Source organism: Streptomyces sp. NPDC048142 (assembly GCF_043202835.1).
Classification (GTDB): domain Bacteria; phylum Actinomycetota; class Actinomycetes; order Streptomycetales; family Streptomycetaceae; genus Streptomyces.
In genome coordinates this window covers 239,616-295,973 of record NZ_JBIDBC010000002.1, presented here as the reverse complement: position 1 = coordinate 295,973, position 56,358 = coordinate 239,616, and the positions used below count along the sequence as shown (strand labels likewise).

The window sequence follows — 56,358 nt, the reverse complement described above, 5'->3', positions numbered from 1 at the left end:
GAACCTCTCCGACGCGCTGCCCCGCCGGGCCGACGAGGTCGAGGCCTGGATGGCACAGCTGAAGGGCTGATCCCTCCCCCGTACCCCTTCCCGTACGGCTGCGCTCCTGTACGACTGCGTTCCTGTACGGCAGGAATCCCGTACGGCAGGAATCCCGTACCGAGGCTTTCCGTACGACACGCGCAGGGCGCGCCGCTCACTACACCGTGAGCAGCGCGCCCTCGCGCCATTTCAGGACCTTGTCGAAGCTCACCACCGCGCCGCGGCCCGGCCGGTTGCCGAACTGGACATGGTCGGAGAGCTGCTGGATGAGGTCGAGGCCCCGGCCGCTCTCGGCTTCGGACGGTGCGGAATACGCGGCTGGGCCAAGCGCGCGCCGGGCGGGAAAACCCGGGCCCGAGTCGCTTACCTCGATGCGGCACTTCTCGCCGTCCAGATAGGCCGTGACCCGGTACTGCCCGGAGTCCGCGGCAGGGCGTCCGTACCCGGAGCCCTCCGGCTTCCCGGGAGCCGTCCGGTCGCCGCCGTGTTCGACGGCGTTCGCGCAGGCCTCGCTGAGCGCGACCGACAGGTCGAAGGAGATGTCCGGATCCACTCCTGCGGTTTCCATGGTGCCGAGCAGAAACCGACGGGCGAGCGGAACGCTCGCAGCTTCGCGCCGCAAATGGAGTGACCACCAGATGCTCATCTTTCAGCCTCCTGGCTGCGGCTCGACGTATCGATACGTATTGCCGCCTCCGGCACTTCGTAAGCGCGGATCGGGTGGGAGAGCCCTCATTCGGCGGATGCGGATATTCGGCCGCCCGGTGTATGGACCCGCGTGGGGACCCGCCCCGGCGGCAGGTCACCGGGAGCGCGCCCCGGGGCTCCGGGATGTGCGCCCCGGTCCGTACATCCCCCGCGAACAGGTGCAACAAGCGCGGTTGGGGACGGAGCCTGATCTTCCGGACCTGCCGTACGGCACAGGGGGGTGCAGTGCGATGATGTCCCGGCCATGTCCACGCCTCTCGCACGCGCCGGAGCCGGTCTGCGGCTCATGAGGGCCGCGGTGTTCACCGCGGTCTGCGTCGTGCTGTCCGCGGCCGGGCACGCGTTCGCCGCCGACGCCGCCGTCCCCGCGTGGACGCTGCTCGCCGGATTCCTCGGCGTCCTCGCCGTCACCACGGTCCTCGCCGGACGGGAACGTTCCCTTCCGTCGATCGTGGGCGCGCTGGCCGGCGGGCAGATCCTGCTGCACGTGCTCTTCGCGTGCGGCAGCCACAGCGGCACCCCGGCCGGCGCCGCGCTCACGGGCGGCGACAACCCGCTCATCCGGTTCGCCGCCGGCCTCGTGTGCGGGGAAGGACCGGCGCGGCTGAACGCGGTCGACGCCCACCGCATCGTCTCCTCCGCGGGCATCGACCCGTCGACGCTCGCGGGGGCCCACGGTCATCTCGCGGGCGGCGGAGCCGGAGCGGGCCGGGCCGCCGCGTCGGCGGCCCCGGACGGCGCCTTCGGCATCGCGCAGGTCTGCGCCACGGTGTCCGCGCTGCTGCCGAGCCTGCCGATGTTCCTGGCCCACGTCCTCGTCGCGCTCGCCACCGGCTGGCTGCTGCGGCGCGGCGAGATCGCCCTCTTCGGACTGGCCCGGCTCTCCGCCCACAGCGCCCAGGTGCTGGCGGCCGGGGCCCGGCTGCGGTCCCTGCGGGCCGCGCTCGCCCTCGTCCACGCGCTGCCGGCCGGGGGCCGCGAGCAGCTCATGGCCTGCTCGCGCGTTCCGCGTCACTCCGACGACGTACCCGCGCCGGCCGCCGGGGATCCTCTGCAGCACCTGGTGATCAGGCGCGGGCCTCCGGCCCCGTACGCCCTCGCAGCCTGACACGACGCCTCCCACCGCCCCCGCAGGGCCGTTCCTACGCGGCCGTGTGTACATCCGTATGTACGTTCATGCGCACATCCACGTGTGTGTCCGTGTACGTCCATGTGTGCGTTCGTGTGCCGGACTCCCCACGGAACCGGACCACGAGGTGTCGTGATGCCGCCGCGCACCCGCGCGCCGGACCACCGTGTTCCGTTCACCTGTGGAGATTCCTGCCATGAAGCTTTCCCGTATCGCCATCGCCGGTGGCGTCGCCGCGTCCACCGTCCTGCTGATCGCCGGCCCGGCCGCCGCCCACGTCAGCGTCCAGCCGGTGGGCGAGGCCGCCAAGGGCGGCTACGCCACGCTCAACTTCAAGGTCCCCAACGAGCGCGACCAGGCCTCGACGGTGAAGCTCGAAATCACCTTCCCGGCCGACCACCCGCTGTCGTCCGTCACTCCGCAGGCCGTTCCCGGCTGGAAGATCGACATCTCCAGGAGCACGCTCGACAAGCCTCTTGAGGTGCACGGCAAGAAGATCACCGAGGCCGTCTCCAAGGTGACCTGGACCGCGGACGACAGCGAGATCGCCCCCGGCTACTTCCAGCAGTTCCCGGTCTCCGTCGGCGCGCTTCCCGAGGACGCCGACCAGCTCGTCTTCAAGGCGATCCAGACGTACGACAACAAGGAGGTCGTCCGCTGGATCGAGGAGCCCACGGCGGGCGGCGACGAGCCCGACAGCCCGGCCCCGGTCCTGAAGCTGACCGCCGCCACCGAGGGCCACCACGGCGGCGCGGCCGACGACGCCGAGGAGACCGACGACCACAAGGCCGCCGACTCCGAGGCGTCGTCCAAGGAGAGCAGCACCGCCGCGTCCTCCTCCGCCAGCGACACCACGGCCCGCACGCTGGGCATCATCGGCATCGTCGTCGGCATCGCCGGCGTCGCGTTCGGCGTGCTCGCCGGACGCCGCCGTACGGCCTGACCGGCCGGTTCCCTCACCCGCACCACGTTCAGGACACCCCTTTCATGCGCAACAGAAAAGCAGTGACGGCCGCGGCGTTCGCCGCCGCGGCCGCACTGGCCCTCTCCGCCTGCGGCGCCGGCGACGACAAGGCGGGCTCCTCGCCCATCGCCGACGTCAGCGCCGCGCCGGACAGGGCCGCGACCGTCCTCGACCAGCCGTTCACCAAGCCGGACCTCGTTCTCACCGACACGAACGGCAAGGAGTACGACCTCCGCGAGGCGACCAAGGGCAAGCCGACGCTCATCTACTTCGGCTACACCCACTGCCCCGACGTCTGTCCGCTGACCATGAGCAACATCTCCCTCGCCAAGCGGGAGCTGCCCAAGGCCGACCAGGACAAGCTCCAGGTCGTCTTCGTCACCACCGACCCCGAGCGCGACACCCCCGCCTCGCTCGGCACGTGGCTCTCCGCGCAGGACCCCTCCTTCACCGGTCTCACCGGTGACTTCGCGACCATCCAGGCCGGGGCGCGGCAGATCGGCATCGGCATCGACGCGCCGAAGGAGGACAAGAACGGGAACGTCGTCTCGATGCACGGCGCCCAGGTCATCGCCTTCTCCCCGAAGACGGACAAGGGGTACGTGCTCTACGGCGAGGACACCACCGCCGAGGAGTACACGAAGGACCTCCCCAAGCTCATCGAGGGAGAGACTCCGTGAACCGCCGCACGACCCTCGCCGGCGTCCTCGCTCTCACCACGGGCCTGACGCTGGCGGGGTGCTCCACGCAGAGCGAGCCGGAGCTGAAGGTCGTCGGCGCGTATCTGCCGCAGCCCGTCAGCGACATGGCAGCCGGTTTCCTCGTCGTGAAGAACAGCGGCGACGCCGGTGACCGGCTCACCTCGGTGACCAGTCCGCTCTCCGACGACGTCACGATCCACGAGACGAAGAACCAGAAGATGCGCGAGGTCTCCTCCTTCGAGGTGCCCGCGCACGGTGAGCTCGATCTCGAACGCGGTGGCAGCCACATCATGTTCATGAAGCTCAAGCAGAAGCCCAAGCAGGGCGAGAAGGTCTCCGTCGAGCTGCACTTCGAGAAGGCCGGCCTCATCACGGTCGACCTGCCGGTGAAGGAAACCACCCACAACCCGAAGAAGCAGTGAGGGACTGACCCGATGTCTGCCACCGCTCCGAACGCCGGACCGTCCCCGGTACGACGGCCCGTCGCCGTCGCCGGGCTCCTCGCCGCCCTGGTCAGCCTGGTGTTCGGGCTGCTGCTGGCCGGCGCGGGCCCGGCGTCCGCGCACGCCGCGCTCACCGGGAGCGACCCGCGGGACGGGGCGGTGGTGGGCACCGCGCCCAAGGAGGTCACCCTCAGCTTCTCCGAGGCCATCGCCGTGGGCGACGACTCCATCCGGGTCCTCGACCCCAACGGCAAGCGCGCCGACACCGAAGCCGGACCGCGCGACCTCTCCGAGGGCGGCACCGTCCGGTACGGCGTCGCGCTCCACACCGGTCTGCCGGACGGCACCTACACGGTGGCCTGGCAGGCGATCTCGGCCGACAGCCATCCGATCTCCGGCGCGTTCACGTTCTCCATCGGCGCCCCGTCCCGGACCACGGTGGCCCTGCCCTCCCAGATCGCGGGCGGCGGCCCGGTCGGCGTCGCCTACGACATCGCGCGCTATGCCGCGTACGGCGGATTCGTCCTGCTCGTCGGCGGCAGCGCGTTCGTCCTGGTCTGCTGGCGGCGCGGCGCGTCCGCCCTGCCGATGCAGCGGCTCGTGGTCCGCGGCTGGCTCACGCTGACCGCGGCGACCCTGGTCATGCTGCTGCTGCGCTATCCGTACACCGGCAGCGGGAAGTTCGCCGACGCCTTCGACCTCGCCGGACTCCAGTCCGTCCTGGACACCAAGCCCGGCGCCGCCCTCGTCTCCCGGCTGCTGCTGCTCGGGGCCGCCGCCCTGTTCATCGCCGTGCTGTTCGGCACGTACGCCCGGCGCGAGGACGAGCAGGAGAAGAAGGACCTCACCTTCGGCCTCGCCGTCGGGGGCGGAGTGGTCGCGACGGGCATCGCCGCCACCTGGGCGATGTCCGAGCACGCCTCGACCGGCATCCAGCCGAACATCGCCATGCCGGTGGACGTGGCGCACCTGCTGGCCGTCGCCGCCTGGCTCGGCGGACTCGCCTCGCTCCTGGTGGCGCTGTACCGGACCCCGGACATCGGGAGCGCCGCGGTCCGGCGCTTCTCCGCGGTCGCGTTCAGCAGTGTCGTGGTCCTGGCGGCGACCGGGATCTACCAGTCCTGGCGGCAGGTCGGCTCCTGGTCGGCGCTGACCGGGACGCGCTACGGGCAGCTGCTGATCATCAAGGTGGCGCTGATCGCGGTCCTGCTCACGGTCGCCTGGTTCTCCCGGCGCTGGACGGGACGGCTGACGGACACGGCCGTCGCCTCCTCCGGAGCCGGGAAGGACGCCGAGGCCGGTCAGGACACCGCCTCGGACACGTCGGCGGAGGCTTCCGACGACGTGGATCCCGAACGCGCCGCGCAACTGGCCCGTCAGCGGGCCGTCCGGACCGCGACGAAGAAGAAGCGGATACGGGACGCCGATGCGGAGCGCTCCGGGCTGCGCCGCTCGGTCCTGGCCGAAGCCGCCGTAGCCGTCGTCCTGCTGGCCGTCACCACCATGCTGACGTCCACCGAACCGGGCCGTACGGAGGAGGAGGCCGCGGGCGGCGCCACCGCGGCGGCCGCCCCCGCCGCCGGCGTGCCGGTCAACCTGAGCATGCCGTTCGACACCGGCGGGCGGGACGGCAAGGGCACCGCCCGCATCGACATCGACCCCGGCCGCACCGGCTCCAACGATCTGCATGTGTGGATCGACGGCAGCGACGGCGAGCCGATGGACGTCCCCGAGCTGAAGCTGGCCCTCACCCTGGAGTCGAAGGAAATCGGCCCGCTGCCGGTCGTCCCGGACCGGCTGTCCGAGGGGCACTGGGCGGCGAGCGGGGTACAGATTCCGATGGCCGGGGACTGGAAGGTCGACGTGACCGTACGGACGTCGGACATCGACCAGGTCACCATCGACAAGAACGCGAAGATCGGCTGAGCAGGATGAGCAAGACCGAGAAGCAGGCCCCGGACGGGACCGCCACGACCGACTCCCCGGGCAGCGGCGCCCCCGGCTCCCCGGGCTCCCCGGGCTCCCCGGGCGGCGACAGCACCGGCGGTACCGGCGTATCGCGGCGGCGGCTGTTGGGCACCGCGGGCGCGGCGGGCGCCACGGGGCTCGTGCTGGGGGCCGGGGGCGGGGCCGCCGGGTACGCCGCCACCCGTCCCGAGGAGGCGGCCGCGCTGAGCACCGTCGGGGTGACCGAGGCGATGTTTCACGGGAAACATCAAGCGGGGATCACCACTCCGCTTCAGGCCCGGGGCCATCTCGTCGCCTTCGACCTGGCGGCGGGCGCGGGGCGCAAGGAGGCGGCGGCGCTGCTGCGGCGCTGGTCCGCGGTGGCGAAGGAGCTGATGGCGGGCCGCCCTGCGGCGGGCGGGCCGGACGGCCCCGGGCACGACACCGGGATCGCCCTGGACGCGGGGCCGTCGTCCCTGACCGTCACCTTCGGCTTCGGCCGTACGTTCTTCGCGCGCACGGGTCTGACCGCCCGCCTGCCCGCCGCGCTCGACCCGCTGCCCGCGTTCTCCGCCGACGAACTCGACGCCAAGCGCTCCAACGGCGATCTGTGGGTGCAGATCGGCGCGGACGACGCGCTGGTCGCCTTCCATGCGCTGCGGGCCCTCCAGAAGGAGGCCGCAGGCACGGCACGGGTGCGGTGGCAGATGAACGGTTTCAACCGCACCCCCGGCGCCACCGCCCGGCCGATGACCGCCCGCAACCTGATGGGCCAGATCGACGGGACCGGCAACCCGAAGCCGGCCGAGGAGGACTTCGACCGGCGCGTCTTCGTCCCCGCCTCCCCCGGGAAGCCGCAGGAGTGGATGGAGGGCGGTTCGTACGCCGTCGTCCGCCGTATCAGGATGCTCCTGGACGACTGGGAGAAGCTTCCGGTGGAGCGCCAGGAGCGGGTCATCGGGCGGCGCAAGTCGGACGGGGCGCCCCTGAGCGGGGGAACCGAGACCACGGAGATGGACCTCGACAAGGCGGGCCCGGACGGCAGGCTCGTGATCCCCGACAACGCCCACGCCCGGATCTCCTCGCCGGAGAAGAACGGCGGGGCCGCCATGCTGCGCCGCCCGTTCTCGTACCACGACGGCATCGCGGAGGACGGTGCTCCGGACGCCGGTCTCCTCTTCGTCTGCTGGCAGGCGGACCCGTTCCGGGGCTTCGTTCCGGTGCAGCGCAAGCTCGACCGGGGCGACGCGCTGTCGCCGTTCCTCCGGCACGAGGCGAGCGGCGTGTTCGCGGCCCCGGGCGGGGCGGCGGAGGGCGAGTACGTGGGACAGCGGCTTCTGGAGTCGTAGGGGGAGCCGAGGGTTCTCCCGGATGCGGTCGGGGACGGCTCGGGCCGCGGCCTGTCCGTACGCTCCCGACCGCATTCTGAGACAGCGCGATGGGCCTCGCGGGGCGCATTAGGGTGACCGTATGTCAGCCACGCGCTACGCCTATCTCGGCCCCGAAGGCACCTTCACCGAGGTCGCCCTCCGCACTCTCCCGGAAGCCGCCACCCGGGAACTCGTCCCGATGGTGTCCGTTCCGGCCGCCCTGGACGCCGTACGCAGCGGCGAGGCGGCGGCGGCGCTCGTACCGATCGAGAACTCCGTCGAGGGCGGCATCACCGCGACGCTGGACGAGCTGGCCGGCGGGGAACCGCTGATGATCTACCGCGAGGTGCTGCTCTCCATCACCTTCGCGCTGCTGGTACGGCCCGGGACCAAGCTGTCGGACATCAAGACGGTCACCGCTCATCCGGCCGCCCAGCCGCAGGTGCGCAACTGGATGGCGGCCCATCTCCCGGGGGCCCTGTGGGAGTCGGCGGCGTCCAACGCGGACGGGGCCCGGCTGGTCCAGGAGGGGCGGTACGACGCCGCGTTCGCCGGGGAGTTCGCCGCCGCCACCTACGGCCTGGAGCCACTGGTGACGGAGATCCACGACGCGGAGAACGCCCAGACCCGCTTCGTCCTGGTGGGCCGTCCCGCCCGGCCCTCGGCACCGACCGGCGCGGACAAGACCTCCGTGGTGATCCGGCTCGGCGACGACCATCCCGGCGCCCTGCTGGAGCTGCTCCAGGAGTTCGCGGTGCGCGGCGTCAACCTGATGCTGATCCAGTCCCGCCCGACCGGCGAGGGCATCGGCAACTACTGCTTCGCCGTGGACGCGGAGGGGCACATCGCGGACCGGCGGGTCGGGGAGGCCCTGATGGGGCTGAAGCGGATCAGTCCGAACGTGCGGTTCCTCGGCTCGTACCCGCGGGCGGGTGTCTCGCCGGACGAGGTGCGGCCGCTCCGGGCGGGCACGTCGGACGCGGCGTTCACGGAAGCCTCCGACTGGCTGGCTCGCAGCCAGGACGGCCGGATCTGACGGAAGGGCGCGCGAGGACCGCGGGCGAAGGCCCCCGAGGCCGTCTTCTTGCGTGCTCCGCAGCAGTGCGATCTACCGATAGTCACGCACTCCGGAGAGTTATCCACAGGCGGGGCTCTCGACCTGGGGACAAGTCGACACCTCAATGCGACATCGTCGACAAATCAACCCAGCCGCCTCGGAGCCGTCCACAGAAGCACGAGGCGGAACGAGTCACCGCGCGTCAGCTCAATTCCCTTGATCAACTCTTTGAGGTGGTGAATTCCCACCCGAATGAGCGCACGGAACGGGTTTGAACGGAGATTCCATGGGCCTTCGTCCGGCTTTCGGAACAATGCCCTCCGGTATCCACAGAACTTCCACACAGCCTGTGGATAACTATTCCGACACCGAACCCCCTGTGGACAACAGCGACTGACGCGCCCCCAACTCCCGCCCCACCCAAGGCCGGTACGTCAAGACGGACCGCACCTTCTGCCCTGTTCAGGGGAGTTAGCCACCATTATTGACACCCTCCCCCCTCCGGCACCGGCGCCGATACCGAGATCGGCACCGCAGCCATCCGCGATTCCCCCTCAGGAATATCAATCCCGGCAATTCGGTCATAGTGACACGCTCGGCAATATCGGTTCGAGTGCGAGAACCGCGCACCGGTAGCCTGGAGGGGTGATTGACCTTCGCCTGCTCCGTGAGGACCCCGACCGTGTTCGCGCCTCCCAGCGCGCCCGTGGAGAGGACGTCGACCTCGTCGACGCCCTGCTCTCCGCCGACGAGCTGCGCAGGTCGTCCGGCGTCCGCTTCGACGAACTCCGCGCCGAGCAGAAGTCGCTCGGCAAGCTGATTCCCCGGGCCACCCCCGAGGAACGCACCGAGCTCCTCAAGAAGGCCGAACAGCTCAAGGCCGACGTCAAGGCGGCCGACGCCGCCCAGGACGAGGCCGACGCGGACGCCAAGCGGCTGCTGCTCCAGCTCGGCAACATCGTCCACGAGGACGTGCCGGTCGGCGGCGAGGAGGACTTCGTCGTCCTGGAGACGCACGGCACCATCCGCGACTTCGGCGCCGAGGGCTTCGAGCCCAAGGACCACCTGGAACTCGGCGAGGCGCTCGGCGCCATCGACATGGAGCGCGGGGCCAAGGTCTCCGGCTCGCGGTTCTACTACCTCACGGGCGTCGGCGCACTCCTGGAACTCGCCCTCGTCAACGCGGCGATCGCGCAGGCCACCGAGGCCGGCTTCGTCCCGATGCTGACCCCCGCGCTGGTCCGCCCGCGCGCCATGGAGGGCACCGGCTTCCTCGGCCAGGCCTCGGAGAACGTCTACCACCTGGAGAAGGACGACTACTACCTGGTCGGCACCTCCGAGGTCCCCCTCGCCGCGTACCACATGGACGAGATCATCGACGCCGACAAGCTGCCCCTGCGGTACGCCGGGTTCTCCCCGTGCTTCCGCCGCGAGGCCGGCACGTACGGCAAGGACACCCGCGGCATCTTCCGCGTCCACCAGTTCGACAAGGTCGAGATGTTCTCGTACGTCGACCCGGCGGACGCCGAGGCCGAGCACCGCAGGCTCCTGGACTGGGAGAAGCAGTGGCTCACCGCCCTCGAACTGCCCTTCCAGGTGATCGACGTCGCCACCGGTGACCTCGGCTCCTCCGCCTCGCGGAAGTTCGACTGCGAGGCGTGGATCCCGACCCAGGGCAAGTACCGCGAGCTGACCTCCGCGTCGAACTGCAACGGCTTCCAGGCCCGCCGCCTGTCCGTCCGGATGCGCGAGGGCAAGAAGGTCCAGCCGCTGGCCACGCTGAACGGCACGCTCTGCGCCGTACCGCGCACGATCGTGGCGATCCTGGAGAACCACCAGCTCCCCGACGGTTCGGTCCGGGTGCCCGAGGTGCTCCGTCCGTACCTGGGCGGGCGCGAGGTCCTGGAGCCGGTCGCCAAGTGACCTTCCCCTACAAGCTCGTCGCGACCGACCTCGACGGCACGTTGCTGCGCGGCGACGACACGGTCTCCGAGCGCACCCGCGCGGCACTGGCCGCCGCCACGGCGGCCGGCGCCGCGCACATCATCGTCACCGGACGCGCGGTCCCCTGGACCCGGTACATCCTGGACGACCTCGGTTACGAGGGGCTCGCGGTCTGCGGTCAGGGCGCGCAGGTCTATCACGCGGGCGAGCACAAGCTGCTGACCTCGCTGACCCTGGACCGGCAGCTCGCCGGTCTCGCACTGTCCAAGATCGAGGCGGAGGTCGGCCCGCTGCGCCTGGCGGCCGGCCGCGACGGACTGGACGGCGAGGTGCTGGTGGGGCCCGGGTACCAGGTGCAGGAGGGGCCGCTGCCGTACCTCTTCGTGGACGACGCCGCCGAGATGTGGACCGCCCCGCTCAACAAGGTCTACATACAGCATCCGGAGCTGGACGACGACGCACTGGCCCTCGCCGCGCGGGCCGCCGTCGGCAGCCTGGTCGACGTGGTCATGGCCGGGGCCGGCGTGGTCGAGATCCTGCCGCTCGGTCTGAGCAAGGCCACCGGCCTTTCGCTGGCCGCCCGCCGGCTCGGCGTGAAGGCGGCCGACACCATCGCCTTCGGCGACATGCCGAACGACATCCCGATGTTCGGCTGGGCCCACCACGGCGTCGCGATGGCCAACGCCCACGACGACCTCAAGGCCGTCGCCCACGAGATCACGGCGTCCAACGACGACGACGGCATCGCGGTGGTGCTGGAGGAACTGCTCCGCTCGGCCCCCGTGCAGTAGGGCGCTCCGCATACAGGACGCCATCTGCGAGCCGTCGAGATGTACGAGGCATCGAGCCGACAGCGGCCCGGCACCGTTTCCCACGGTGCCGGGCCGCCGCCACTCAGCGCTGCCCGCTGCGGCGGCGCAGATCCTTCAGCTGCCGGGCGAAGGAGTCCAGCCGCCCGTCCAGCCGCCCGACGTCCTGCTGCACGTCCGTCAGCCGCAGACTCATCGCCCCGATCACCTGGTGTGTCACCTCCACCTTCCGGTCCAAGCTGTCGAGTCGCTCCGACATCCGCACCAGCACCGGCCCGAGCTCCTGGAGCGCGCTGCCTACGCCGGTGAGGCAGCTCTCGATCCGCGTGACGCGCTGATCGAGGGAGGCGTACCGGGTGCGCAGCGACTCCTCGGCGTCGAGGAGGTAGGTACGCACGCATCGGGCGATGTCGCTGTCGCGAAGAAGCAAGGCGATGTTGAGGACGGTTCGGCGGGTGTAGAGGGTCAGCTGCGTGGCCGCCTGTGGATAACTTTCCCGCCCCTCCTTCTCCCACAGGGACAACATGTCCCTGTGGAAGGTGCGCAGCTCAGAGCCGCGCAAAAGGATAAGGCCGTTCTCCTCGACCTCCGCCCGGTGCCGCTGCGTCACCTTCTTCACGGTCTCTGTGGATACTTCGAAGTAACGAGCCACATCCTCTGTGCGAACGTGAATTCCGTCTGGGAGCATGACAAGGCTCTTCACCTTGTCGAGGACATCGACGCGCCCCATCTGCTCCACGCGCAGCGCGCGCGATTCGAGCAGGGCGACTTCCGTGGGCATGGGCATGCCTTTCGTGCGAGGGAATGACGAGGACGGCCCACACCCCGGGCTTCAGGGGTGGAGGACGCTCACGGTTGCCACTCACTCGATGACCGGTCCGGTGGGCTGAGCCTCACCCGGTGCCGGCATTCCCCTATTTCACGATCGCTACGACGCCACGGATTCCAGTTGCCTCCACGCGTCCTGCCCAACGACCCGATAAACGTACGGTTACGCCCACGTCTGTCCGTCCGTCCGTCCGCCTGTCCGCCTGTCCGCCTGTCCGCCTGTCCGGTCATACGACGACCCCCACCCTCTCCGGGGCGGGGGTCGTCACAGGCATACGCAACGGCGCGGACTCAGCCGGCGGTCCTCACTCCTCGCCCGCCAGCTTCAGCGCCCGCAGCTTCTGGCCCGCGTACCAGGTGGCGGCGACCGTGACCGCGACCAGCAGGACCGTGGCGAGCGGCAGGCCGACCTCCGAGGTCACCGCGCCGTCGCCCGCGACCTTCTGGGCGACCGCGAGGGACCACTGCTGGACACTGAGCGTCCGCGCACCGGCCACCAGGCTGCCGAAGAGGGCCTCCCAGACCAGGGCGTAGACCAGACCGAGGACGACCGCGTGCCGGCTGACCGTGCCGAGCAGCAGGAACAGGGCGCTGTACGCGATCGAGGCGACCAGCGCCGCGATCGTGTAGGCGATGGCGATCTGCTGGCCGTTGCCGTTGAGGATCAGGCCCGCGAGGAACGTCGGCAGGGCGGAGAACACCATGGTCACCGCGATGGCCACGATCAGCTTGGTGAAGATGATCGTGGGCCGCTTCACCGGCTTGGCGAGCAGGTAGACGATCGAGCCGTCGTCGATCTCGGGGCCGATCGCCCCGGTGCCCGCGATCACGCCGATCAGCGGCACCATCGTGGCGATGGCGAAGCCGCCGAGGACGTTCGCGGCGACCTGGTCATCAGCTCCGGCGAACATGCGCACCGCGGCGGCGATCATCAGCAGCAGTGCGGGCAGGACGAACAGGATGGCGGCCCGGCGCCGGCCGAGCAGGGCCCGGTAGGTGAGCCGGGCGACTGTGGGGTCGTACATGACGGTGCACAGCTCCTTTCAGGCCACTACTCAGGCCGCTACGAGATAGGAAAAGACCGATTCGAGGGACTCGTCGGACGGTGAGACGGTGAGCAGCCGGATGCCCTGCTCGCGGGCCACCCTCGGCAGCAGTTCGGTGAACCGCCCGAAGTCGACGGCCTGGATGCGCAGCGCCTTCTCGGTCAGATCGACCTCGATGCCCGCCGTGGACGGGTCGGCGATGAGCGCGGCAGCGAGGGCCCGGTCGTCGCTGGAGCGCACCAGATAGCGGTGCGGCCGGTCCGTCATCAGCCGGCGGATCTTCCGGAAGTCGCCGGACGCGGCGTGCCGTCCCGCCACGATCACCTCGATGTGCGAGGCCAACTGCTCGACCTCTTCGAGGATGTGGGAGGAGAACAGGACCGTACGTCCCTCGTCCCCCATCCGCCGCAGCAGCTCCATCAGCTGCATCCGCTGGCGCGGGTCCATCCCGTTGAACGGTTCGTCCAGGAGCAGCACCGAGGGCTCGTGGACCAGTGCGGACGCCATCTTCACGCGCTGGCGCATGCCCTTGCTGTACGTGGAGATCTTGCGGTCCTGCGCGTACTCCATCTGGACCGTGGCGAGCGCCTTCTGTGCCTCGGCCCCGCCCAAACCCTGGAGTTCGGCGTTGGCGACGACGAATTCCTTGCCGGTGAGGAAGTCGTACATCCCCTCCCGCTCCGGGACGATGCCGATGTCCTTGTAGACGGCCTCGTTGCGCCAGATCGGCCGGCCGTCGAGCGTGACCTTCCCCGTCGAGGGGGCGAGGAATCCGCCCATCATGTTGATGAGGGTGGACTTTCCGGCGCCGTTCGGGCCGAGGAGTCCGGTGACGCCGGGCTCCACCGTCATGGAGACGTCGTTGACGGCGACCACGTTGCCGAACCAGCGCGAAGTGTGGTCGATCTCGATGGTGGTCACAGCCCGGCCCTCCGGTAGCGGCGCATCAGGACGGCGTACGAGCCGGCGACGAGCGCGAGAACAACGATCAGGTAGACCACGCCGACTCCGGCCCCCGGGCCTTCCCCGGAGGGGAAGGCGGAGGTCGCGCCGAGGAACGCGGTCTGGACGCCGTCGATCAGCGTGACCGGCGAGAACAGGCCGAGCCACTGCACGGCCCCTTCCGACCCGGTCTCCCAGGCGATGGCCTGGACCGTGGAGACGGCGCCGTAGGTGATGGTCAGGAGGGCGATCACCGCGGCGACGCCGAAGCCGCGCCGCGGGGTCAGGGCGGCCATCACGAGGCCGAGCCCGGCGAACAGCACGGACAGCAGCGCCACCGACACCAGTCCCTGGCCGAACCACTTGGTCTGATCGGCAAAGTCGAACTTCGCGAGCAGAGAGCCCACATAGAGGATGAGCAGCGGTGCACCGGTGAGGATGAAGAGCGCGGTGGCGGTGGCGGCGAACTTCGCCATCACGTAGTCGGCGCGCTCGATCGGCCGCGAGAAGTACAGCGGGACGCTCTTGAAACGGAGGTCCCTGGACACCGCCTGCGGTGCCTGGGCCGCGATGAAGAGGCCGATGACGGCCTGGAGGTAGATCGCGTACGAGGTGTACTCGACCACCAGCTTGCTGGCGTCCGGCACGGCCATGGAGACCGCCACCAGGATCGCCGCGACCAGCGCCATCACGCCGAACAGCAGCATGGGCAGCACCTTGGACTTGGCGGAACGGCCCAGTCCGAAGGATCCCCGCAGGGTCTGCGAGAACAGGGAGCGGCGGGCGTAGGCCCGGCCGAGCCGCGGTCCGTCGTAGGAGCGGTAGCCGATGTTGTGGATCCGGGAGGCTTCGCGCCCGGCCGCGGTCCCGGTCTCAGTGCTCATCGCGACCGCTTCCCTTCTGCTGGACGGCCTGCTGTGCGGCTTGCTGCGCGGCCTGTGTGGCCTGTTGTGCGGCACCGGCGGCGGCCGGGACGGTGGCGGGCGCCCCGCCCTGTTCGGTACGGAAGACCTCGGCGATGTGGTGGCGGCGCTGTTCCATGCGGACCAGGCCGAGCCCGAGCCCGGCGACGCTGTCGCGGACCAGGTCGTACGTCTCCTCGCCCGCCGCCTCGATCAGCAGGATGTGGCCCGCGCCCGGCAGCCCCTGCGTGTCGATCCCGTCGTGGCCGATGAGGGTGACGCCGGCGCCGGTGAGGACCTTGCGCAGCGCGCCGGTGCCGTCGGGATGGGTGTCGCTGTCGGTCACCTCGACCGCGAGAGTCGCGGTGGTCTGGGTGAAGTCGCTGGTGGAGCTGGAGCGCAGGAGGGTTCCGCCGTCGATGACGACGACGTGGTCGCAGGTGCGTTCCAGCTCTCCCAGGAGGTGCGAGGTGACCAGTACGGAGATGCCGAAGTCGGTGTGGATCCGGCGGATCAGGCCGAGCATCTCGTCGCGGCCGACCGGGTCCAGGCCGTTGGTCGGCTCGTCGAGCAGGACCAGCCGGGGGTCGTGGACGAGGGCCTGGGCCAGCTTCACGCGCTGCTTCATGCCGGTCGAGTAGCCGCCGATCGGGCGGTAGCGCTCCTCGTAGAGACCGACGTGGCGCAGGGTGTCGGCCGTGCGCTCGCGGGCCGCCGCGGGCGGCAGCCCCGACATGCGGGCCATGTGCACGACGAACTCGGTCGCCGAGACGTCGGGCGGCAGGCAGTCGTGCTCGGGCATGTATCCCACCCGTTCCCGGATGGCGGCGCCGCTGGTCGCGACGTCGAGCCCGAGCACTGCGGCCCGGCCTTCGGTGGCGGGGGAAAGACCCAGCAGGATCTTGATCAGTGTGGACTTGCCGGCTCCGTTGGAACCCACCAGACCGGTCACACCCGGTCCGATGTCCAACGTGAGCCGGTCAAGCGCGGTCACCCGGGGGAACCGCATGCTCAGGGCTTCGGTAGCGATTACGGCTGTCACGGAAATGACGTTAGTGGCGCGGAACACAGGGGTCGTCAGCCCTGACGGCTGGATCCGCGTAAGACTCCAGGTGTACGCGCCCGTAGGGGACCCCGCGAAGAAGGAGGCCGGGCCTCCGGGTCCGGCCGCGTGGCCGGGGTTCATCGGGGGCAGGAGGACCGGGTTGCCCACCGACGGGTCCCGGGTTGTCCACAGACGCGGACCAGGGGTTGTCCACAGGCCGTGCAGACCTCTTGACGTAGCCGCCGGACATTGTCACATTCATCAGTGTCACGTTACGGGCACGTACCGCACACGGCAGGGAACGGACGGTGGCATGACCGGCATGACCTCGGCAGTGCAGCACGAGATCGCCCCGGAGCTGCGCGGGTTCAGAGAAGTCCAGCGCCTGGCCTATGCCTGCGCGGAGGCGGTCGCCGGTCAGCTGCGCTCGGGGGTGACCGAGCGCGAGGCGGCCCGGATGCAGCGCGTGTGGCTGCGCGAGCGCGGTGTGCGCGACTGGTTCCACCTCCCGTTCGCCTGGTTCGGGGACCGCACGGCGTTCGCCGGTTTCAAGGTGCCGCTGCAGTTCTTCCCGACCGACCGGAAGCTGGAGCCGGGCATGCCGTTCATCCTCGACATGGCCCCGGTGTACAAGGGGTTCACCGCCGATGTCGGGTATTCGGGGTGCCTCGGCCTCAATCCGCTGCACGACAAGCTGCTGACCGACCTGGAGGCCCACCGCGGGCTGATCCTGCGGGAGGTGCGCGAGCGCCGATCGCTGCGCGAGATCTACGAGGACGTCGAACGCCTCATGACCGCCCAGGGATACGCGAACAGACACCGGACCTATCCCTTCGGCGTGATCGCCCACAAGGTCGGCCGTGTCGCCGAACGCCGTTGGTCGCCGCAGGTGTTCGGATTCGGCACCCAGGCCATCAAAGGGCTGCTGAGTGACGCCCTGCACGGTCACCGGGACGGCTGGTCGCCGCTGTGGAGCCCCTACCGCTTCTCCGACCACCCGCCGCAGCCGGGCCTGTGGGCGGTCGAACCCCACCTCGGATTCCGGGGCACGGGCGCGAAGTTCGAGGAGATCCTGGTCGTCACCGACTCCAAGGACCCCGAGCAGAGCGCCTTCTGGCTGGACGACGACCTGCCGCATGTGCGGCGCTGGGCCGAGGAGAAGGTGGCGGCGTGAATCTGTCTCAAGCGCGTGAGCGACGCGTGGTCACGGGCGATGTCGAGCTGTGCGTCGCCGAGCTGGGCGACGCGGGCCGGCCGACCGTGGTGCTGGTCCACGGCTACCCGGACAGCAAGGAGGTCTGGTCGGAGGTCGCCGCCCGGCTGGCCGAGCAGTGGCACGTGGTGCTGTACGACGTGCGGGGCCACGGCAGGTCCACCGCCCCGAAACCCCTGCGCGGCGGCTTCACCCTGGAGAAGCTGACCGACGACTTCCTGGCCGTGATCGACACGGTCAGCCCGGACCGGCCGGTGCACGTGGTCGGTCACGACTGGGGATCCGTCCAGGCCTGGGAGTTCGTCACGGTCGGCCGGACCGAGGGCAGGATCGCCTCCTTCACCTCGATGTCCGGTCCGTCCCTGGACCACTTCGGGCACTGGATCAAACGCCGGATGAACCGCCCCACCCCGCGCAAGGTCGGCCAGTTGCTCGGCCAGGGCGCCAAATCCTGGTATGTGTACATGCTCCATACGCCGGTCCTGCCGGAGCTCGCCTGGCGCGGGCCGCTCGGCAAGCGGTGGCCCCGGATCCTGGAGCGGCTGGAGAAGGTGCCCGCGGGCGACTACCCCACCGCCTCCCTGCCCGACGACGCGGCGCACGGGGCCTGGCTCTACCGCGACAACGTCCGCGCCCGGCTGAGCAGGCCCCGCGCGGACGCCTACGCCCACGCACCGGTCCAGCTGATCACGCCGACCGGGGACTCCTTCCTCTCGGAGCGGCTCTACGACGGGCTGGAGGACTGGGTCCCCACGCTGGTACGCCGCGCGATCCCGGCCAAGCACTGGGTGCCCCGTACCCGGCCGGACCAGCTTGCCTCCTGGATCGACACGTTCGTCACCGCGAACGAGTCCGCCGGGCGGGACGGCGCGCCCGTGCAGCAGCCGGTGGCGAAGAGCCCCCATGCGCAGCGGTTCGGCGGTCAGCTGGTCCTGGTGACGGGCGCGGCCTCCGGGATCGGGCGGGCCACGGCGTTCGCGTTCGCCGAGGCGGGCGCCCGGGTCGTGGCCGTGGACCGCGACGCGGAGGGGGCCGCCCGCACCGCGGAGATGGCGCGGCTGATCGGGGCTCCGGCGGCCTGGGGCGAGACGGTCGACGTCAGCGACGAGGCCGCGATGGAGAAGCTCGCCGCCCGGGTCGCCGCCGATTACGGCATCGTCGACGTCCTGGTCAACAACGCCGGGATCGGGCTCTCCGGCTCCTTCCTGGAGACCACCGGCGAGGAGTGGAAGAGGGTCCTCGACGTCAATCTGTGGGGAGTCATCCACGGCTGCCGGATCTTCGGCAAGCAGATGGCGGACCGCGGCCAGGGCGGCCACATCGTCAACACGGCGTCGGCCGCCGCCTTCCAGCCTTCCCGGGCGCTGCCCGCGTACAGCACGTCGAAGGCGGCCGTGCTGATGCTCAGCGAGTGTCTGCGGGCCGAGCTGGCGGAGAAGTCGATCGGGGTGAGCGCGATATGCCCCGGCATCGTCAACACCAACATCACCGCCACCGCGCGCTTCGCGGGGACCGACGCGGCGGAGGAGGAGCGGCTGCGGAAGCGGACGAGCCGGCTCTACGGGCGGCGCAACTACCCGCCGGAGAAGGTCGCCGACGCGATCCTGCGTGCGGTCGTGCGCAACCAGGCGGTGGTGCCGGTGACCCCGGAGGCGCGCGGCGCCCGGCTGCTGTCCCGGCTGAGCCCCGGGGCCCTGCGCTCCGTCGCCCGGCTGAAGCCTCCGCTGTGACCGGGGCGGGGGCGGAGGCCGCCGAGTACCGGATCGAGGACCTGGCCCACGCCAGCGGGGCCACGGTGCGTACGATCCGCGCCTATCAGGACCGGGGGCTGCTCCCGACGCCCGAGCGGCGCGGACGGGCCAATGTGTACCGGGAGACCCATCTGGCCCGGCTGCGGCAGATCGCGGATCTGCTCGACCGGGGCTACACCCTGGCCAGCATCAAGGAGTTGCTGGCGGCATGGGACGCGGGGCGGGGGCTCGGCGGGGTGCTCGGGCTCGTCGCGGAGGTGCACGGCCCGTGGACGGACGAGGAGGCCGACCGGATCAGCCGACGGGAGCTGGACGCCAGGTTCGGCGGCCGGCAGGACGACGAGGCCATCGCCGAGGCGGTGGAGCTCGGCGTACTGGAGCGTGTCCCCGGACGGGACGACGAGTTCCTCGTCCCCAGTCCGCAGGAGCTCGCGGTGGCCGTCGAGTTGTACGCGGCCGGGGTCCCGCTGCCCGCGATCTCGGGCCATCTGCGGGAGCTTCGCGGCCAGGTGGAGCACATAGCGTCCCGTTTCCTGGAGTTCACCACCGAGCACGTCTTCGCCCGCTATCTCGGCCACCGGCCGCCCACCGACTCCGACGCGGCCGAGGCGGCCTCCCTGGTACGTCGCCTGCGGCCCCTCGCCCAGCAGACGGTGGACGCCGAACTGGCGCGCGCCATGCGGACGTTCGCCACCCGCCATCTGCATCACCACCTCGGCGCGGAGGAGAGCGCGATCACCGAGGACTCGACCCGCCCCGTGCTGCTCCCGGCTCGGACAACACAGGCCGTGGAGGAGCTTGTTGGCGCGGAGCAGCTGGCCGCCTTCGTCGCGGCGGCCACCGAACGGGAAGTGCAGGCCCGCACGTTGGATCACCTCACGGCAACTCACGCCAAAGAGGGCAAAATTGACGAAAGCCCCTAAACCTCAAGTGAGTTGTCCACAGAATCGCCAAATAGCCTGTGGATAACCCAAGTTGGCTGTGGATCAAACCTGGGGAAGAGGAAGAACCGAAGAATCGCAGAAGAACGATGAGCCGGTGATCCGACAAGCCGGAGAATCGCAGGAGCACAGGAGCACAGGAGCACAGGAGCACAGGAGCGCAGAGCCGATGAGCCGATGAGTCGAAATGCGGATGCACCGACAAGCTCGCCACGGGCACTCTGACGCCATGGACGAACGTCGCACCGTCAAGGTGTCCAAGTACCTCTCGAAGCATCTGCGGCACCAGCCGGAACGCATCGGCCTCACCCTCGACGAGAACGGCTGGGTGGCGGTCGAGGAGCTGCTGCGCGCCGCGGCCCGGCACGGTTTCGTCGTCTCCCGCGCCGATCTCGACCACGTCGTCGCCGCCAACGACAAGCGCCGCTTCACCGTCGAGGGCGACCGCATCCGCGCCAACCAGGGCCACACCGTCGCCGTCGACCTGGACCTGCCACCGGCCGAACCGCCCGCGTACCTCTACCACGGCACGGTCGCCCGAGCGATGGACGCGATCCGGGCCGAGGGCCTGCGCCCCATGGCCCGCCACCACGTCCATCTGTCGCCCGACCGGGAGACGGCCACCCGGGTCGGCGCCCGCCGCGGCCGCCCCCTCGTCCTCACCGTGGACACGGCCGCGATGCACCGCGCCGGCCATGTCTTCCGGGTCAGCGCCAACGGGGTCTGGCTCGCCGACGCCGTACCCCCGCGGTTCCTGCTCCTGCGGGGGTGATGAGGGGCTCCCCCGCTTCTCGACCCCCGCCACCACGCCGGCTGCGCGGCTGCGCCACTGCGCCACCTACGCCAGTTGTGCGGGCGCCTCGGTCGCGATGCGCTCGAAGACCTTCGGGTCGGTCGCGAAGTCCGAGTCCGGGATCGGGGCGTGGATGACGATCTCGGTGAAGCCCAGCTCCGCGTGGCGCCCCGCGAAGTCGACGAAGGCGTCCACGGACTCCAGCGGTGCGTTGCGGTCCGGTGTGAAACCGGTCAGCAGGATCCGTTCCGGCTCGGAGGCGTCCCGGCCGATCTCCGCACAGGCCGCCGTGAGCTTCTCGTTCTGCGCCCGCAGCACGGCCCGTGACTCCTCCGGGGTGCCGTTCTCGTACAGCTTGGGGTCGCCGGTCGTCACCCATGCCTGTCCGTGGCGGGCGGCGAGCTTCAGGCCGCGCGGTCCGGTCGCGGCGACCGCGAAGGGGAGCCGGGGACGCTGGACGCAGCCGGGGATGTTGCGGGCCTCCTCCGCGGCGTAGTGCGTCCCGCGCTCGGTCACCGAGTCCTCGGTGAGCAGGCGGTCCAGGAGCGGCACGAACTCCGCGAAGCGGTCGGCGCGTTCGCGCGGGGTCCCGGCCGGCTGACCCAGCGCGGTGGCGTCGAAGCCGTTGCCCCCGGCGCCGATGCCGAGGGTGACCCGGCCGTCGGAGATGTCGTCCAGGGAGATCAGCTCCTTGGCGAGCGTCACCGGGTGGCGGAAGTTCGGCGAGGTCACGAGGGTGCCCAATCGCATACTCTGCGTTACCGTCGCTGCCGCCGTCAGCGTGGGGACCGCCCCGAACCACGGCCCATCCCGGAACGACCTCCACGACAGGTGGTCGTACGTGTACGCGGCATGGAATCCGAGGTCTTCGGCCCGCTGCCAGATCTTCTGCCCTTCGGCCCATCGGTGGATGGGGAGGATCACCGTGCTCAGACGCATGACCCCGACGATACGCGGGCCTCTCGCTGCCACGGGTATGCCGACGGAGCAGATTCGGGAAGCCGCTTCGACGTCGCGATGCGGGCCGCTACCGTGGCGTCATGGGCACGCTGGACAGGGCCGAGCTTGAGGCCATGATCGACGAGGCGACGGTGGACGCCTACGGCGAGGACGAGCAGCGGACCGGTCTGTTCACCATGCTTGAGGAGTACCTCGCTCTGCCCTTCACCACCACGGTTCTCGGCATCGAGGTGACGGTGCGCGGTGTCGACCTCACGCCCGACGGCAGGATCGTCGCCCTGTGCTCGCGTGGCCGTGTGCGGCAGTCGATCGGAATCCTGGATCTGCCGCTGTCGAACCCGGCGCCCGAAGGGGCGGAGTGGATTGAGGCGTACCGTCATTGGGCCGGTTGAGGCCGGACACCTCTCACTTCACGCGGAACTGGCTCGTACGAAAGGGCTGAACGTGGCTGAGGCCGTACAAGGCGCACGTCAGGGTGCCCATGACCCGTCATTGGCTGATCTCATCGAGCGCAGCGCCGAATTGAAGGGGCGGCTGGTCACCTTCGCGCAGAGCGCCCGCTTCGACCGGTGGTTGACACCCCTCCTACTGGAGGCCGCTGGGCCTGAACGGCAGTTGGACGAGGGTGAGGCGATCCGGATCACCGACCGCTTCATCCTGCGGTACCGGTTGCCGGACGGTTCGACCGTGGTGGACCGGTTCGTCGCCGGCCGGAAGGACTTGACCGCGGCCGACCGGAAGATGCTGCTCGGCTGGCGTGACCCGGTCGAGGGCGTCTTCGAGATCCGGCGCAAGGACGGCGATGCCGTCATCCTGCTGAACCTTGTCGACGACCTGGAGTACCGCACGTACTCGAACGTCGGGCGGGCGGCGTTCCGCGGCGTGTCCAAGGGTGGATTCCTCCATACCTGCCTGGTGCCCGTCCACTCGGCCGGCGGGGCGTGGTTGGTGTCCGGGGCGATGACGAGCTACCCCAGGTCCAGCGCCGCCGAGATCGCCCAGGCAGCTCTGCAACTGGCTACGCACCACCCTGAACTGGTTTTCCGCAACCCGGAGAAGATCGAGCAGGGGTGGAAGCAGATGCGGGAGGACCGGGCCGCGTTCGTCGAGTTCTGCGGCTGCGACGAACTGGTTCTTCCTCCTTCCGAGGCCGAGGACCTCCTCAACGCCTACTACCGCCACCGCCAGGAGGCAGCCGTGGCCGCGCAGCCCAGCCGTGCCCCGCGCAGGCGGCTCCCCGGCCTGGACCTGCCCTTCTTCGAGCTGCCGTCAGAACTGGCGGATTCGGACACCGTGGGCGTCCTCTACGACCAGGTCGACGGGCTCAACTTCTACGCCGACTACGGGATGCTGCGGGACCTCTTCGCGGACCCCGCCCTCACAGGGCGCAGTCGGCACCAGGGCCTGCTGCGCACGTACCTGCGCGAGGAGTCGATCACGCCACTGCCGATCCGCCGGCTGGCCACCGCTCACCCGGAGACAGCGGACGCCGTGTTCCGGAAGCTGCTGAGGAAGCCCGGATTCGTCTGGAGCGAACACGGCGACGCGCTGCTGCGCCGACGCAAGCCCTGGTACTACGAGAGCGACCCGCGCCCTGGAGTGTCCGTGATCGGCGACCGTCTGAGTGAGCTGCTCGGTGCGGGCCAGCGCTGAGCTCGTAGGTGGAGAAGCCTGACAGATAGCGCGCATACCGCAGTATGCTGACTCCATGGCTGACACGACCCGCATCACGGTCACTCTGCCCACCGAGCAGGTGGCGGAGCTGAAGAGGCTCACGGACAACGTCTCCGGCTATGTCGCGGAGGCGGTCGCCCGCCAGATCAGGCACCAGTTGCTCGGCGAGGAGCTGCGCCGCTACGAGGAGGAGCACGGCGCGTTCACCGACGAGGAACTGGCCGCGGCCCAGGCCAGGATCTTCGGCGCGGGCGGGCACGAGGAGTCGGCGAGCGCCGCGTGAACCCTCAGCGCATCGAGTCCGTCGTACTGGACTCCCAAGGGCTGTCCGCCTGGATCTCGCAGGACCGGGGTGTGCTCGCGATGATCCGGTCCTTCCATTCGATGGCTGCCGATCTGGTGGTCTGTTCCAACACCATCGTGGAAGTCATGCACGCCCGGGTGAACACCGCCCGGCTGAACTGGGTGCTCTCCCAGGTCAAGGTGGAAGCGGTGACCGAGCAGGCGGCCAGAGCCGCCGCCGGGCTGCTGAAAGAGGCCGGACTGCACGGCCACAAGTACGCGATCGATGCCACCGTCGCCGAGCTGGCGCTCCGCCGGCCGGGCCCGGTGGCCGTGCTCACGCCGGACGCCGACGACATGGCCAAGCTGTGCGGTAACCGCGTACGACTCATCGCGATCTGATCTGTTTCGGGCGGGACCAAGGCACCCCTATCCCCTATGTTTCCCCAGGTCAGGCCGCGAAGGGTGAACAAGGCTTGACTGAGGTCACGAGGGTGCCCAGCCGCAGGCGTTCGGTGGCCGTCGCCGCGGCGGTGAGCGTGGGCAGGGCCCCGAACCACGGGCCGTCCCGGAAGGTCCGCCAGGACAGGTGGTCGTAGATGTAGGCGGTGTGGAAGCCGAGCTCCTCCGCGCGCCGCCAGCGGTCACGACCGCCCTCGTGCCAGCGGTGGACGGGCAGGATCACGGTGCTCAGGCGCAGGCTCATGCCCACGAGCCTACGACCGCGCGCGCACCCATCCGCCGCCCGATGACCTCTGACATATTCCGGAGGTATTTTCTGCAGATCAGGAGCGTACGCACTCAGATGTGCGCCCCTCCGCACGCCCGTGCACCTTCGTGGGCGAGAATGGCCCGGTGACCTCAGTGACCGATACGCCTCTCCCCGCCGTGACCCGGCTGATCGCCACCGACCTCGACGGCACCCTGCTGCGCGACGACAAGACGCTGTCCGCGCGCACGGTCGCGGCCCTCGCGGCAGCCGAGGAGGCCGGGATCGAGGTCTTCTTCGTCACCGGCAGGCCGGCCCGCTGGATGGACGTCGTCCGGGACCACGTCCAGAGCCACGGAACGGCGATCTGCGCCAACGGCGCCATGGTCACCGATCTGCGGACGGACGGCGCGCCGCTCTCCGTACGGCCGCTGGAGCGCGACGCCGCCCTGCACGTCGTGCGCGCCCTGCGCGAGGCGGTCCCCGGCACCTCCTTCGCCGTCGAGATGACCACCGGCATCAACTACGAGCCGGCCTACCCGCCCTTCCACCTGGACCCGGGCGCCACGGTGGCCGCCGCCGAGAAGCTGCTGCACGAGGACGCCCCGGGCGTCGGCGCGCCGGTGCTCAAGCTGCTGGCCCACCACACCGAACTGGCGCCCGACGCCTTCCTCGCCCTGGCCCGTACGGCGGCCGGTGACCGGGCCGCCTTCACCCGCTCCAGCCCTTCCGCGCTCCTGGAGGTCAGCGGGCTCGGCGTCTCCAAGGCCACCACGCTCGCCGCCTGTTGTGCCGAGCGGGGCATCTCGCCCACCGAGGTGGTCGCCTTCGGCGATATGCCCAACGACATCGAGATGCTCAGCTGGGCCGGTGCCTCCTTCGCGATGGGCAACGCCCACCCGGACGCGCTGGCCGCCGCCTCGGGGCGGACCGCCACCAACGAGGAGGACGGGGTGGCGGTCGTCATCGAGCGGATCCTCGCCGCCCGCGCAAAAGCCTGCTGAAACCTTTCGGCGCACGAGCCCACAAGCGTCCGCCCGGCAGGCTTCGCCACGGGCCCACAACGGCCCGCCCGGCGGTTTCGCCACTGGCCCACGAGAGCCCGCCCGGCCCGTCCTCACCGTCGGGCGGGCGGCGGCCCTCACAACGGCGCCTCCCACACCACCGTCGTACCGCCGCCCTCCTCCCCGATCCCCGGGTCGATCCGGCTCGACCCGCCCAGGGACTCGGCGCGGCGGGCCAGGTTGCGCAGTCCGCTGCGGCGGCCGCCCTCCGGGATGCCCACCCCGTCGTCGGCGACCGAGAGACGCACCGCCCCCCGCCCGTCCGGCAGGGCCACCGTCGCGTCGACGACCACATCGATCAGCGACGCCCCCGCATGCCGGAACGCGTTGGAGAGGGCCTCGCGCAGCGCGGCGACCAGGTTCTTGCCCGTCAGCTCGCCGACGAGCGAGTCCACCGGACCCACAAAGCGGTGCGAGGGCTTGAAGCCGAGCGGGACGGCCGCCATGTTGATCTCCCGCAGTACGCGGGTGCGCAGCCCCGAAGGTGCTTCGGCCGGTTCCTGCTGGAGCGCGAAGATGGCCGTACGGATCTCCTGGATCGTCACGTCCAGCTCGTCGACCGCCCGGCCGACACCGGTCCGCACCTCGGGCACCACCGACCGGCGCTGGGCGCTCTCCAGCATCATCCCGGTGGCGAACAGCCGCTGGATGACGAGGTCGTGGAGGTCGCGGGCGATCCGGTCACGGTCCTCGTACACCGCGAGACGCTCCCGGTCCCGCTGCGCCTCGGCCATCATCAGCGCGAGCGCCGCCTGGGAGGCGAACTGGGTGGCGAGCGTCCGCTCGCTCTCCGTGAACGGGCGCGCGCCCCGGGACCGGGGGGTGGCCAGCGCGCCGAGCACCCGGCCGCCGCTGTGGAGCGGCAGCATCATGCTGGGGCCGAACCGGCCGGCCAGTCTGGTGATCATCCGGCTGTCGGTGGCCGAGTCGTCGATGAACACCGCCTCACCCGCGAGCAGTTTCGTCACCACCGTGCTCCGGGGCGGGATGATCACACCGAGCGAGGACAAGGGGTCGTCGGACGATACGGCGACGATCTCCAGACCGCCCTCCCCGGCGGGCAGCAGCACGATGCCGGCGGCGGAGTCGGCGAGCCGGCGGGCCTGTTCGGCGACCACGGACAGCGCCTCGTCGGCATCCCCGCCCGACAGGAGCGCCGTGGTGACCGCGACCGAGCCGTCGATCCAGTGCTCCCGCTGCCGCGCCGCCTCGTACAGCCGGGCGTTGCCGATGGCGATCCCGGCCTCCGTCGCGAGCACCCGGACCATGTGGAGGTCGTAGTCGCTGAACTCCGCGCCGTTGTGCTTCTCGGTCAGGTAGAGGTTGCCGAAGATCTCCCCCTGGACCCGGATGGGCACCCCCAGGAAGGTCCGCATCCGGGGGTGCCCCGCCGGGAATCCCGCAGAACGGGGATCGGTGGACAGGTCGGCCAGGCGGACCGGGGCGGGGTCGTGGATCAGCGCGCCGAGAAGGCCCCGGTGGCCGTCGGGCCGCCGCCCGATCGCCTCGGCCACCTCCTGCGGAACGCCGTACGTGACGAAGTCCGAGAGGCCCTCGCCCTGCTCGTCGACGACGCCGATGGCGGCGTACCGGGCGTGGGCGAGTTCGGCGGCCGTCTCGCAGATCCGGTCCAGGGTGGAGTGCAGCTCCAGCCCCGCGCCTACGGACCGCATCGCCTCCAGGAGCTGCGGCACCCGCGCGGTCAGCTCGGTGGACAGGCCCTGGAGGCTGCGGGTGGCCCGGGTGGCGGCGTCGAGGGAGTCCTTCGGATCGGGCTCTGCCATGGACCGACCCTAAGGGCTGTCCCGTCATCCCTGGTGGATCAGCGCGCGGCGTCGGATGCGGTGCATCGCAAGGCGGAGGGACGTCCGCATACTGGATGTATTCGGGCGTTCCGACAACGCGGCGAGGCGCCGTAGCTGTCGTCGTGCGCCCACCAGGGATGACGGGACAGCCCTTAGTCAGTGGCGACAAAGGGCGAAAGTCGAGAATGCGCTCGATGGGCGAAAGGCCACCGGTCGTCCGCCGACGGACGAAGGGCGCCGGGCGCGCGGGGCCCGGTCCGCGTCCCGCGCGGCCTTACGCCCCCGCCCCCACCGACTCCCGTTCCCGCTCCAGCATGCGGCGCAGCGGCCCGTCCTCGGCGGCGAGTTCGGCGTACGGTCCGCGCTGCACGACCCGGCCCGCGTCCAGCACCAGCACCTCGTCGACCGTGTCGAGGCCGGTCAGCCGGTGGGTGATCAGGACCGTCGCGCGGCCCCGGGTCGCGTCCAGCAGATCGGCGGTGAGGGCGTCGGCGGTCGGCAGGTCGAGGTGCTCGGCCGGCTCGTCCAGGACGAGTACGGGGAAGCCCGCGAGCAGGGCGCGGGCCAGGGCGAGGCGCTGGCGCTGGCCGCCGGAGAGCCGCGCGCCGTGCTCGCCCACCGGGGTGTCGAGCTCCTGCGGCAGGGACAGCGCCCAGTCCAGGAGCCGGGCCCGGGAGAGCGCGTCGCGCAGTTCGGCGTCGGTCGCCCCGGGACGGGCCAGGCGCAGGTTCTCGCGGATCGTGCTGTCGAAGACGTGCGCGTCCTGGGCGCACAGCCCCACCGAGCGCCGGACCGTGTCCGACTCCAGCGCGGTCGCGTCGACGCCGCCGAGCCGGTACGTCCCCGACGAGGCGTCCAGGAAGCGCAGGAGGACCTGGGCGAGCGTCGTCTTTCCCGAGCCGGAGGGGCCCACGACCGCGATGCGCCGTCCGGGCGTCAGCGTCAGGTCCAGCGAGGCCAGCGCGTCGTGCCGGGCCCCCGGGTAGCGGGCGCTCAGCCCCCGCACCTCCAGCGGGAAGGGAGAGGCGGGCGCCTCGGCGGGGGCCAGGGGCTCCTGTACGGGCACAGGGGCGTCCAGGACCTCGAACACCCGCTCCGCGCTCCGGGCGACGCGCTGCCGGTACTGCACGGCGAGCGGCAGCCCGGTGACGGCCTCGAAGGCGGCGAGCGGGGTCAGCACCACCACGGCGAGCGCGACGCCGGACAGCCTGCCGTCGTGCACGGCGGGGACGGCGACGATCGCGGCGGCCACCACGGTGAGCCCGCAGACCAGGGCGGACAGGCCACCGCCCAGTGCCGTCGCGGCGGCCGCGCGGGAGGCGATCCGGGTCAGCAGCGTGTCGGCCGCACGCAGTTGCGCCTGCCGGGCGGGCAGCGCTCCCGTGACGGTCAGCTCGGCGGTACCGCCGAGGAGGTCGGCGACCCGGGTGGCCAGTGCGGCGCGGGCGGGGGCGAGCTGACGCTCCGTACGGCGGGCACAGGCGCCGCTGACGAGCGGGACGCCGACGCCGGCGACCAGCAGCCCGACCGCGAGGATCACGCCCGCCTCCGGGAGCAGCCAGCCGGTGAACCCGGCGGCCGCCGTCCCCACGACGACGGCGGTCCCGGCGGGCAGGAGCCAGCGCAGCCAGTAGTCCTGGAGCGCGTCCACGTCGGCGACGAGCCGGGACAGCAGGTCTCCGCGCCGCGTGGTGCGCAGGCCTGCGGGGGCGATGCGTTCGAGACCCCGGTAGACGGCGACGCGCAGTTCGGCGAGGAGCTTCAGGACGGCGTCGTGGGAGACGAGCCGCTCGGCGTAGCGGAAGACCGCCCGGCCGATGCCGAAGGCACGGGTCGCGGTGACCGCCATCATCAAGTACATGACCGGCGGCTCCTCGGAGGCGCGGGAGATCAGCCAGCCGGAGACCGCCATGAGCCCCACGGCCGACCCGACCGCCAGACTGCCCAGCAGCAGGGCCAGAGTCAGCCGGCCGCGCTGCGCCCCGGCGAACTCGCGGACCCGGGCGAGCACCCGTCCGGACCGGGCCCCGGCCTGCCCCGGCCCGCCGTCCGCCGCGCGCAGTTCCTCCGCCCGGCGGGCGTCCAGGAGTTCACCCCCGGCGAGCGGCTGAGGGACGGCCGGCCCGGCGGCACCAGCACCACGGCTCGCTTCCTCGGTCCCCGTACGACCATCGGCAGGAGCGTCGGTACGCGGCTCCAGCGTCACCACGCGGTCGGCGACCGCCAGCAGGGCCGGGCGGTGGACGACCAGCAGCACGGTCCGCCCGGCGGCCAGCCTCCGTACGGCGTCGACGATGCCCGCCTCGCTCTCGCCGTCCAGGCTCGCGGTCGGCTCGTCCAGCAGCAGGAGCGGTCGGTCGGCGAGGAACGCGCGGGCGAGGGCGAGGCGCTGGCGCTGGCCCGCGGAGAGTCCGGCGCCGTCCTCACCGAGCGCCGTCCGCATCCCGTCGGGCAGCGCCGCGACGAAGTCGTACGCGCCCGCGTCCCGCAGCGCCGCGAGGACCGTCTCGTCGTCGGCGTCGGGCCGGGCGAGGCGGACGTTCTCGGCGATCGTGCCCGCGAAGAGGTGGGGGCGCTGGGGGACCCAGGCGATCCTGCTCCGCCAGCGTTCGAGGTCCAGGCCGGCGAGGTCCCGGCCACCGACCCGGACGTGGCCCGCGTCGGGTACGGCGAACCCGAGGAGCACGTTGAGCAGGGTGGACTTGCCGACCCCGCTCGGGCCGACCAGGGCGACGGTCTCCCCCGGCTCCACGGTGAGCGACGCGGCGTCCAGCGACGGTTCGGCGCGGCCCTCGTGGCGTACGGTCACCTCCGCCAGCTCCAGGCGCAGCGTGTCCGGGACGTCCCCGGTACCCGGGGCCCGGGGTTCGGTCTCCAGGACCGTGAAGATCTCCTCGGCGGCCGAGAGTCCCTCGGCCGCCGCGTGGTACTGCGCCCCGACCTGGCGGATCGGCAGATATGCCTCCGGGGCCAGGATCAGCACCACCAGACCGGTGTAGAGGTCGAGTTCGCCGTGCACGAGCCGCATGCCGATGGTGACGGCGACGAGGGCCACCGACAGGGTCGCCAGCAGCTCCAGGGCGAACGAGGACAGGAAGGCGATCCGCAGGGTGCGCAGGGTGGCCCGGCGGTAGTCGGAGGTGATCGTGCGGATCGATGCGGCCTGGGCCTTGGCCCGCCCGAAGACCTTCAGGGTGGGCAGCCCGGCGACAACGTCGAGGAAGTGCCCGGAGAGCCGGGACAGCAGCTGCCACTGACGGTCCATCCGGGACTGGGTGGCCCAGCCGATCAGGATCATGAAGAGCGGGATGAGCGGCAGCGTGACGACGATGATCGCCGCCGACACCCAGTCCTCGGTCACGATCCGGGCGAGGACCGCCACCGGCACGACGACCGCGAGGCCGAGCTGCGGGAGATAGCGCGCGAAGTAGTCGTCGAGCGCGTCGATCCCCCGGGTCGCCAGAGCGACGAGTGAACCGGTTCGCTGCCCGGTCAGCCAGTCGGGGCCCAGCTGCGCGGCCCGCTCCAGGAGTCGGCCGCGCAGCTCGGACTTGACGGCCGCGCCGGCGCGATGGGCCGCCAGCTCGGTGAACCAGGCGACCAGGGCCCGCCCGACGGCGACGGCGGCAAGCAGCAGAAAAGGGGTACGCAGCGCGGTGACGGTGAGCCCGCCCTCAAAACCGCCCACCACGATCTCGGCGATGAGCATCGCCTGGGCGATCACCAGCAGGGCGCCGACCAGGCCGAGAGCCACCACCGCCGCCAGGAAGAGGCGGGTGGCCCGAGCGTGGTGGAGCAGACGCGGATCGATCGGTTTCACGTGAAACATCCCCCCCGGCGGGGTCGGTGAGCTCTGCGGGATCGGCGGCCGCTCCGGCCCTGCGGGAGACGCGGGGCCGGAGCGTTCCACCGGGCTCAGTGCGCGTCGGCGATGTGCTGGGTGCCGATGCGCTTGCGGAAGACCCAGTAGGTCCAGCTCTGGTAGAGCAGCACGACGGGCGTGGCGATGCCCGCGCACCAGGTCATGATCTTGAGCGTGTACGGGCTGGACGAGGCGTTGGTGACCGTGAGGTTCCAGGCGTCGTCCAGCGAAGACGGCATGACGTTCGGGAAGAGCGACAGGAAGAGCATCGCGACCGCCGCCGCGATCGTCACGCCCGAGAACGCGAACGACCAGCCCTCGCGGCCCTTGGCGATGGCCCCGATCGCGGCCAGGAGCGCCACCACCGCCACGATCATGGCGCCCAGGCTCCAGCCGTCCCCGTTGTCGGCCTGGGTCCAGAGCAGGAAGCCCAGTGCGAGCACCGCGGTGACGGGCCCCAGCTTCAGCGCCAGCGCGCGGGCCCGGACCCGGATGTCGCCCGCCGTCTTGAGGCCGGCGAACACCGCCCCGTGGAAGGTGAAGAGCGTGAGCGTGACGAGGCCGCCGAGGATCGCGTACGGGTTGAGGAGGTCGAGGAAGCTGCCGACGTACTCCATGTCGGCGTCGATCTTCACGCCCCGCACGATGTTCCCGAACGCCACGCCCCACAGCACCGCGGGGATCAGGGAGGTCCAGAAGATCGCGGTCTCCCAGTTCGTCTGCCACCGCTCCTCGGGCCGCTTCGCGCGGTACTCGAAGGCGACGCCGCGCACGATCAGGCAGAACAGGATGATCAGCAGCGGCAGGTAGAAGCCGGAGAAGAGGGTGGCGTACCACTCGGGGAAGGCGGCGAAGGTCGCGCCGCCCGCGCTGAGCAGCCAGACCTCGTTGCCGTCCCAGACGGGCCCGATCGTGTTGATCAGGACCCGGCGCTCCTTGCGGTCGCGGGCCAGCAGCTTGGTGAGGACCCCGATGCCGAAGTCGAATCCCTCCAGGAAGAAGTAGCCGGTCCAGAGGACGGCGATGAGCACGAACCAGACGTCGTGGAGTTCCATCTCTCAGCTCCTGTGCTCAGTACGAGAAGGCCATCGGCCGGTCGGCGTCTTCGTCGTCGTGGCCGCCGATCCTGGTGGGCGGGTTGAGGTCGTCCTCGGTGAGTTCCGGGGGCCCGGCCTTGATGTACTTCACGAGCAGCTTCACCTCGATCACGGCGAGCACCGCGTAGAGCAGGGTGAAGACGACCATCGAGGTGATGACCTCGCCCTGCGAGACGCCGGGGGAGACCCCGGCACGGGTCTGGAGCACCCCGTAGACGACCCATGGCTGGCGGCCCATCTCGGTGAAGATCCAGCCCCAGGAGTTGGCGATCAGCGGGAAGAGCAGCGTCCAGAGCGCGACGACCCAGTAGAGCTTGGTGAGCCTCGGGCTCAGCGCCTTGTTCCGGAACAGGACCAGCTGCGGCACCTCGTCCTCACCGGTCCGCAGCGCCGGTGGCAGCAGGAACTTCTTCCGGGTCAGCCAGAGCCCCAGGAGGCCGAGCCCGAAGGAGGCCATACCGAAGCCGATCATCCACCGGAAGCTCCAGAACGCGACCGGGATGTTGGGACGGTAGTCGCCGGGCCCGTACTTCTCCTGCGACTCCTTGTTGATGTCGTTGATGCCGGGGACATACGAGTTCGGGTCGTTGTTGGCGAGGAAGGACAGCAGCCCGGGGAGCGAGATCTCCACGGAGTTGTGGCCCTTGCTGACGTCCCCGTACGCGAATATCGAGAACGGCGCCCGCTCCTGGCCGTCCCACAGGGCCTCGGCGGCGGCCATCTTCATCGGCTGCTGCCGGAACATGACCTTGGCGAGGCTGTCGCCGCTGACGGCGGTGAGCAGCCCGGCGACCACCACGGTGATCAGCCCCAGCCGCAGCGAGGTCCGCATCACCGGGATGTGCTTCATGCGCGCCAGGTGGAACGCGGCGATGCCGACCATGAAGGCCCCGCCGACCAGGAACGCCGCCGTGATGGTGTGGAAGAACTGGGTGACCGCGGTGTCCTGGGTGAGCACCCGCCAGAAGTCGGTGAGCTCGGCGCGGCCGCGCTCCTCGTTGATCCGGTAGCCGACCGGGTGCTGCATCCAGGAGTTGGCCGCCAGGATGAAGTAGGCGGAGAGCACCGTGCCGATCGAGACCATCCACATGCAGGCGAGGTGGATCTTCTTCGGGAGCTTGTCCCAGCCGAAGATCCACAGGCCGATGAAGGTGGACTCGAAGAAGAAGGCGATCAGCGCCTCGAAGGCGAGCGGAGCGCCGAAGACGTCGCCGACGAAGCGCGAGTAGTCCGACCAGTTCATGCCGAACTGGAACTCCTGGACGATGCCCGTGACGACGCCCATGGCGATGTTGATCAGGAACAGCTTGCCCCAGAACTTGGTCGCTCTGAGGTACTTCTCGTTCTCGGTCCGCACCCAGGCGGTCTGCAGGCCGGCGGTGAGCGCGGCGAGCGAGATCGTCAGCGGGACGAAAAGGAAGTGGTAGACGGTGGTGATGCCGAACTGCCATCGCGCCAGGGTCTCCGGCGCCAGAGCGAGGTCCACGTCGTCAGTCTCCTTACATCGCCGTGGTCGAACCGGCACTACGCCCCTTCAATCCCGCCGATTACCGGAGGAAGCAGGGCACGCTTGTGAACGCGTTCACATTCACAAGCAATTATGGCGCACACACTTTCGGAGCCTTCGCCGGGGTACCCCTTTTTCGGACTCCGCCCCCGCGCAAAGAGTCCCCAGCCCCACGCGAGGGCCCCCTCGCTCCACGCGAAGGGCCCCGGACCTCATCGATCGAGGTCCGGGGCCACCCGGCCGTACAGGTGCCGCGACGCACGAGGAACCGCCTCGCGCGCCCGGCGACTACAGCTCCGCGCGGAACGCCTCCGCCGCCTTCAGGAACAGGTCGTTGCCCTCGTTCTCGCCGATCGAGACCCGTACGCCCTCGCCCGCGAACGGCCGCACGACCACTCCGGCCCGCTCACAGGCCCGTGCGAAGTCGACCGTCCGTTCGCCGAGCCGCAGCCAGACGAAGTTCGCGTGCGACTCCGGCACCGTCCAGCCCTGGCGCACCAGCTCCGCGCTCACCCGGGTGCGCTCGGCGACCAGCGAGCCGACCCGGCCCAGCAGCTCGTCCTCCGCGCGGAGCGAGGCCACCGCCGCGTCCTGGGCGAGCTGGCTCACCCCGAAGGGGACGGCTGTCTTGCGCAGCGCCGCGGCCACCGGCTCGTGGGCCACCGCGAAGCCGACCCGCAGCCCGGCCAGGCCGTACGCCTTGGAGAAGGTCCGCAGCACCGCCACATTGGGCCGGTCCCGGTAGATCTCGATGCCGTCCGGCACCTCGGCGTCGCGGATGAACTCCCTGTACGCCTCGTCGAGCACCACCAGCACATCGCTCGGCACCCGGTCGAGGAACCGTTCCAGCTCGGCCCGGCGCACCACCGTGCCGGTGGGGTTGTTGGGGTTGCAGACGAAGATCAGCCGGGTCCGGTCGGTGATCGCATCCGCCATCGCGTCGAGGTCGTGCACCTCTGCGCCGGTCAGCGGGACCTTCACCGACCTCGCGCCGCTGACCTGGGTGATGATCGGGTACGCCTCGAAGGACCGCCAGGCGTAGATGACCTCGTCACCGGGTCCGGAAGTGGCCTGAAGCAGCTGCTGGGCCACCCCCACCGACCCGGTGCCGGTGGCGAGATGCGAGAGGGGCACACCGAAACGGTCGGCCAGCTCGTTCATCAGGCCGGTGCACGCCATGTCCGGGTAGCGGTTGAAGTTCCCCGCGGCGGCGAGCGCCGACTCCAGCACCCCCGGCAGCGGCGGATAGGGATTCTCGTTGGAGGACAGCTTGTACGCGACCGGTCCGCCGGCCGCCGCGGGCTTCCCCGGCACATAGGCGGGAACGCCGTCCAGCTCGGCGCGCAGCTTGGGGCTCGTCTCGCTCACCGCAGGTCCTCCTCGACCGTCCGTTCACAGCAATACTGCACACCTTATGAGGATTGGGCCCCGCTGCGAATGGCCCGAGCGGGAAATCGACCGCAGTGCCCGGGAATGGGACCTCGCACGGGGCAGGTCCGGGGGCTCCGCCCGGGGGAGTGCATCCCGTTCCGGCGCGCGCCGGTGGCTCGCGCCGTGGCGCGCGTCCCCCGAAGTGGTGAGTTGAGACCTCTTCGAGACATCACACAATCGGCAGGCTGCCACCCTTCAGCACGTGAAACACGTATGCAAGACCACCCAACCCCCTTGAATCGAAAGGAATATGATGGTCGATGACCTTGCAGAAACGTGCCTGTCAACGTGCGCATATGCGACCGGACCGACCACCCCTCGGAGCCCTACTATCGGCTCGCCATGACAGCAGCAGGGAAGCACCAGGTGAGCCGGACGGAGACACCCCGGCGCAGCGGCCGGCCAGGACGGGCGGGGATCCGTGATGTGGCCGCCGCGGCCGGAGTCTCGATCACGACCGTCTCCGACGCGCTCAACGGCAAGGGCAGGCTCCCGGACGCCACCCGCCGACACGTCCGCGAGGTCGCCGAGCGCCTGGGCTACCGCCCTTCCGCCGCGGCCCGAACCCTCCGTACGGGCAAGTCCGGCCTGATCGGCCTGACCGTGACCACGTACGGGAATGAACCTTTCACCTTCACCGAATTCGCGTACTTCGCGGAGATGGCGAGAGCCGCGACCTCCGCGGCGCTCGCCCGCGGCTACGCCCTCGTCATCCTTCCCGCCACCTCCCGGCACGACGTCTGGTCGAACGTCGCGCTCGACGGGACCGTCGTCATCGACCCCTCCGACCAGGACCCGGTCGTCACCGAACTCGTCCGCCAGGGACTGCCCGTCGTCTCGGACGGCCGCCCGGCCGGGACGCTCCCCGTCACCGCCTGGGTCGACAACGACCACCGGGCCGCCGTGCTCGACCTCCTCGATCATCTCGCCGCCGCCGGAGCCCGCCGCATCGGCCTGCTGACCGGCAACACCACCGACACGTACACCCGGCTGTCCACCACCGCCTACCTCCACTGGTGCGAGCGGGTCGGCCAGGATCCCGTCTACGAGTCCTACCCGGCCCACGACCCCTGCGCGGGGGCGGTCGCCGCCGACCGGCTGCTCGCCCGCCCGGACCGCCCCGACGCGGTCTACGGGCTCTTCGACCCCAATGGGACCGATCTCCTCGCGGCGGCCCGCCGCTACGGGCTGCGGGTCCCCGAGGACCTGCTGCTGGTCTGCTGCAGCGAGTCCACCGTGTACGCGGCCACCGAGCCACCCATCACGACGCTCTCGCTTAAGCCCCGCCATATCGGCACGGCAGTTGTCCAGCTCCTCATCGACGCCATCGAAGGGGTCGAACACGACGGGCCGGTGGAGCAGGTCATACCGACGGAGCTCATCGTCCGGACCTCCTCGCAACGACGTCCACCGCGCACCACGGTCAGCCCGCCGCGCTCTCCCAACGGGGATTGATCGGCTCTTTTCGGACCAATCGGCCGGTGAACCGTGCGTGCGCCCGGATTCACCACCCCTGGTGCGTCACACAGATCGATCCGCATTCCTATGATGGGCGCACGACACCGCGGACCACCTCTACCAGGCAGGGCCCGTCAGGTGTACGGCGGCGCGACGGTGGTGGAGGGGTCGATGACTCAGGGGGCCGGTCAGGAACCCGTGGTGCGGACGGCGACGTTGCGTGACTTCCGGGTTCCGCCGTATGCGCAGACACCCGTACCACCGCGGGCACAGGTGGCACCTCCTTCCCCGGTGCCACCGCGCGCGCCGGAACCGGACCCGTCGGCGCAGGGCGCCTCCGTGCCACCGCGGGTTCCCGCGCCGGCCGGGCCGCCGCATCCCGGCAACGCCGTCGTGGGCGACGGGCAGCCGGAGGGCTACACACCGACCGAGCGGGACCTGCCGGTCATCCGTCGCGGCGACACGGTCCAGGTGCGGACCGTCCCCGAGCCGGCCCCGGTCTCCGAGGACGGGCTCGGCCCGCTCTTCGTCGTCGGCGACGTCCACGGCTATCTGGACGAACTGCTGGCCGCCCTCGGCGAGCAGGGCCTCATCGACGCCGACGGGAACTGGGCCGCGGGCAACGCCCGGCTGTGGTTCCTCGGCGACTTCACCGACCGCGGTCCTGACGGCATCGGGGTCATCGACCTCGTCATGCGGCTCTCGGCCGAGGCGGCGGCGGCCGGCGGCTACTGCAAGGCCCTGATGGGCAACCACGAACTGCTGCTGCTCGGCGCCAAGCGGTTCGCCGACACCCCCGTCAACTCCGGGGCGGGCACCGCCACCTTCCAGGCCGCCTGGCTGCTCAACGGCGGCCAGAAGACCGACATGGAGCGCCTCCAGGACGTCCACCTCCAGTGGATGTCCCGGCTCGACGCGATCGTCGAGGAGGACGGGCATCTGCTGATGCACTCCGACACGACGGCCTACCTCGACTACGGGTCCACCATCGAGGACGTCAACGACACGATCACAGCCATTCTCACGCGTAACGACGCCGACGAGTGCTGGGACCTCTTCCGCAAGCTCACCAAGCGGTTCGCCTTCCGGGACGAGGGCGGCGCCGACGCGGTGCGCGAGCTGATGGCGACGTACGGCGGACAGCGCGTCGTCCATGGTCACAGCCCCATTCCGTACCTCCTGGGCGAGGTCGGCGCGGAGGAGGGCGAGGACAGCTCGGGGCCCGTGGTCAACGGCCCGCACGTGTACGCGGACGGCCTCGCCATCGCCATGGACGGCGGAGTGACCATGGCCGGAAAACTGCTGGTGGTTCAACTCCCGCTGCATGACTGACCGTCGGCGGGGAAGGCGCTCCAGGTTCCGCCTGCGCCGACCTCGCCGATCTTTGGGCCCGTCACCGGGCCCAATTCCGGAAACACACTGTCACCCCGTGCCGTGAGCGCTCTACCATCGGCACATCAGTGGCAGGCTCTCCTCCGTTTCCCCCCGATCGCCCGGTCCACGCGGGCAGCCGGGCACCGACGGAGCATCGGGGGATGCAGATGACAAGCGCTCCGCACCTGCTGGCCGAGGACGGACCCGAGTACGAGCGGATCCTGGGCGACGCACTCCGCCACGCTCACGAACGCCCGGATCTGGAGGGCGTCGGGGACCGGCTCAACACCGAACAGCTGCGCACCATGGCGCTCAGCGCCACGGCGCTGATCACTGCGGCCGCGGCGACCGAGTACGAGCACTACGTCAGGGCCCGGGGCGAACTGCGCCGGGCGGCGACCGCCGAAGGAGCCGACGGGGCCCCGGCCGTGGACGGGCCGCAGAGCACGGCTGCCGGATCGGGAGCCGGCATAGGCGCGGTCGTCACGGTCCTGACCCCGCTGCTCGCCGGGACCGCGGCCGTCATCTTCCTGCTCGTCGGCTACCTGCTGAAGGCGGTCAGCCCGTCGGTGGCCTTCGGCGACTCGATGGTCGCGGCCGGGTGGTTCTTCGCCGCGGTCGCCGCCGCGGCGATCCTGGTCGCGGCCGTCGGGCTGCTCGTCACCGCGCTCCGCAACGGAACGACGCCCCTGACCGCCGAGCACGAGGAACAGGAGCTTCCGGAGGAGGTCGCGCGGGCCAGGGAGGCCTGGCGCCACGCCCTGCTGGAGCGCGGCATCCTCCCGTTCCTCCGGGACGCCCTGGACGACCCCACCGCGGGGCCCGCCGCGCGGACCCCGCACCGTTCGCCCAACCGCATCCCGAAGGCCGGCTACAGCAGGCCGGACTTCTCCGGCCCGGACGACGGCCCGGCGGCCGGGCCCCGGCCGACCTTCACCAGTCCCGACTTCACGAGCCCGGACTTCGGCGGCCCCGAGCACCGCCCGGACTGAGGGCGGGGGCCGGACACGGGTCCCGGCCTCCTCCGCTTCCGGCTCCCGGACACACCGCGGGCCGGGGCGGCGAATGCCGCGCCCGGCCCGGGGAGACGCTCCGGACGGACCGGAGCGGTGGATCAGATCGCCTGCGGGGCCAGCTTCGGGTTGACGCCGTGCTGGTTCGCCTCCGGCTTGCCCTCCGAGGCGAGGAAGACGATCAGGATGATGGCGCCGACCAGCGGGATGAGCGCGATCAGCAGCCACCAGCCGGAACGACCGGTGTCGTGCAGGCGGCGCACGCCGACAGCGAGCGTCGGAACGAGAATCGCGACGCTGTAGATGAAGGACAGGAAGTCCGCGCCGATCAGGCCACCGATGATCGAGAGCACCACGCTGATGCCGACGCTGATGAGCGTGAACATCCAGTACTCCTTGCGGCGCGCGCGTCCGCTGAAGCCTGCGTAGTTCTTGAGTACTGCCAGGTACCAGTCCATGGTGATTCCCTCCCCGGGCCCCTGTTCAAGGGCCGCCAATTCTCAGCCAAGCTAGCCGGAAAGTAAGCCACAGATAAGCAAAGGGTCAAGGGCTGGTGAGCTGCGGGCCAAACGTACATAAAGCTGCCACACGACCGTATCCATACTGTCGCTTAACAAGGTGGCCAACCATGCCAAACAACCGTGAAATGGCGGCAGTTACCCAATAGGGCAGGAAACGCCCATAGCCTCCTGGCCGGATCGGCATCGGTGCTACGTGATCGCGCCTCGGCCGACCGGGGCCGCAGGTCCCGAGGAGGACCCGACCGCCGGACCCGAGAAGGACCCGACCGCCGGGGACGGGGAGGCCCCGACCGCCGGGGACGGGCCGGCGGCCGGGGCGGGTCAGTCGGCGATGGGCAGGTAGACCCGGTTGCCGGCGGCCGCGAACTCCTTCGACTTCTCGGCCATGCCCTGCTCGATCTCCTCCTGCGAACCGCCGTGCTGACGCCGGATGTCCTGGGAGATCTTCATCGAGCAGAACTTCGGCCCGCACATCGAGCAGAAGTGCGCCGTCTTCGCCGGTTCGGCGGGCAGCGTCTCGTCGTGGAACTCCCGCGCGGTGTCCGGGTCGAGGGCCAGATTGAACTGGTCCTCCCACCGGAACTCGAACCGCGCGTCGGACAGCGCGTCATCCCACTCCTGCGCGCCCGGGTGCCCCTTGGCGAGGTCGGCCGCGTGGGCGGCGATCTTGTAGGTGATCACGCCCGTCTTCACATCGTCCCGGTTGGGCAGCCCCAGGTGCTCCTTGGGCGTGACGTAGCAGAGCATCGCCGTGCCCCACCAGGCGATCATCGCGGCGCCGATACCGGAGGTGATGTGGTCGTAGGCGGGCGCGACGTCCGTGGTCAGCGGGCCGAGTGTGTAGAACGGCGCCTCCTCGCAGATCTCCTGCTGGAGGTCGATGTTCTCCTTGATCTTGTGCATCGGGACATGCCCCGGGCCCTCGATCATGGTCTGGACGCCGAACCGCTTGGCGACCGTGTTCAGCTCGCCCAGTGTGCGCAGCTCGGCGAACTGCGCCTCGTCGTTGGCGTCCGCGATCGAGCCGGGGCGCAGCCCGTCGCCGAGCGAGTAGGTGACGTCGTACGTCGCGAGGATCTCGCAGAGCTCCTCGAAGTGCTCGTAGAGGAACGACTCCTTGTGGTGCGCGAGACACCAGGCCGCCATGATCGAGCCGCCGCGCGAGACGATCCCGGTCTTACGACGGGCCGTCAGCGGGACGTACGGCAGGCGCACGCCGGCGTGCACCGTCATGTAGTCCACGCCCTGCTCGGCCTGCTCGATGACGGTGTCCTTGTAGATCTCCCAGGTCAGCTCCTCGGCCCGGCCGTCGACCTTCTCCAGGGCCTGGTAGAGCGGGACGGTGCCGATCGGCACGGGGGAGTTGCGCAGCACCCATTCACGGGTGGTGTGGATGTTGCGGCCGGTGGACAGGTCCATGACGGTGTCGGCGCCCCACTTCGTCGCCCAGGTCATCTTGTCCACCTCCTCCTCGATGGAGGAGGTGACGGCCGAGTTGCCGATGTTGGCATTGACCTTCACCAGGAACCGCTTACCGATGATCATCGGCTCGATCTCGGGGTGGTTGACGTTGGCGGGCAGCACCGCCCTGCCCTGCGCGATCTCCTCGCGGACGACCTCGGCCGCCACGTTCTCCCGGATCGCCACGTACTCCATCTCCGGGGTGATCTCCCCCCGTCGGGCGTACGCGAGCTGGGTGACGGGGCGCCCGTCGCGGCTGCGGCGCGGCTGGCGCGGGCGGCCGGGGAACACGGCGTCGAGGTTGCGCAGTCCGCCGCGCGGCGAGGTGTGCTTGAGCCCGTCGTCCTCGGGGCGGGCCGGACGGCCCGCGTACTCCCCCGTGTCGCCGCGGGCGATGATCCAGTTCTCCCGCAGCGGCGCGAGGCCGCGGCGGACATCGGTGTCGATGGTGGGATCGGTGTACGGCCCCGACGTGTCGTACAGCGTCACGTCCTTGCCGTTGGTGAGGTGCACCTGTCGGACCGGCACCCGGAGGTCCGGGCGCGAGCCCTGGACGTACCCCTTGTGCCAGCCGATGGACTTCCCGGCCTCGTCGTCGTTCCGATCGGAGGCAGGCGTGCGTGCGTCCGCTGTGGTCATGAGACCTACTCCCTACGCCGGCATTACCCGGTAACAGGTTCGGCGGTCGGCGCAGCGAGTCCCGTACGGATGTACGGCGATCAGCGCCCTCTCAGCCCGGTGCTCCGAGCTCCCGCGTGTACAAAGGTGCCTCCACGCTAGCGTCCTTCCCGGCGAGCTGACCAGAGAGGGTCCTCCCGTTCTTGCGATGATCGACCCGTGACCTCTCCCCAGAGCGACCCCTCGCCCCAGCCGCCCCAGGGCCACACCCACAGCCACGGACCGGCCGCCCCGGTCTCCAAGCACCTGCGCAAGGTCATCGCCGCCGTACTGATCCCGTTCGCGACGGCGGTCGTCGTCGGCCTGATCGCGTTCTGGCCCGGTGGCGTGCCCGACCACGAGCGCACCGGCGTCGGATTCGACCGGCAGACCCAGGACGGCAGGGTCGTCCAGGTCGACAAGGTCGACTGCGCGGACGTCAACGCCGCGCAGGTGCCCCCGACCGGCGACACCTCCACACCCTCGGGCCGGGAGGCCGTCAACGAGCAGGAGGGGGAGTGCTCGAAGGCCACCATCGAGGTGACCAGCGGCGACGACAAGGGCCGCAGGTTCGTCGAGGTGGTCCAGCCGGACGCGCCCCGCCAGCTGAGCGAAGGGCAGGGCGTGGTCGTGGCGTACGCCCCCGACGCGCCGCGCGACCTCCAGTACTCCGTGACCGACGTGGACCGGAAGATTCCGATGGCGCTGCTGGCCGGGATCTTCGCGCTGGCGGTGGTCGCGGTGGGCAGGATGCGCGGGGTGATGGCGCTGGTGGCGTTGGCCGTGTCGTTCGCCGTGCTGACCCTGTTCATCCTGCCGGCGATCCTGCAGGGATCGAATCCGCTGGTCGTGGCGGTGATCGGGGCCAGCGCGATCATGCTGGCGGCCCTCTATCTCTGCCACGGGGTGACGGCCCGTACGTCGGTCGCAGTCGTCGGCACGCTGATCTCGCTGCTGTTGATCGGGCTGCTGGGCTCCCTGTTCATCGACTGGGCGAGCCTGAGCGGCAACACCGACGACAACACCGGCCTCATCCACGGCCTGTACCCGGACATCGATATGAGCGGTCTGCTGCTGGCCGGCGTCATCATCGGTTCGCTCGGGGTGCTCGACGATGTGACGGTCACCCAGACCTCCGCCGTCTGGGAACTGCACCAGGCGGACCCGCAGATGGGTTGGAAGGGGCTGTACCGGGCAGGTATCCGGATCGGAAGGGACCACATCGCCTCGGTGGTCAACACGCTGGTGCTGGCGTACGCGGGCGCGGCGTTGCCGCTGCTGCTGCTCTTCTCCATCGCCCAGAGCAGTGTGGGGACGGTGGCCAACAGCGAGTTGGTCGCCGAGGAGATCGTCCGCACACTGGTCGGGTCGATCGGCCTGGTCGCCTCGGTGCCGGTGACCACGGCGCTCGCCGCGCTGGTCGTCTCCGCGGACCGCCCGGGGTCCGGCGGCGCACAGGCGGCTACGGCCGCGCCCGCGCGGTCCGGACGGGGCCGTCGTCGCAGGAAGGGATGACGAGCCGCCGGGTACACCCGGTCAGCCCGCGTTCTGCTCCTCGGCGAGGATGCGGCCCAGCGCATCCTCCAGGTTCCCGTCGAAGTCACCCAGCGTGTGCTCCTGACCGAGCGGTACGAGCTTGTCCGTCCGGTCGAGAAACGCCACCAGCGGTGCCGTACCCGCCCGGAACAGCGCACGGTCCGCACCGACCTGGAGCCGGATGTGCACATCTCCGAGGCCCTCGGGCTCGGTCGGGCCGATATGCACATCTCCGTCGCCGCTCGGGCTGTTGAGCCCGTCCAGCAGCAGTTCGCGGCCGAACGCCCAGGTCACAGGGGCATCGCCGGGCAGGTGGAACGTCATCCGGATGGCGTACGGGTCACCGACCTCGTACCGGAGCTCCACCGGGATACGGAACGAGAGCTCCTCGGAGACGAGGAAGCTCATCATGACCTCTGCTTGAACCGACTCGCGCATCGTTCAACCCCGCAGTAGATGAAACTGGCCAGGAATGATCCCCCAGGCCCTATTGACGCCATCGTGGTGCACGCGATAGCAGATCACAAGGAGTGATTTTTCAGATACTGATAGAGAACACGAACGAACGCAAGAGGCTGGCAACTTCGCCACGTAGCTGTTCGACTGCGGGCAGCAACCGTTCTTCCCGGTCCAGGGGTACGGAAATGGCCATCGCCGCAATGGTGGCACCGGCCGTGACGGGAATCGCGGCGCACACGGTCCCCAGTGCGTACTCCTGGCGTTCGATGACCGGTTCACCTCGTCGGAGGGTGCGCAGCCGCTCCAGAAGCGTGGCGCGATCTCGCACTGAGTAACGAGTGAGGGGCCGCACGGGGTGCCGGTCGAGGTGGTCCTCGCGGGCCCTCTCGTCGAGTTGGGCGAGCAGGCACTGGCCGATGGCGTGCGCGTGAGCCGTCTCCCGGAACGAGGCCCACTCCTCCACCGCCGGGGTGTCGGGAGCGTCCGCGACCGCGATGAGCTCGATCTCGCCGTCGCAGTAGACGGCGCAGTACACCGGGGCTCCGATGACGTCCCGCCAGCGGCCGAGGGAGTCGGCTACGGAGGCGGGGCGGGGGCGGCTCCTGAGGCCGGAGGCGGCGGTCAGGTTCTCGGCGGCCGCGCCGAAGAGGAAGACACCGTTCTCGCGGCGGAGGTAGCCCTCATGGGTGAGGGTCCGCAGCAAGTGGTAGGCGGTCGGCAGCGGAAGCCCCGCCTCCCGTGCCAGCTGCTTGGCGGGCGCCCCGTCCCGATGGGCCCCCACAGCCTCCAGCAGCCTCAACGCCCGTTGAACCGAACCGATCAACGTCGGCACAGCGGTACTCGATGCCGTGGTCAAAGGTCACCCCCAGGCATGGTGACGGGCCGTCGGCCCTCCCGTGGGGGCCGCCCCCACGGGCCTGCCGCGATCCCGAGGACCGCGGGGGACCGGAGATGCCGGTGACCCGCGACCGGCGAGGACCGGTCCGGGCGCCGGCGATCGGAGGCCAACGACCGGACTGTCGTACCCAGGACCGATCAGGCGATCGGGGTGGTGACGGAAGGTCACATTCCGGATGGCGGCAGCGGTTTGCCACTGTATCGGCCGCCTGCGGCAGACGGGTGGTTTCCTCCGGGACTTAGCTCTGCTGGGCTAATCCTCCCGGGCGGAGCTGACCGCGCCGCATCCCGCGGGCCCGGGACAGCCGGAACGGGCCGGCCCCCGCGCCGGCCCGTGATCCGTGATCCGTGTACTACCAGTCACCCCGCGAGGACGACGACGACATGAACTTGCGGACGACGAAGATCAGCCCGCCGACCACGACGACGAAGACCAGCACCTTGAAGAGCAGGCCGATCACGAAGCCGATCACGCTGGCGATCAGCCCTCCGAACACGAAGATCGCAATGACGGGCACCGCGATCCACTTCACCCACCAGGGCATTCCCGCGAATATCTCCCGCACGGCCATCGCCTTTACCTCGTCTCTCTGAAGTCCTTGCCTCGATGCTAAAGGCGCGAGGGCCCCCGCGGGGGCCTGGCAGCCCTTGAAGACCCCTGATCGAGCCCCTAGGGATCCCCGGCTCCCCCGGGACGGCCACCCCCGAGGTGCCCGGAACGGGCTCTCAGCCCTCGGTGTTCCCCGGGACGGGCTCTCAGCCCTCGGGCGGCGAGAAGACGACCATCACCCTCAGGTCCTCGGTGATGTGATGGAACTTGTGGGCCACGCCCGCGGGCACGTAGACGACGCTGCCCCTGCTGACCTGCGTCGTCTCCAACCCCACCGTGATCGCTGCCCGTCCGCTGACGACGAAGTAGACCTCGTCCTGCTGGTGCGGCTGCTGCGGATCGAGCTCTCCCGCGCCCAGGGCGTACAGGCCGACGGACATATTGCGTTCTCGCACGAACTGCAGGTAGGCGCCGTCGTTGGCGGCGCGTTCCGCCTCCAGCTCGTCCAGTCTGAATGCCTTCATGGCCGTCCCGCCCCTTGTGCCCACGCTGTCGTGCTGTACCTGTGCTGCCGGTGTCCAGCACCGATCATGTCTGCCACGATCAGACACATGAAGAATTTCGTAGTCAAGACGATCGCCAACGCGGGTGCGCTGGCCGTTGCCATCTGGCTCATCGGCGACATCACGCTGGAGGGCGGCAGCACGGGCCGCAAGGCCCTCACCCTGATCCTCGTCGCGCTGATCTTCGGGCTGGTGAACTTCCTGGTGAAGCCGGTGGTCCAGCTGCTGACGTTCCCCTTGTTCATCCTGACGCTGGGGTTGATCACCCTGGTGGTCAACGCCCTGATGCTGATGCTGACCTCCTGGCTGGCCGGCGTTTTCGATCTCAGCTTCCACGTCGACGGGTTCTGGACGGCGGTGCTCGGCGCACTGATCGTCTCGGTCGTGTCCTGGGCGCTCAACGTCGTCCTGCCCGACGAGGACTGATCCCGGGATCCGGGATTCCGGGCCTCTGGGACTCTGAGCCACCGGGTCTCCTGCGCCTCCTGGGAAGGCCGTTCCCGGGCCTCTGGAAGAGTGCGGGGGACACCGGTCCACCGCCGGGAAGAGCAGCGAAGGAGCAGGCATGAGCACCATGGGCGACGGAACGCGTGCGGTACGCGCCGGGCTTCCCGAACCGGAGCAGTTCGAACCCACCCTGCCCGGCCCGGTCTTCGCCGCGCACTTCCACCTCTCCGGCGAGCCGGTGGGCCCCTACACCTACGGCCGGGACACCAACCCGACCTGGACCCACCTGGAGCGGGCCATCGGCGAGCTGGAGGCCCCTGGTGAGGAGGTGGGCACGACGGTGTTCGCCTCGGGCATGGCGGCGATCACCGCGGTGCTGCTCTCCCAGGTCCGCTCGGGGGACACCGTGGTCCTGCCGGACGACGGCTACCAGGCGCTGCCGCTCGTACGGGAGCAACTGGCGGCGTACGGGGTCGAGGTCCGGACCGCGCCGACCGGCGGTGACGCCCAGTCGGCCCTGCTGGCCGGGGCGAAGCTGCTGTGGATCGAGAGCCCGTCCAACCCGGGCCTGGACGTCTGTGACATCCGGCGTCTGGTGGAGGCCGCGCACACGGCGGGCGCGCTGGTCGCCGTCGACAACACGCTGGCCACCCCGATCGGCCAGCGCCCGCTGGAGCTGGGCGCCGATTTCTCGGTCGCCAGCGACACCAAGGGCATGACCGGGCACGGCGACATCCTCCTGGGCCATGTGACCTGTCGCGATCCCCGCCTGACGGCGGACGTACGGCGCTGGCGCAAGGTCGTCGGGGCGATTCCGGGTCCGATGGAGGCCTGGCTCGCGCACCGCTCGCTGGCCACCCTCCCCCTGCGCATCGACCGGCAGTGCACCACCGCGCTCGCCCTCGCCGAGGCACTGGCGGGGCGCCCGGAGGTCACCGGGCTGCGGTATCCGGGGCTGCCCACCGACCCGTCGTACGCCGTCGCCGTACGCCAGATGCGGCGTTTCGGGTCCGTGGTGTCCTTCGAGCTGGCCGACCGGGAGACCGCGGAACGCTTCCTGTCCGCGCTGCGCCTGGTCGACGACGCGACGAGCTTCGGCGGCGTCCGGTCCACCGCGGAGCGCCGGGGCCGCTGGGGCGGCGACGCCGTGGCGGAGGGTTTCATCCGTTTCTCGGTCGGCGCGGAGGACCCCGAGGACCTGCTCGCCGACGTCGAACAGGCGCTGGACACGGCGGTCCGGTAGGCCGGGGGAGTTTCAGACGGTCCTCCACGGGCCACTCTCTTGCCATGACCGAACGTCCTGTGGTCAAGCGCACCGCACGCGCCATCCTGCTCGACGGCGACGATCTCGTCCTGATCAAGCGGACGAAGCCGGGAGTCGATCCGTACTGGCTCACGCCCGGCGGCGGGGTCGAACCGGAGGACGCCACCGTCGTCGAGGCGCTGCACCGCGAGGTCGACGAGGAGCTCGGCGCCAAGATCGTCGACGTGGTCCCGTGCTTCGTCGACACCGTGGAGCACATCGCGGACGGCGGCGTGACGGGAGTGAAGGTCCAGCACTTCTTCGTCTGCCGACTGGCGTCGATGGACGTCTCCCTGCGGCACGGCCCGGAGATCGACGAGCCCACCGGGGAGTACGAGATCGTCCGGGTGCCGTTCAGCCGGGTCGGGATCGCGGCCGTGCACCTCGTACCGCTGTCCCTGCGGCACTACCTGGACGGCAACATCGAAGGCGTACGGGCTATGCACGCCCCCGACCTGGGCTGATGCCCTCCATCTCGGGCAGGTGCCCCGGCCCATCGGGGGCGCGTACTCCCCGGCCGGCACGCGTGGATTCTCCTGCTGCCGGAAGCCCCGGGGCGTCCGGCTCGGGGCTTCCGGCTCGGCATCGTGTTTCACGTGAAACCACTCAAGCGCCCGTACGCCGAGGGGTCCTCGTCGCCCGTGTCGCCGTCTCCGTCAGCCGTCTCGGTCTTGACCGTCGGTCTGCTGGTGCTCGGCCTCCCCGCGTTCCGGCTCTGGGCACTCCGTGGGGCCTGGCCCGGACGGCTGGGTGTGGACCAAGTTCTGGCGCGGTCTCGGTGCTCAAGCCCTGGGGCCTCCCCTGGCGCGGCAGGCGGCTGCTGATCTCGGCCAGTTCCGCGAAATCGGTGGACGCGCGATCACCCCGTCCGACAGCCTGACCCCATGCACAGCCCCTCACCCTCCTCCCTCGTCGACCTGCCGATCCGGCACCTGAACCGGGGAGATCTGGTTCCCTGCGCCGATCTCTGCGAGGACCGCGGCTGGCCGCGCGACGAACACCGGTGGGGGCTGCTCCTCTCGGCCGGCACCGGATACGGGATCGACGCCCCGGACGGCAAGGGGCTGGCGGGGACCTGCCTGACCATGCCGTACGGATCCGACCTCACCGCGGTGGGCATGCTGCTCGTCGCCGGACGCTACGCACGCCGGGGCCTCGCCCGCCGCCTCATGCGGCACGTGATGGAGGCGGTGGGGGACACCCCGCTCGCCCTGTACGCCACCGAGCAGGGACAGCCGCTCTACGAGAGCCTCGGCTTCTCCCCCGTGAGCCGGGCCGAACGCGTCGGCGGCCGTTTCGGCACGGGCGGCCCCGGCAACTCCCCCTCGACGATGGCCTCCCCCTCCCGCGCGTCCGTGACCACCCGCCCGGCTGCGGCGGACGATCTGCAGGCGATGGTCCGGCTCGACCTCCCCGTGTTCGGCACCGACCGGACGCATCTCCTCGCCCGGCTGCCCGCCTTCTCCGACCGGCTCCGGGTCGCCGAGGAGCACGGCGAGCTGGTCGGCTACGCGGCGCTCTGGCCGAGCGGGCATGCCGAGGTGGTCGGGCCGCTGATCGCACGGGACGCGGCCACCGCGCAGGCTCTCGTCGCAGCCCTGGCCGCCACGACGGACCGGCCGCTGCGGGCCGATGTCGACGCCCGGCACAAGGAACTGCTCGGCTGGCTGGCGGAGCGCGGGCTGGAGCCCCTCTCCCGGACCACCGTGATGACGTACGGCATCCCGGACCTGCCGGGCGATGCCGCCCGCAGGTTCGCTCCGCTCACCGTCGCGACGGGTTGACGCGGATCAGCCGCACCGCCACGAGGGCGACGCGGCTGATCCGTGGTGCGACCGTTTCACGGCACGGCTGATGCTCGACACGGCTGCTTCGCGGTCCCCGGAGTTCAGTGCCGGGCCGCCGCAACGGCGGCCGGTTCGGGGGTGCTCCCGGCGACGATCCGGCCCTTGCCGGTCTCCCGGCGCTCCAACAGGCCGGAGAACACAGCCAGAACCAGGGCCGAAGCCGCGAGCACGGCACCGACCCAGTTGGGGGCGGTGTAGCCGAGACCGGCCGCGATCACGAGGCCGCCGAGCCAGGCGGCGAGGGCGTTACCGAGGTTGAACGCCCCGATGTTGACCGCGGAGGCCAGCGTCGGCGCATCCACCGCCTGGTCGAGGACACGCTTCTGGAGCGGAGGCACGGTCGCGAAGCCCAGGGCGCCGATGAGGACGATGGTGACGGCCGCGGCGACCTTGTTGTGGGCGGTCACGGTGAACAGGCCGAGGACGACGGCCAGCGCGCCGAGCGATGCGTACAGCATGGGCATCAGGTGGCGGTCGGCGAACTTGCCGCCGACCAGGTTGCCGCCCACCATGCCGAGGCCGAAGAGAACCAGCAGCCAGGTGACGGACGAGGCCGAGTATCCGGCGATCTCGGTCATCATCGGGGTGATGTAGGTGATCGCGGCGAAGACTCCGCCGAAGCCCAGGACGGTCATGGCCATCGCCAGCAGCACCTGGACCTTGCGGAACGCGGCCAGCTCGTGGCGGATGCGTACACCTTCCGGCCTGGGCCGGTCCGGGACGAGCTTCGCGACGCCGAGCAGTCCGACGACGCCGAGTACGGCGACGACGAGGAACGTGGTCCGCCAGCCCGCGGTCTGTCCGATGAAGGTGCCGAGCGGAACACCGATGACGTTGGCGACGGTGAGCCCGGTGAACATCATGGCGATGGCCCCGGCCTTCTTCTGCGGGGCGACCAGATCAGCCGCGACCACCGAGCCGATGCCGAAGAAGGCACCGTGCGCGAGAGAGGCGATCACGCGTCCGGCGAGCATGACGCCGAAGGTGGGGGCGAGAGCGGACACCACGTTGCCCACGATGAACAGCCCCATGAGAAGCATCAACATGCGCTTACGGGTGATGCGGGTGCCCAACAGCGTCATCAGCGGGGCGCCGAGGACCACGCCGAGCGCGTAGCCGGTCACCAGGAAGCCCGCGGTCGGGATCGAGACCTGGAAGTCACCGGCGACCTCGGGGAGCAACCCCATGATCACGAACTCGGTCGTTCCGATCCCGAAGGCCCCGATGGCGAGGGCGAGGAGCGCGAGCGGCATGGATTTTACCTTCCTTAAAGATTGCGTCTGCGCCTTACGAGCGTCCACAATAATTGCAGACGCTGGTTACTTGCAAGCGCGGACTATTGCAGACGTCCCCTATCCTGGAGTCACACAGCTCCCGTACGGAGGAGAGAGACATGACAGCGACCGACCCCGCCCTGACTGCCATCGCCCAGAGCTGGTGCGCCCTCTCGCTGCTCCACGGGAAGATCGAGGCGCGTGTCGAGCGGGCGCTCCAGGCCGGCCACGGGCTCAGCGCACGCGAGTACTCCCTGCTCGACGTGTTGAGCCGACAGCACAACGGCACCGGCGGGCATCTCCAGATGAAGCGGGTCGCCGACGCCGTCGTCCTCAGCCAGAGCGCCACCACCCGGCTCGTCACCCGGCTGGAAGACCGTGGACTGCTGACCCGCTACCTGTGCGACACCGACCGTCGGGGCATCTACACCGACGTCACCGAGGCCGGGCTCACGCTGCTGGAGGCCGCTCGGCCGACGAACGACAGCGCGCTGCGGGCGGCCCTGGACGAGGCGGCGGAGAACCCGGAGCTCGCCCCCCTGGTCAGAGCGGTCGAAGAACTGAAGGCCCCGGTCTGACCGACCCTGATCGACATGACACCCTTCGGGGCCGTCGACCTAAAATGCCGATCATGAGTGATCTGGAAATACGCCCCGTCGCCCCGGACGACCTGGCCGCGGTGGTTGCGATGCTCGCCGATGACCCCCTGGGCGCACAGCGCGAGTCCCCCGACGACCTCACCCCGTACCGGGAGGCGTTCCAGCGGCTGGCCGACGACCCGAACCAGCACGTGGTCGTCGCGGTTCGTGAGGGCCGAGTCGTCGGCACCCTGCAGCTGACGATCGTCCCGGGGCTGTCCCGCCGTGGGGCGACCCGCTCGATCATCGAGGGAGTCCGCATCCATGGCGACGAGCGCGGCAGTGGCCTCGGCACCCAGCTCATCCAGTGGGCGGTGGACGAATCCCGCCGACAGAACTGCCAGTTGGTGCAGCTGACCTCGGATGCCACCCGCGAGGACGCACACCGCTTCTACGAGCGGCTCGGCTTCACGGCCAGCCATGTGGGCTTCAAGCTGGCGCTCTGACGAGGACGGACCAGTGGGTGTTTCACGTGAAACACCCACCGCTCCCCAAGGTCGGCTCGTCGGCCCGACCTGCGATACGCCCCCTCCCGACCTCAGCCGCCGAGCCCGCGCCAGCCCTCCGCGTCCACACCGCCGGGCACGGCCGCCCCCGCCTCGTAGGGCTCCCGGGTGAAGACGAACGAGCCGAGGTCGAGGTGGTCCACCGAGCCGTCGTCCTTGCGTACGACGCGCAGGGTCTCCCCCGCGTAGTAGTCGTTCTGGCCCGTCCAGGTGCCGTCCGATCGGTACGTGAAGGCCGCGCCGCGTCCCTTGCCGCCCAGCGGTGTGAGCTGCAGGCCCCGGTCCCCCGTGAGCCGCAGCGTGACCGGGTGGGTGCCCCAGTGCCAGATCCCGGTCAGCGCGAGCAGTTCGTCGTCCACCTCGGGCAGCGGACGCCAAGGGTCAGGGATCCGGGGCTCGGCGTCGACGACGATCCCCAGGAGTTCGGCGGCCACCGTCGCGGCGGGCAGTCCGGAGGTGACATTGGCGAGGACGACCGCCGTCACGTCCTCCTCCTCGCTGCCCCAGAGGCCGGCGACGAACCCGGGAAGCGATCCCGAATGCCCGAAGAGCACGCGCCCTTCGCCCCCGACGATCTGGAGACCGAGGCCGTAGCCACTGCCGCCCGTCTCGGTCGGTGCGGCGGGCGTCCGCATCTCCCGCACGGAGGACGCCGACAGGACCCGGTCGTCGCCCCCGGTCAGGAAGGCGGCGAACCGCAGCAGGTCCGCCGCGGTGGACCAGAGCTGACCGGCGGGCGCCATGATCCCGAGGTCCTCGGCGGGTTCGCTCAGCATGACGTCGGCCCAGGGGTGGACGGCCCAACCGCCCGCGTGCGGTGCCACCGGCCCGGTCGTCGTACGGTGCATGCCCAGCGGTTCCAGGATCTCGCGGCGCAGCGCCTCCTCCCAGGAAACGCCGCGTACCGCTTCGACCAGCGAACCGAGCAGGGTGTATCCCGGGTTGGAGTAGTGATGGCGATGACCGGCCGGGTGCGTCCGCGGCCGGTCGCCCAGCACGTCGGCGAGCTCGGGCCGCAGGCTGCCGGGCGTCCGCTCCCACCAGGGGGCGGGCGCTTCGGCGCCCAGCCCCGCGCTGTGGCCCAGCAGCTGAAAGACGGTCGCCCCGCCCACGTCCGTGCCGGGGAGGTGCTTCTCCAGGGGGTCGTCCAGGTCGATCAGGCCCTCGTCCCGCAGCCGCAGAACCAGGACGGCCGTGAACGTCTTGGTGATCGAGCCGATCCGGTACTGCGTATCGACGTCGGGAGCATGCCCCTCGACGCACGTACGCGCCCCGCTCCAGTCCGTCCGCCCCTGTCGCCGCACAGCAGCCACGAGGGACGGCGCACGGCCGTCCCGCTGCGCGACGGCGATGCGGTGCAACAGAGCGCGCCGGGTACTGGGAAGCAGGGCTTCGTCGATAGAGGTCATGGTCCAACCCCTACCCGACGGGCCCCTCCTTGACGAACTCTTTTCCGCGGAGTCGAGCCGGCGGATTCCAGACCCGCGCAGGGCAGGGCCCGGTGCTGGAACTCCGCCTGGAGGCGACCCACCGCCCCGAACCGCGCACCCAGCCGGCCAGAACCATGCCCGCCGGCACGAGAGCCCCATGACGCGGGGTCAGGCGGCCCCGGTGTGGTGATCCAGCAAGCGGGTGAGCAACCGGACGAGCTGGTCGCGTTCCGACGGGCTCAGCGGCGCGAGCAGTTCGCCTTCCAGGTCGTCCAGCGTCTCGTCCAGCAGGCACAGGTGCCGACGGCCCCGGGAGGAGATCGTGATGACGTTGCGTCGCCGGTCCTCGGGATCCGGCACCCGCGCGACGAGACCGCGCTCGGCCAGCTCGTTGAGCACGCCGACCATGTCGCTCCGATGGATGCCGGAGCGACTGCTCAGCTCGGCCTGGCTGCCCGGCCCGTACTCCTGCAATGAGGCGAGCACCGCGTAGTGCCACTTGCGCGCGTCGACCTGAACCAGCCCATCGGTGATCAGCCGGTCCGACCGCACGGTCAGCTGCGACAGCAACCGGCTCGGCCGCCGGCGCAGCCTGTCGGGCGTCCGAGGAGTGCTGTCGTCGGGAATGCCCACGGTTTCGGCTCCGCCCATGACGTCCACTCTCTCCTTGCGCCGGTCCGACGGACGCTGTACGTTCACTCGCGCCGAAAACGTTGGTGCGACGAACGTTAGCGCCACAAACGTCAACGGCGAACTCCCAGGAAGGAAGATCCGCCATTCCCGCCAAGACAGTACAGATCCCCACCGAGGACGGCCTGGCCGACGCCTTCGCCGCCTACCCCGAGCACGGCGAGCGGCATCCAGGGGTACTGATGTACGCGGACGGCTTCGGCATCCGGCCCGTACTGCGGGAGATGGCCCGCGAGCTGGCGGGACACGGGTACTACGTGCTCGTCCCCAACTTCCTCTACCGGCACGGCCCGGCGCCACTCATCGACCTTCCCGAGCACATCGGGGATGCGGACCGGTCCGCGCTCGTCGCCCGGCTGATGCCCCTGATCGAGGCGCACACCGCCGAACGCGTACGGCGCGACGCCGACTCCTACCTCAGGTTCCTCACGGCCCAGCCCGAGGTCGCCGCCGGACCGGTCGCGGTGACCGGCTACTGCATCGGCGGCCTCCTGGCGACGCGCACCGCCGCGGCCCACCCCGGCCAGGTGGCCGCCGTCGCCGCGTTCCACGCCCCTGTCGCCGCCGACGGGCCCGACAGCCTGAGCCGTCTCACCGCCGAGGTGCACTTCGGCCACGCGGAGACGGACATCACGCCCGAGGCACTCGCCGAGCTCAACAGGTCCCTGGACGCCGCAGGAATCGACTACACCTCCGAGATCTACCCCGGCACCGTCCACGGCTTCACCATGTCCGACACCGACGCCTTCGACCCGGCCGGACTGCGGCACCACTGGGACCGCCTGCTTCCCCTCCTCGCCCGTGCAGGGCAGGCGCCGCCCGTCCACACCCGACCCGCTCCACACGCGACATGACCAGGAAGAGCCGTCGTCCTGCTCACGAGGGCGGCTGAGTCGTCATGGCTGTCCGGACAGCCTTCGCGGCCTCGCTGCCGAACGGCGGCGGCCGGAGGGGACGATGAACACAAGTGAGCGAGGTGAACGTGCCAGGCGACCGGGCAGGACCGGCACTCTCCCCGTCCTTCAGGTGCCGCAGGCGTTGCCCGCCGTCGTGCACTTCCCTGTCGGGTTCTTCGTTCGCGTTCTGGTCAGAGTTCCCTCTGATCCCGCTGCGGCCAGGCAGGAGCATGTCGGTGTCCCTGAACGCCACGACGTGGCGATCGGTCCGATGCGGAGTGCGGTCAGCGCTTGCGAGCGGTGGCGATGATGACGGGCAGCAGCACGAGGGCGATGACTGCTCCGGTGACGGCCAGAGCGGAGTAGCTGGTGGTGGCGACGACGAGGCCGGAGATCATGCCGCCGGCGGCGCCGGCGATGGCTACGGCGACGTCGACGAGTCCCTGGGTCTTGGCGCGGGTGGCCAAGGGGGCGGCGTCGGTGACGATGGCGGTGCCGCTGACCAGGCCGAAGTTCCAGCCGAGGCCGAGCAGGATGAGGGCGAGGGCGAGCAGGGCGACCGAGTCGTCCGGTGCGGTGGCGGCGAGGATGCCGGAGGCCAGGAGCGTGAGGGCGGCCCAGACGGCGATGGATGCGGAGCCGAAGCGGTCGACGAGTCGGCCGGTCAGCGGTGAGGGCAGGTACATGGCGCCGACATGCAGGGCGATGACCAGACCGGAGGCGCCGGCGCCGTGGCCGTGGGCGTGCATGTGGACGGGGGTCATCGTCATGACCGCCACCATGACGATCTGCGTGAGGACCAGGACCAGGACTCCCAGCCGCAGGCTCGGCCCGCGCCGTACGGTGCGCGGCGCGGATGCCTCAGGCACGCTCGTTCGCTGTGCCGCATCCATGCCCGTGTCGGTGTGAAGAGTGCGGGCGATCAGGAGAGGGTCGGGGCGCAGCCAGATCAGCAGGACGAGGGCGGCCAGGATGAAGGCAGCGGCGGCGATGACGAAGAGGCCGGTGAGGCTGGGCAGGCCGAGTACTTCTGCCAGGTTGCCGGTGGGGCCGGCGAGGGCGGGACCGGCCACACCGCCGACGGTGGTGGCGACCAGGACGGTGGAGATGGCGCGGGCACGGTGGGCCGGTGCGGCGAGGTCGGCTCCGGCGTAGCGGGCCTGGAGGTTGACGGCGGTGCCGGCGCCGTAGAGGAACAGGGCAACGAAGAGCAGGGCAGGGCTGTTGACAACGGCGGCGACGATGACGCCGACCGCGCCGAGTGCTCCGACGAGGTATCCGGCGGCCAGTCCGGGGCGGCGGCCGCGGGCCTGGGAGAGGTGGCTGACGGCGATGGCGGCGCGCGCGGAGCCTGCGGTGAGCAGGCCGCTGCTCAGTCCGGCCAGGGCGGTGGAGTGGAGCATGTCCTGCACGAGCAGGGCGGCGACGGTGGTGCCCGCGGCGAGCCCGAGTCCGCTGAGGACCTGGGAGGCGAACAGCACGGTGAGGATGCGCTGTTGCGTACGGGCCTGCGGCAGGCCGCTGTCCGGAGCGGTGAGGGGGGAGGGGGTGTTCGGGGCGGTCGTGTGGTGGGCCATGGCTGATCCAGGAGGGACAGGCCCGGAGGTGAGTGTGGGCATACCTGACGGGCCGGCGGGAGGGGCCGGCTGTCTCGGTGAGATAGAGAGGTCGGCTGCCTCGATGAGTGGATGCGGATGGGCGGTGGTGCGCTCATCCGTCGGCAGGAGCGGGCGTAGACGTGGGACACGGGGGCGTGGGGGGGGGGGGGGGGCGGCGCGGCGGCCCCCCCCCCCCCGCGCGCGGGGGGGGTGTTGTCGCCAAAAACAGAGCGGGGGGCGGGACCACCCCCGGGGGGAGGGGGCCCCACACACC

The 56,358-nt window shown here is 70.6% G+C and carries 53 protein-coding genes and 1 riboswitch (1 of these 54 cut by a window edge); of the genes, 30 read left to right on the top strand and 23 right to left on the bottom strand.

The annotated features are described in order from the left end of the window. Positions 1-70, top strand: the final stretch of a protein-coding gene (locus tag ACGF2Y_RS03930) for an aminopeptidase P family protein (RefSeq protein ID WP_392943032.1). It extends 1,412 nt beyond the left edge of the window; the window shows 70 of its 1,482 coding nt (coding positions 1,413-1,482); the start codon falls outside the window, past its left edge; its stop codon occupies positions 68-70. Between the two features lie 129 nt (positions 71-199). Here ACGF2Y_RS03930 and ACGF2Y_RS03925 read toward each other — a convergent pair whose 3' ends face one another. Continuing rightward, positions 200-688, bottom strand: a complete 489-nt coding sequence (locus ACGF2Y_RS03925; protein ID WP_392943031.1) for an ATP-binding protein — start codon at positions 686-688, stop codon at positions 200-202. Between the two features lie 306 nt (positions 689-994). Between ACGF2Y_RS03925 and ACGF2Y_RS03920 the strand changes: the two genes are divergently transcribed. The 9 genes from ACGF2Y_RS03920 to ACGF2Y_RS03880 all read left to right on the top strand — a co-directional run bounded on the left by ACGF2Y_RS03920 (position 995) and on the right by ACGF2Y_RS03880 (position 11,096). Continuing rightward, positions 995-1,858 carry a hypothetical protein gene (locus tag ACGF2Y_RS03920; protein ID WP_392943030.1) on the top strand — a complete coding sequence of 288 codons (864 nt, stop codon included), beginning with the start codon at positions 995-997 and terminating at the stop codon, positions 1,856-1,858. 217 nt (positions 1,859-2,075) lie between these two features. Next, entirely contained in the window at positions 2,076-2,822 is a 747-nt protein-coding gene (locus ACGF2Y_RS03915; protein WP_392943028.1) for a YcnI family protein, read from the top strand. 44 nt (positions 2,823-2,866) lie between these two features. Beyond that, a complete protein-coding gene (locus ACGF2Y_RS03910; RefSeq protein WP_392943026.1) occupies positions 2,867-3,523 on the top strand; it encodes an SCO family protein in 657 nt (218 codons plus the stop codon). Further along, positions 3,520-3,966, top strand: coding sequence for a copper chaperone PCu(A)C (locus ACGF2Y_RS03905; RefSeq protein ID WP_392943024.1), 447 nt, complete (start codon positions 3,520-3,522; stop codon positions 3,964-3,966). The genes ACGF2Y_RS03910 and ACGF2Y_RS03905 overlap by 4 nt, the downstream gene beginning before the upstream one ends. Positions 3,967-3,978: 12 nt before the next feature. Beyond that, the gene (locus ACGF2Y_RS03900; protein WP_392943022.1) at positions 3,979-5,913 is read left to right on the top strand and encodes a copper resistance CopC/CopD family protein; all 1,935 of its coding nucleotides are present in this window, start codon (positions 3,979-3,981) and stop codon (positions 5,911-5,913) included. A gap of 5 nt (positions 5,914-5,918) precedes the next feature. Then, positions 5,919-7,283 carry an iron uptake transporter deferrochelatase/peroxidase subunit gene (gene efeB, locus ACGF2Y_RS03895; RefSeq protein ID WP_392943020.1) on the top strand — a complete coding sequence of 455 codons (1,365 nt, stop codon included), beginning with the start codon at positions 5,919-5,921 and terminating at the stop codon, positions 7,281-7,283. Between the two features lie 121 nt (positions 7,284-7,404). Continuing rightward, the gene (pheA, locus tag ACGF2Y_RS03890) at positions 7,405-8,340 is read left to right on the top strand and encodes a prephenate dehydratase (RefSeq protein ID WP_392943019.1); all 936 of its coding nucleotides are present in this window, start codon (positions 7,405-7,407) and stop codon (positions 8,338-8,340) included. Positions 8,341-9,006: 666 nt separating this feature from the next. Beyond that, a complete protein-coding gene (gene serS, locus ACGF2Y_RS03885; protein WP_392943017.1) occupies positions 9,007-10,284 on the top strand; it encodes a serine--tRNA ligase in 1,278 nt (425 codons plus the stop codon). After that, on the top strand, positions 10,281-11,096 hold the full coding sequence (locus tag ACGF2Y_RS03880) for an HAD family hydrolase (RefSeq protein WP_392943016.1): 816 nt from the start codon (positions 10,281-10,283) through the stop codon (positions 11,094-11,096). The genes serS and ACGF2Y_RS03880 overlap by 4 nt, the downstream gene beginning before the upstream one ends. 103 nt (positions 11,097-11,199) lie before the next feature. Here ACGF2Y_RS03880 and ACGF2Y_RS03875 read toward each other — a convergent pair whose 3' ends face one another. From ACGF2Y_RS03875 to ACGF2Y_RS03855, 5 genes are all read right to left on the bottom strand, one after another. Continuing rightward, the gene (locus ACGF2Y_RS03875) at positions 11,200-11,895 is read right to left on the bottom strand and encodes a hypothetical protein (protein WP_392943014.1); all 696 of its coding nucleotides are present in this window, start codon (positions 11,893-11,895) and stop codon (positions 11,200-11,202) included. Positions 11,896-12,247: 352 nt separating this feature from the next. Beyond that, positions 12,248-12,967: an ABC transporter permease gene (locus tag ACGF2Y_RS03870; RefSeq protein ID WP_392943013.1), complete on the bottom strand. Its 720-nt coding sequence runs from the start codon at positions 12,965-12,967 to the stop codon at positions 12,248-12,250. Between the two features lie 30 nt (positions 12,968-12,997). Next, the gene (locus ACGF2Y_RS03865) at positions 12,998-13,909 is read right to left on the bottom strand and encodes an ABC transporter ATP-binding protein (protein WP_392943012.1); all 912 of its coding nucleotides are present in this window, start codon (positions 13,907-13,909) and stop codon (positions 12,998-13,000) included. Then, positions 13,906-14,814 carry an ABC transporter permease gene (locus tag ACGF2Y_RS03860; RefSeq protein WP_392943010.1) on the bottom strand — a complete coding sequence of 303 codons (909 nt, stop codon included), beginning with the start codon at positions 14,812-14,814 and terminating at the stop codon, positions 13,906-13,908. Before ACGF2Y_RS03860 ends, ACGF2Y_RS03865 begins: the two co-directional genes overlap by 4 nt. Beyond that, positions 14,804-15,841 (bottom strand): ABC transporter ATP-binding protein, encoded by a 1,038-nt coding sequence (locus ACGF2Y_RS03855; protein WP_392943295.1) that lies wholly within the window; start codon positions 15,839-15,841, stop codon positions 14,804-14,806. The genes ACGF2Y_RS03860 and ACGF2Y_RS03855 overlap by 11 nt, the downstream gene beginning before the upstream one ends. Before the next feature lie 349 nt (positions 15,842-16,190). Between ACGF2Y_RS03855 and ACGF2Y_RS03850 the strand changes: the two genes are divergently transcribed. The 4 genes from ACGF2Y_RS03850 (at position 16,191) to ACGF2Y_RS03835 (ending at position 20,554) form a co-directional block, all read left to right on the top strand. Further along, on the top strand, positions 16,191-17,051 hold the full coding sequence (locus tag ACGF2Y_RS03850; protein WP_392943008.1) for a M24 family metallopeptidase: 861 nt from the start codon (positions 16,191-16,193) through the stop codon (positions 17,049-17,051). Next, the gene (locus tag ACGF2Y_RS03845) at positions 17,048-18,820 is read left to right on the top strand and encodes an SDR family oxidoreductase (RefSeq protein WP_392943007.1); all 1,773 of its coding nucleotides are present in this window, start codon (positions 17,048-17,050) and stop codon (positions 18,818-18,820) included. Before ACGF2Y_RS03850 ends, ACGF2Y_RS03845 begins: the two co-directional genes overlap by 4 nt. Beyond that, positions 18,817-19,764 (top strand): MerR family transcriptional regulator, encoded by a 948-nt coding sequence (locus ACGF2Y_RS03840; RefSeq protein WP_392943005.1) that lies wholly within the window; start codon positions 18,817-18,819, stop codon positions 19,762-19,764. The genes ACGF2Y_RS03845 and ACGF2Y_RS03840 overlap by 4 nt, the downstream gene beginning before the upstream one ends. Before the next feature lie 247 nt (positions 19,765-20,011). Next, positions 20,012-20,554: an RNA 2'-phosphotransferase gene (locus ACGF2Y_RS03835; RefSeq protein ID WP_392943004.1), complete on the top strand. Its 543-nt coding sequence runs from the start codon at positions 20,012-20,014 to the stop codon at positions 20,552-20,554. A gap of 66 nt (positions 20,555-20,620) precedes the next feature. On the opposite strand, the gene ACGF2Y_RS03830 is transcribed toward ACGF2Y_RS03835, so the two are convergent. After that, positions 20,621-21,514 (bottom strand): LLM class flavin-dependent oxidoreductase, encoded by an 894-nt coding sequence (locus ACGF2Y_RS03830; RefSeq protein WP_392943002.1) that lies wholly within the window; start codon positions 21,512-21,514, stop codon positions 20,621-20,623. Positions 21,515-21,615: 101 nt separating this feature from the next. On the opposite strand from ACGF2Y_RS03830, the gene ACGF2Y_RS03825 reads away from it, so the two are divergent. The 4 genes from ACGF2Y_RS03825 to ACGF2Y_RS03810 all read left to right on the top strand — a co-directional run bounded on the left by ACGF2Y_RS03825 (position 21,616) and on the right by ACGF2Y_RS03810 (position 23,893). Further along, entirely contained in the window at positions 21,616-21,927 is a 312-nt protein-coding gene (locus ACGF2Y_RS03825) for a hypothetical protein (protein WP_392943001.1), read from the top strand. A 100-nt stretch (positions 21,928-22,027) separates the two neighbouring features. Next, the gene (locus ACGF2Y_RS03820; RefSeq protein WP_392943000.1) at positions 22,028-23,188 is read left to right on the top strand and encodes a hypothetical protein; all 1,161 of its coding nucleotides are present in this window, start codon (positions 22,028-22,030) and stop codon (positions 23,186-23,188) included. Between the two features lie 55 nt (positions 23,189-23,243). Beyond that, positions 23,244-23,492, top strand: a complete 249-nt coding sequence (locus ACGF2Y_RS03815) for a hypothetical protein (protein WP_145488736.1) — start codon at positions 23,244-23,246, stop codon at positions 23,490-23,492. Next, entirely contained in the window at positions 23,489-23,893 is a 405-nt protein-coding gene (locus ACGF2Y_RS03810) for a DNA-binding protein (protein ID WP_392942998.1), read from the top strand. The genes ACGF2Y_RS03815 and ACGF2Y_RS03810 overlap by 4 nt, the downstream gene beginning before the upstream one ends. A 49-nt stretch (positions 23,894-23,942) precedes the next feature. Here the strand turns inward: ACGF2Y_RS03810 and ACGF2Y_RS03805 are convergent, their stop codons facing one another. Further along, positions 23,943-24,266, bottom strand: coding sequence for an LLM class flavin-dependent oxidoreductase (locus ACGF2Y_RS03805; RefSeq protein WP_392943294.1), 324 nt, complete (start codon positions 24,264-24,266; stop codon positions 23,943-23,945). 80 nt (positions 24,267-24,346) lie between these two features. On the opposite strand from ACGF2Y_RS03805, the gene ACGF2Y_RS03800 reads away from it, so the two are divergent. Further along, positions 24,347-25,204, top strand: a complete 858-nt coding sequence (locus ACGF2Y_RS03800; protein WP_392942997.1) for a Cof-type HAD-IIB family hydrolase — start codon at positions 24,347-24,349, stop codon at positions 25,202-25,204. Positions 25,205-25,341: 137 nt separating this feature from the next. Here ACGF2Y_RS03800 and ACGF2Y_RS03795 read toward each other — a convergent pair whose 3' ends face one another. The 5 genes from ACGF2Y_RS03795 to hisC all read right to left on the bottom strand — a co-directional run bounded on the left by ACGF2Y_RS03795 (position 25,342) and on the right by hisC (position 34,903). Beyond that, positions 25,342-27,048, bottom strand: coding sequence for a GAF domain-containing protein (locus ACGF2Y_RS03795; RefSeq protein WP_392942995.1), 1,707 nt, complete (start codon positions 27,046-27,048; stop codon positions 25,342-25,344). A 295-nt stretch (positions 27,049-27,343) separates the two neighbouring features. Next, the gene (gene cydD, locus ACGF2Y_RS03790; protein WP_392942993.1) at positions 27,344-30,889 is read right to left on the bottom strand and encodes a thiol reductant ABC exporter subunit CydD; all 3,546 of its coding nucleotides are present in this window, start codon (positions 30,887-30,889) and stop codon (positions 27,344-27,346) included. A 95-nt stretch (positions 30,890-30,984) separates the two neighbouring features. Then, positions 30,985-31,986 (bottom strand): cytochrome d ubiquinol oxidase subunit II, encoded by a 1,002-nt coding sequence (gene cydB / locus ACGF2Y_RS03785; protein WP_392942992.1) that lies wholly within the window; start codon positions 31,984-31,986, stop codon positions 30,985-30,987. 16 nt (positions 31,987-32,002) lie between these two features. Further along, a complete protein-coding gene (locus ACGF2Y_RS03780) occupies positions 32,003-33,514 on the bottom strand; it encodes a cytochrome ubiquinol oxidase subunit I (RefSeq protein WP_392942990.1) in 1,512 nt (503 codons plus the stop codon). A 309-nt stretch (positions 33,515-33,823) separates the two neighbouring features. Then, complete coding sequence (gene hisC / locus ACGF2Y_RS03775) at positions 33,824-34,903, bottom strand: histidinol-phosphate transaminase (RefSeq protein ID WP_392942988.1); 1,080 nt, start codon at positions 34,901-34,903, stop codon at positions 33,824-33,826. A gap of 405 nt (positions 34,904-35,308) precedes the next feature. Here hisC and ACGF2Y_RS03770 point away from each other — a divergent pair, with 405 nt between their 5' ends. The 3 genes from ACGF2Y_RS03770 (at position 35,309) to ACGF2Y_RS03760 (ending at position 38,790) form a co-directional block, all read left to right on the top strand. Continuing rightward, a complete protein-coding gene (locus tag ACGF2Y_RS03770) occupies positions 35,309-36,421 on the top strand; it encodes a LacI family DNA-binding transcriptional regulator (RefSeq protein WP_392942986.1) in 1,113 nt (370 codons plus the stop codon). Between the two features lie 159 nt (positions 36,422-36,580). Next, positions 36,581-37,756, top strand: a complete 1,176-nt coding sequence (locus ACGF2Y_RS03765) for a metallophosphoesterase (RefSeq protein WP_392943293.1) — start codon at positions 36,581-36,583, stop codon at positions 37,754-37,756. A gap of 203 nt (positions 37,757-37,959) precedes the next feature. Next, on the top strand, positions 37,960-38,790 hold the full coding sequence (locus tag ACGF2Y_RS03760; RefSeq protein ID WP_392942984.1) for a hypothetical protein: 831 nt from the start codon (positions 37,960-37,962) through the stop codon (positions 38,788-38,790). A gap of 122 nt (positions 38,791-38,912) precedes the next feature. Here ACGF2Y_RS03760 and ACGF2Y_RS03755 read toward each other — a convergent pair whose 3' ends face one another. Then, positions 38,913-39,269, bottom strand: a complete 357-nt coding sequence (locus tag ACGF2Y_RS03755) for a DUF805 domain-containing protein (RefSeq protein ID WP_392942982.1) — start codon at positions 39,267-39,269, stop codon at positions 38,913-38,915. Between the two features lie 384 nt (positions 39,270-39,653). Continuing rightward, positions 39,654-41,432 carry a phosphomethylpyrimidine synthase ThiC gene (gene thiC / locus ACGF2Y_RS03750; RefSeq protein WP_392942980.1) on the bottom strand — a complete coding sequence of 593 codons (1,779 nt, stop codon included), beginning with the start codon at positions 41,430-41,432 and terminating at the stop codon, positions 39,654-39,656. After that, positions 41,425-41,558: riboswitch (TPP riboswitch) on the bottom strand. (Overlaps the previous gene by 8 nt.) A gap of 72 nt (positions 41,559-41,630) precedes the next feature. Between thiC and ACGF2Y_RS03745 the strand changes: the two genes are divergently transcribed. After that, positions 41,631-42,965, top strand: coding sequence for a YibE/F family protein (locus tag ACGF2Y_RS03745; protein WP_392942978.1), 1,335 nt, complete (start codon positions 41,631-41,633; stop codon positions 42,963-42,965). A gap of 21 nt (positions 42,966-42,986) precedes the next feature. Here ACGF2Y_RS03745 and ACGF2Y_RS03740 read toward each other — a convergent pair whose 3' ends face one another. The 4 genes from ACGF2Y_RS03740 to ACGF2Y_RS03725 form a co-directional block, all read right to left on the bottom strand. Next, the gene (locus tag ACGF2Y_RS03740; protein ID WP_024263706.1) at positions 42,987-43,424 is read right to left on the bottom strand and encodes an SsgA family sporulation/cell division regulator; all 438 of its coding nucleotides are present in this window, start codon (positions 43,422-43,424) and stop codon (positions 42,987-42,989) included. Between the two features lie 100 nt (positions 43,425-43,524). Next, on the bottom strand, positions 43,525-44,301 hold the full coding sequence (locus ACGF2Y_RS03735; RefSeq protein WP_392942976.1) for an IclR family transcriptional regulator: 777 nt from the start codon (positions 44,299-44,301) through the stop codon (positions 43,525-43,527). 394 nt (positions 44,302-44,695) lie between these two features. Next, positions 44,696-44,908 carry a DUF5326 family protein gene (locus ACGF2Y_RS03730; protein ID WP_392942974.1) on the bottom strand — a complete coding sequence of 71 codons (213 nt, stop codon included), beginning with the start codon at positions 44,906-44,908 and terminating at the stop codon, positions 44,696-44,698. Positions 44,909-45,098: 190 nt separating this feature from the next. Beyond that, positions 45,099-45,416 carry a cupin domain-containing protein gene (locus ACGF2Y_RS03725; RefSeq protein WP_392942972.1) on the bottom strand — a complete coding sequence of 106 codons (318 nt, stop codon included), beginning with the start codon at positions 45,414-45,416 and terminating at the stop codon, positions 45,099-45,101. An 87-nt stretch (positions 45,417-45,503) separates the two neighbouring features. Here ACGF2Y_RS03725 and ACGF2Y_RS03720 point away from each other — a divergent pair, with 87 nt between their 5' ends. The 4 genes from ACGF2Y_RS03720 (at position 45,504) to ACGF2Y_RS03705 (ending at position 48,989) form a co-directional block, all read left to right on the top strand. Further along, positions 45,504-45,881 carry a phage holin family protein gene (locus tag ACGF2Y_RS03720; protein WP_392942970.1) on the top strand — a complete coding sequence of 126 codons (378 nt, stop codon included), beginning with the start codon at positions 45,504-45,506 and terminating at the stop codon, positions 45,879-45,881. 139 nt (positions 45,882-46,020) lie between these two features. Beyond that, the gene (locus ACGF2Y_RS03715) at positions 46,021-47,145 is read left to right on the top strand and encodes a cystathionine gamma-lyase (RefSeq protein ID WP_392942968.1); all 1,125 of its coding nucleotides are present in this window, start codon (positions 46,021-46,023) and stop codon (positions 47,143-47,145) included. Between the two features lie 44 nt (positions 47,146-47,189). Further along, a complete protein-coding gene (locus ACGF2Y_RS03710; protein ID WP_392942966.1) occupies positions 47,190-47,669 on the top strand; it encodes an NUDIX domain-containing protein in 480 nt (159 codons plus the stop codon). Positions 47,670-48,089: 420 nt separating this feature from the next. Continuing rightward, positions 48,090-48,989, top strand: a complete 900-nt coding sequence (locus ACGF2Y_RS03705; protein ID WP_392942964.1) for a GNAT family N-acetyltransferase — start codon at positions 48,090-48,092, stop codon at positions 48,987-48,989. Between the two features lie 104 nt (positions 48,990-49,093). On the opposite strand, the gene ACGF2Y_RS03700 is transcribed toward ACGF2Y_RS03705, so the two are convergent. Then, a complete protein-coding gene (locus ACGF2Y_RS03700; protein WP_392942962.1) occupies positions 49,094-50,305 on the bottom strand; it encodes an MFS transporter in 1,212 nt (403 codons plus the stop codon). Positions 50,306-50,445: 140 nt separating this feature from the next. Between ACGF2Y_RS03700 and ACGF2Y_RS03695 the strand changes: the two genes are divergently transcribed. Together ACGF2Y_RS03695 and ACGF2Y_RS03690 are read left to right on the top strand one after the other, a co-directional pair. Further along, complete coding sequence (locus ACGF2Y_RS03695; protein ID WP_392942960.1) at positions 50,446-50,904, top strand: MarR family winged helix-turn-helix transcriptional regulator; 459 nt, start codon at positions 50,446-50,448, stop codon at positions 50,902-50,904. A gap of 53 nt (positions 50,905-50,957) precedes the next feature. Then, a complete protein-coding gene (locus ACGF2Y_RS03690) occupies positions 50,958-51,410 on the top strand; it encodes a GNAT family N-acetyltransferase (protein WP_392942958.1) in 453 nt (150 codons plus the stop codon). A gap of 92 nt (positions 51,411-51,502) precedes the next feature. Here ACGF2Y_RS03690 and ACGF2Y_RS03685 read toward each other — a convergent pair whose 3' ends face one another. Then, entirely contained in the window at positions 51,503-52,879 is a 1,377-nt protein-coding gene (locus ACGF2Y_RS03685) for a serine hydrolase domain-containing protein (RefSeq protein ID WP_392942956.1), read from the bottom strand. 189 nt (positions 52,880-53,068) lie between these two features. Next, the gene (locus tag ACGF2Y_RS03680; RefSeq protein WP_392942954.1) at positions 53,069-53,551 is read right to left on the bottom strand and encodes a MarR family winged helix-turn-helix transcriptional regulator; all 483 of its coding nucleotides are present in this window, start codon (positions 53,549-53,551) and stop codon (positions 53,069-53,071) included. A gap of 125 nt (positions 53,552-53,676) precedes the next feature. Here ACGF2Y_RS03680 and ACGF2Y_RS03675 point away from each other — a divergent pair, with 125 nt between their 5' ends. Continuing rightward, positions 53,677-54,444: a dienelactone hydrolase family protein gene (locus ACGF2Y_RS03675; RefSeq protein ID WP_103535886.1), complete on the top strand. Its 768-nt coding sequence runs from the start codon at positions 53,677-53,679 to the stop codon at positions 54,442-54,444. Between the two features lie 326 nt (positions 54,445-54,770). On the opposite strand, the gene ACGF2Y_RS03670 is transcribed toward ACGF2Y_RS03675, so the two are convergent. Further along, positions 54,771-56,063 carry an MFS transporter gene (locus ACGF2Y_RS03670; RefSeq protein WP_392942952.1) on the bottom strand — a complete coding sequence of 431 codons (1,293 nt, stop codon included), beginning with the start codon at positions 56,061-56,063 and terminating at the stop codon, positions 54,771-54,773. Positions 56,064-56,358: the final 295 nt, after the last annotated feature.

Bases quoted from the DNA above. Each gene is read 5' to 3' on its own strand.
- ACGF2Y_RS03855 (WP_392943295.1), bottom strand. From the start codon at position 15,841: ATGCGGTTCCCCCGGGTGACCGCGCTTGACCGGCTCACGTTGGACATC.
- cydB (WP_392942992.1), bottom strand. From the start codon at position 31,986: ATGGAACTCCACGACGTCTGGTTCGTGCTCATCGCCGTCCTCTGGACC.
- thiC (WP_392942980.1), bottom strand. From the start codon at position 41,432: ATGACCACAGCGGACGCACGCACGCCTGCCTCCGATCGGAACGACGAC.
- ACGF2Y_RS03760 (WP_392942984.1), top strand. From the start codon at position 37,960: ATGCAGATGACAAGCGCTCCGCACCTGCTGGCCGAGGACGGACCCGAG.
- ACGF2Y_RS03910 (WP_392943026.1), top strand. From the start codon at position 2,867: ATGCGCAACAGAAAAGCAGTGACGGCCGCGGCGTTCGCCGCCGCGGCC.
- ACGF2Y_RS03685 (WP_392942956.1), bottom strand. From the start codon at position 52,879: ATGACCTCTATCGACGAAGCCCTGCTTCCCAGTACCCGGCGCGCTCTG.
- ACGF2Y_RS03770 (WP_392942986.1), top strand. From the start codon at position 35,309: ATGACAGCAGCAGGGAAGCACCAGGTGAGCCGGACGGAGACACCCCGG.
- ACGF2Y_RS03850 (WP_392943008.1), top strand. From the start codon at position 16,191: ATGACCGGCATGACCTCGGCAGTGCAGCACGAGATCGCCCCGGAGCTG.
- ACGF2Y_RS03815 (WP_145488736.1), top strand. From the start codon at position 23,244: ATGGCTGACACGACCCGCATCACGGTCACTCTGCCCACCGAGCAGGTG.
- ACGF2Y_RS03835 (WP_392943004.1), top strand. From the start codon at position 20,012: ATGGACGAACGTCGCACCGTCAAGGTGTCCAAGTACCTCTCGAAGCAT.
- ACGF2Y_RS03825 (WP_392943001.1), top strand. From the start codon at position 21,616: ATGGGCACGCTGGACAGGGCCGAGCTTGAGGCCATGATCGACGAGGCG.
- ACGF2Y_RS03795 (WP_392942995.1), bottom strand. From the start codon at position 27,048: ATGGCAGAGCCCGATCCGAAGGACTCCCTCGACGCCGCCACCCGGGCC.
- ACGF2Y_RS03695 (WP_392942960.1), top strand. From the start codon at position 50,446: ATGACAGCGACCGACCCCGCCCTGACTGCCATCGCCCAGAGCTGGTGC.
- ACGF2Y_RS03870 (WP_392943013.1), bottom strand. From the start codon at position 12,967: ATGTACGACCCCACAGTCGCCCGGCTCACCTACCGGGCCCTGCTCGGC.
- ACGF2Y_RS03715 (WP_392942968.1), top strand. From the start codon at position 46,021: ATGAGCACCATGGGCGACGGAACGCGTGCGGTACGCGCCGGGCTTCCC.
- ACGF2Y_RS03740 (WP_024263706.1), bottom strand. From the start codon at position 43,424: ATGCGCGAGTCGGTTCAAGCAGAGGTCATGATGAGCTTCCTCGTCTCC.
- ACGF2Y_RS03920 (WP_392943030.1), top strand. From the start codon at position 995: ATGTCCACGCCTCTCGCACGCGCCGGAGCCGGTCTGCGGCTCATGAGG.
- ACGF2Y_RS03680 (WP_392942954.1), bottom strand. From the start codon at position 53,551: ATGGGCGGAGCCGAAACCGTGGGCATTCCCGACGACAGCACTCCTCGG.
- ACGF2Y_RS03915 (WP_392943028.1), top strand. From the start codon at position 2,076: ATGAAGCTTTCCCGTATCGCCATCGCCGGTGGCGTCGCCGCGTCCACC.
- ACGF2Y_RS03720 (WP_392942970.1), top strand. From the start codon at position 45,504: ATGAAGAATTTCGTAGTCAAGACGATCGCCAACGCGGGTGCGCTGGCC.
- ACGF2Y_RS03705 (WP_392942964.1), top strand. From the start codon at position 48,090: ATGCACAGCCCCTCACCCTCCTCCCTCGTCGACCTGCCGATCCGGCAC.
- ACGF2Y_RS03900 (WP_392943022.1), top strand. From the start codon at position 3,979: ATGTCTGCCACCGCTCCGAACGCCGGACCGTCCCCGGTACGACGGCCC.
- ACGF2Y_RS03860 (WP_392943010.1), bottom strand. From the start codon at position 14,814: ATGAGCACTGAGACCGGGACCGCGGCCGGGCGCGAAGCCTCCCGGATC.
- ACGF2Y_RS03710 (WP_392942966.1), top strand. From the start codon at position 47,190: ATGACCGAACGTCCTGTGGTCAAGCGCACCGCACGCGCCATCCTGCTC.
- pheA (WP_392943019.1), top strand. From the start codon at position 7,405: ATGTCAGCCACGCGCTACGCCTATCTCGGCCCCGAAGGCACCTTCACC.
- efeB (WP_392943020.1), top strand. From the start codon at position 5,919: ATGAGCAAGACCGAGAAGCAGGCCCCGGACGGGACCGCCACGACCGAC.
- ACGF2Y_RS03925 (WP_392943031.1), bottom strand. From the start codon at position 688: ATGAGCATCTGGTGGTCACTCCATTTGCGGCGCGAAGCTGCGAGCGTT.
- ACGF2Y_RS03670 (WP_392942952.1), bottom strand. From the start codon at position 56,063: ATGGCCCACCACACGACCGCCCCGAACACCCCCTCCCCCCTCACCGCT.
- ACGF2Y_RS03875 (WP_392943014.1), bottom strand. From the start codon at position 11,895: ATGCCCACGGAAGTCGCCCTGCTCGAATCGCGCGCGCTGCGCGTGGAG.
- ACGF2Y_RS03725 (WP_392942972.1), bottom strand. From the start codon at position 45,416: ATGAAGGCATTCAGACTGGACGAGCTGGAGGCGGAACGCGCCGCCAAC.
- ACGF2Y_RS03700 (WP_392942962.1), bottom strand. From the start codon at position 50,305: ATGCCGCTCGCGCTCCTCGCCCTCGCCATCGGGGCCTTCGGGATCGGA.
- ACGF2Y_RS03755 (WP_392942982.1), bottom strand. From the start codon at position 39,269: ATGGACTGGTACCTGGCAGTACTCAAGAACTACGCAGGCTTCAGCGGA.
- ACGF2Y_RS03690 (WP_392942958.1), top strand. From the start codon at position 50,958: ATGAGTGATCTGGAAATACGCCCCGTCGCCCCGGACGACCTGGCCGCG.
- ACGF2Y_RS03830 (WP_392943002.1), bottom strand. From the start codon at position 21,514: ATGCGTCTGAGCACGGTGATCCTCCCCATCCACCGATGGGCCGAAGGG.